52 protein-coding genes (1 of these 52 cut by a window edge) are annotated in these 56,815 nt (G+C 71.1%); 29 read left to right on the plus strand and 23 right to left on the minus strand.

The features are described from left to right. Positions 1-75: 75 nt before the first annotated feature. The 4 genes from AB0J16_RS22130 (at position 76) to AB0J16_RS22145 (ending at position 3,275) form a co-directional block, all read left to right on the plus strand. Positions 76-651, plus strand: coding sequence for a transposase (locus tag AB0J16_RS22130; RefSeq protein ID WP_358542286.1), 576 nt, complete (start codon positions 76-78; stop codon positions 649-651). Continuing rightward, entirely contained in the window at positions 564-1,409 is an 846-nt protein-coding gene (locus tag AB0J16_RS22135; protein WP_358543053.1) for a transposase, read from the plus strand. Before AB0J16_RS22130 ends, AB0J16_RS22135 begins: the two co-directional genes overlap by 88 nt. Before the next feature lie 131 nt (positions 1,410-1,540). Further along, positions 1,541-2,182: a TetR/AcrR family transcriptional regulator gene (locus AB0J16_RS22140; RefSeq protein ID WP_358542288.1), complete on the plus strand. Its 642-nt coding sequence runs from the start codon at positions 1,541-1,543 to the stop codon at positions 2,180-2,182. Between the two features lie 106 nt (positions 2,183-2,288). Next, complete coding sequence (locus tag AB0J16_RS22145) at positions 2,289-3,275, plus strand: NAD(P)-dependent alcohol dehydrogenase (protein WP_358542290.1); 987 nt, start codon at positions 2,289-2,291, stop codon at positions 3,273-3,275. A gap of 62 nt (positions 3,276-3,337) precedes the next feature. Here AB0J16_RS22145 and AB0J16_RS22150 read toward each other — a convergent pair whose 3' ends face one another. Then, positions 3,338-3,718 (minus strand): cupin domain-containing protein, encoded by a 381-nt coding sequence (locus AB0J16_RS22150; RefSeq protein WP_358542292.1) that lies wholly within the window; start codon positions 3,716-3,718, stop codon positions 3,338-3,340. 98 nt (positions 3,719-3,816) lie between these two features. On the opposite strand from AB0J16_RS22150, the gene AB0J16_RS22155 reads away from it, so the two are divergent. The 4 genes from AB0J16_RS22155 (at position 3,817) to AB0J16_RS22170 (ending at position 7,834) form a co-directional block, all read left to right on the plus strand. Next, positions 3,817-4,305 (plus strand): 2Fe-2S iron-sulfur cluster-binding protein, encoded by a 489-nt coding sequence (locus AB0J16_RS22155; RefSeq protein WP_358542294.1) that lies wholly within the window; start codon positions 3,817-3,819, stop codon positions 4,303-4,305. Next, complete coding sequence (locus tag AB0J16_RS22160; protein ID WP_358542297.1) at positions 4,302-5,273, plus strand: xanthine dehydrogenase family protein subunit M; 972 nt, start codon at positions 4,302-4,304, stop codon at positions 5,271-5,273. Before AB0J16_RS22155 ends, AB0J16_RS22160 begins: the two co-directional genes overlap by 4 nt. Further along, positions 5,270-7,291: a xanthine dehydrogenase family protein molybdopterin-binding subunit gene (locus AB0J16_RS22165; RefSeq protein WP_358542300.1), complete on the plus strand. Its 2,022-nt coding sequence runs from the start codon at positions 5,270-5,272 to the stop codon at positions 7,289-7,291. The genes AB0J16_RS22160 and AB0J16_RS22165 overlap by 4 nt, the downstream gene beginning before the upstream one ends. Positions 7,292-7,357: 66 nt before the next feature. Next, positions 7,358-7,834 (plus strand): DUF6328 family protein, encoded by a 477-nt coding sequence (locus AB0J16_RS22170; protein ID WP_358542302.1) that lies wholly within the window; start codon positions 7,358-7,360, stop codon positions 7,832-7,834. 27 nt (positions 7,835-7,861) lie between these two features. On the opposite strand, the gene AB0J16_RS22175 is transcribed toward AB0J16_RS22170, so the two are convergent. After that, positions 7,862-9,346 carry an alpha/beta hydrolase gene (locus tag AB0J16_RS22175; RefSeq protein ID WP_358542305.1) on the minus strand — a complete coding sequence of 495 codons (1,485 nt, stop codon included), beginning with the start codon at positions 9,344-9,346 and terminating at the stop codon, positions 7,862-7,864. A gap of 160 nt (positions 9,347-9,506) precedes the next feature. Between AB0J16_RS22175 and AB0J16_RS22180 the strand changes: the two genes are divergently transcribed. Further along, a complete protein-coding gene (locus AB0J16_RS22180) occupies positions 9,507-11,051 on the plus strand; it encodes a beta-N-acetylhexosaminidase (RefSeq protein WP_358542307.1) in 1,545 nt (514 codons plus the stop codon). Between the two features lie 18 nt (positions 11,052-11,069). On the opposite strand, the gene AB0J16_RS22185 is transcribed toward AB0J16_RS22180, so the two are convergent. Next, entirely contained in the window at positions 11,070-11,999 is a 930-nt protein-coding gene (locus AB0J16_RS22185) for a carbohydrate kinase (RefSeq protein ID WP_358542310.1), read from the minus strand. A gap of 150 nt (positions 12,000-12,149) precedes the next feature. Between AB0J16_RS22185 and AB0J16_RS22190 the strand changes: the two genes are divergently transcribed. Genes AB0J16_RS22190 through AB0J16_RS22205 form a run of 4 tightly spaced genes read left to right on the plus strand, consistent with a single transcriptional unit; the run spans position 12,150 to position 15,930 of the window. Continuing rightward, on the plus strand, positions 12,150-13,133 hold the full coding sequence (locus AB0J16_RS22190) for a sugar ABC transporter substrate-binding protein (RefSeq protein ID WP_358542313.1): 984 nt from the start codon (positions 12,150-12,152) through the stop codon (positions 13,131-13,133). A gap of 10 nt (positions 13,134-13,143) precedes the next feature. Beyond that, a complete protein-coding gene (locus tag AB0J16_RS22195) occupies positions 13,144-14,106 on the plus strand; it encodes an ABC transporter permease (protein ID WP_358542315.1) in 963 nt (320 codons plus the stop codon). Then, positions 14,103-14,909, plus strand: coding sequence for an ATP-binding cassette domain-containing protein (locus tag AB0J16_RS22200; RefSeq protein WP_358542317.1), 807 nt, complete (start codon positions 14,103-14,105; stop codon positions 14,907-14,909). The genes AB0J16_RS22195 and AB0J16_RS22200 overlap by 4 nt, the downstream gene beginning before the upstream one ends. Before the next feature lie 10 nt (positions 14,910-14,919). Then, positions 14,920-15,930: a LacI family DNA-binding transcriptional regulator gene (locus AB0J16_RS22205; protein WP_358542319.1), complete on the plus strand. Its 1,011-nt coding sequence runs from the start codon at positions 14,920-14,922 to the stop codon at positions 15,928-15,930. Positions 15,931-16,074: 144 nt separating this feature from the next. Here the strand turns inward: AB0J16_RS22205 and AB0J16_RS22210 are convergent, their stop codons facing one another. Then, positions 16,075-16,899 carry a PIG-L family deacetylase gene (locus tag AB0J16_RS22210; protein ID WP_358542321.1) on the minus strand — a complete coding sequence of 275 codons (825 nt, stop codon included), beginning with the start codon at positions 16,897-16,899 and terminating at the stop codon, positions 16,075-16,077. A 59-nt stretch (positions 16,900-16,958) separates the two neighbouring features. After that, on the minus strand, positions 16,959-18,350 hold the full coding sequence (locus tag AB0J16_RS22215; protein ID WP_358542324.1) for a tetratricopeptide repeat protein: 1,392 nt from the start codon (positions 18,348-18,350) through the stop codon (positions 16,959-16,961). Positions 18,351-18,961: 611 nt separating this feature from the next. Between AB0J16_RS22215 and AB0J16_RS22220 the strand changes: the two genes are divergently transcribed. The 3 genes from AB0J16_RS22220 to AB0J16_RS22230 are packed head-to-tail and all read left to right on the plus strand — an operon-like array spanning position 18,962 to position 23,376. After that, positions 18,962-21,184 carry a TerB N-terminal domain-containing protein gene (locus AB0J16_RS22220; protein WP_358542327.1) on the plus strand — a complete coding sequence of 741 codons (2,223 nt, stop codon included), beginning with the start codon at positions 18,962-18,964 and terminating at the stop codon, positions 21,182-21,184. Then, positions 21,181-22,440: an ATP-binding protein gene (locus tag AB0J16_RS22225; RefSeq protein ID WP_358542329.1), complete on the plus strand. Its 1,260-nt coding sequence runs from the start codon at positions 21,181-21,183 to the stop codon at positions 22,438-22,440. Before AB0J16_RS22220 ends, AB0J16_RS22225 begins: the two co-directional genes overlap by 4 nt. A 60-nt stretch (positions 22,441-22,500) precedes the next feature. Further along, complete coding sequence (locus tag AB0J16_RS22230) at positions 22,501-23,376, plus strand: NUDIX domain-containing protein (RefSeq protein ID WP_358542332.1); 876 nt, start codon at positions 22,501-22,503, stop codon at positions 23,374-23,376. Between the two features lie 18 nt (positions 23,377-23,394). Here AB0J16_RS22230 and AB0J16_RS22235 read toward each other — a convergent pair whose 3' ends face one another. After that, positions 23,395-24,213: a PaaX family transcriptional regulator C-terminal domain-containing protein gene (locus tag AB0J16_RS22235; protein ID WP_358542335.1), complete on the minus strand. Its 819-nt coding sequence runs from the start codon at positions 24,211-24,213 to the stop codon at positions 23,395-23,397. Between the two features lie 112 nt (positions 24,214-24,325). Here AB0J16_RS22235 and AB0J16_RS22240 point away from each other — a divergent pair, with 112 nt between their 5' ends. After that, entirely contained in the window at positions 24,326-25,915 is a 1,590-nt protein-coding gene (locus AB0J16_RS22240) for a benzoate-CoA ligase family protein (RefSeq protein ID WP_358542338.1), read from the plus strand. A gap of 79 nt (positions 25,916-25,994) precedes the next feature. Here the strand turns inward: AB0J16_RS22240 and AB0J16_RS22245 are convergent, their stop codons facing one another. The 6 genes from AB0J16_RS22245 to AB0J16_RS22270 all read right to left on the minus strand — a co-directional run bounded on the left by AB0J16_RS22245 (position 25,995) and on the right by AB0J16_RS22270 (position 33,477). Beyond that, positions 25,995-27,512, minus strand: coding sequence for an acyl-CoA synthetase (locus AB0J16_RS22245; RefSeq protein WP_358542340.1), 1,518 nt, complete (start codon positions 27,510-27,512; stop codon positions 25,995-25,997). 117 nt (positions 27,513-27,629) lie between these two features. After that, positions 27,630-29,756, minus strand: a complete 2,127-nt coding sequence (locus tag AB0J16_RS22250) for a choice-of-anchor J domain-containing protein (protein ID WP_358542343.1) — start codon at positions 29,754-29,756, stop codon at positions 27,630-27,632. 144 nt (positions 29,757-29,900) lie between these two features. Then, positions 29,901-30,890, minus strand: a complete 990-nt coding sequence (locus AB0J16_RS22255; protein WP_358542346.1) for an LLM class flavin-dependent oxidoreductase — start codon at positions 30,888-30,890, stop codon at positions 29,901-29,903. A 31-nt stretch (positions 30,891-30,921) separates the two neighbouring features. Beyond that, positions 30,922-31,944 (minus strand): hypothetical protein, encoded by a 1,023-nt coding sequence (locus tag AB0J16_RS22260; protein ID WP_358542349.1) that lies wholly within the window; start codon positions 31,942-31,944, stop codon positions 30,922-30,924. Beyond that, positions 31,941-32,423: a SigE family RNA polymerase sigma factor gene (locus AB0J16_RS22265; RefSeq protein ID WP_358542352.1), complete on the minus strand. Its 483-nt coding sequence runs from the start codon at positions 32,421-32,423 to the stop codon at positions 31,941-31,943. The genes AB0J16_RS22260 and AB0J16_RS22265 overlap by 4 nt, the downstream gene beginning before the upstream one ends. 82 nt (positions 32,424-32,505) lie before the next feature. Continuing rightward, positions 32,506-33,477 carry an adenylate/guanylate cyclase domain-containing protein gene (locus AB0J16_RS22270; RefSeq protein ID WP_358542355.1) on the minus strand — a complete coding sequence of 324 codons (972 nt, stop codon included), beginning with the start codon at positions 33,475-33,477 and terminating at the stop codon, positions 32,506-32,508. Positions 33,478-33,734: 257 nt separating this feature from the next. Between AB0J16_RS22270 and AB0J16_RS22275 the strand changes: the two genes are divergently transcribed. Genes AB0J16_RS22275 through AB0J16_RS22285 form a run of 3 tightly spaced genes read left to right on the plus strand, consistent with a single transcriptional unit; the run spans position 33,735 to position 37,637 of the window. Next, the gene (locus AB0J16_RS22275; protein ID WP_358542358.1) at positions 33,735-34,916 is read left to right on the plus strand and encodes a M20 family metallopeptidase; all 1,182 of its coding nucleotides are present in this window, start codon (positions 33,735-33,737) and stop codon (positions 34,914-34,916) included. A gap of 53 nt (positions 34,917-34,969) precedes the next feature. Then, positions 34,970-36,199 carry a P1 family peptidase gene (locus AB0J16_RS22280; protein ID WP_358542360.1) on the plus strand — a complete coding sequence of 410 codons (1,230 nt, stop codon included), beginning with the start codon at positions 34,970-34,972 and terminating at the stop codon, positions 36,197-36,199. Between the two features lies 1 nt (position 36,200). After that, positions 36,201-37,637: an aldehyde dehydrogenase family protein gene (locus AB0J16_RS22285; protein ID WP_358542363.1), complete on the plus strand. Its 1,437-nt coding sequence runs from the start codon at positions 36,201-36,203 to the stop codon at positions 37,635-37,637. A 121-nt stretch (positions 37,638-37,758) separates the two neighbouring features. Here the strand turns inward: AB0J16_RS22285 and AB0J16_RS22290 are convergent, their stop codons facing one another. Then, a complete protein-coding gene (locus tag AB0J16_RS22290; RefSeq protein ID WP_358542365.1) occupies positions 37,759-38,049 on the minus strand; it encodes an antibiotic biosynthesis monooxygenase in 291 nt (96 codons plus the stop codon). Between the two features lie 60 nt (positions 38,050-38,109). Here AB0J16_RS22290 and AB0J16_RS22295 point away from each other — a divergent pair, with 60 nt between their 5' ends. After that, positions 38,110-38,742 (plus strand): helix-turn-helix domain-containing protein, encoded by a 633-nt coding sequence (locus tag AB0J16_RS22295; protein ID WP_358542368.1) that lies wholly within the window; start codon positions 38,110-38,112, stop codon positions 38,740-38,742. Between the two features lie 69 nt (positions 38,743-38,811). Here the strand turns inward: AB0J16_RS22295 and AB0J16_RS22300 are convergent, their stop codons facing one another. Continuing rightward, on the minus strand, positions 38,812-39,579 hold the full coding sequence (locus AB0J16_RS22300) for an SDR family NAD(P)-dependent oxidoreductase (protein WP_358542370.1): 768 nt from the start codon (positions 39,577-39,579) through the stop codon (positions 38,812-38,814). Positions 39,580-39,708: 129 nt separating this feature from the next. Between AB0J16_RS22300 and AB0J16_RS22305 the strand changes: the two genes are divergently transcribed. Next, on the plus strand, positions 39,709-40,350 hold the full coding sequence (locus AB0J16_RS22305; RefSeq protein WP_358542373.1) for a hypothetical protein: 642 nt from the start codon (positions 39,709-39,711) through the stop codon (positions 40,348-40,350). Here AB0J16_RS22305 and AB0J16_RS22310 read toward each other — a convergent pair. Together AB0J16_RS22310 and AB0J16_RS22315 are read right to left on the minus strand one after the other, a co-directional pair. Continuing rightward, positions 40,347-40,895 carry a GNAT family N-acetyltransferase gene (locus AB0J16_RS22310; protein WP_358542375.1) on the minus strand — a complete coding sequence of 183 codons (549 nt, stop codon included), beginning with the start codon at positions 40,893-40,895 and terminating at the stop codon, positions 40,347-40,349. The genes AB0J16_RS22305 and AB0J16_RS22310 overlap by 4 nt on opposite strands. Before the next feature lie 9 nt (positions 40,896-40,904). Beyond that, entirely contained in the window at positions 40,905-41,069 is a 165-nt protein-coding gene (locus tag AB0J16_RS22315; RefSeq protein ID WP_358542378.1) for a hypothetical protein, read from the minus strand. Between the two features lie 37 nt (positions 41,070-41,106). On the opposite strand from AB0J16_RS22315, the gene AB0J16_RS22320 reads away from it, so the two are divergent. Then, positions 41,107-42,264 carry a hypothetical protein gene (locus AB0J16_RS22320; protein WP_358542381.1) on the plus strand — a complete coding sequence of 386 codons (1,158 nt, stop codon included), beginning with the start codon at positions 41,107-41,109 and terminating at the stop codon, positions 42,262-42,264. A gap of 329 nt (positions 42,265-42,593) precedes the next feature. After that, positions 42,594-46,583 carry a hypothetical protein gene (locus AB0J16_RS22325; RefSeq protein WP_358542384.1) on the plus strand — a complete coding sequence of 1,330 codons (3,990 nt, stop codon included), beginning with the start codon at positions 42,594-42,596 and terminating at the stop codon, positions 46,581-46,583. Positions 46,584-46,587: 4 nt separating this feature from the next. Here AB0J16_RS22325 and AB0J16_RS22330 read toward each other — a convergent pair whose 3' ends face one another. From AB0J16_RS22330 to AB0J16_RS22340, 3 genes are all read right to left on the minus strand, one after another. Then, complete coding sequence (locus AB0J16_RS22330) at positions 46,588-47,796, minus strand: alpha/beta hydrolase (protein WP_358542386.1); 1,209 nt, start codon at positions 47,794-47,796, stop codon at positions 46,588-46,590. 88 nt (positions 47,797-47,884) lie between these two features. Then, on the minus strand, positions 47,885-48,163 hold the full coding sequence (locus tag AB0J16_RS22335) for a hypothetical protein (RefSeq protein ID WP_358542389.1): 279 nt from the start codon (positions 48,161-48,163) through the stop codon (positions 47,885-47,887). Between the two features lie 29 nt (positions 48,164-48,192). Further along, on the minus strand, positions 48,193-49,956 hold the full coding sequence (locus AB0J16_RS22340; protein WP_358542391.1) for a glycoside hydrolase family 75 protein: 1,764 nt from the start codon (positions 49,954-49,956) through the stop codon (positions 48,193-48,195). A 158-nt stretch (positions 49,957-50,114) separates the two neighbouring features. On the opposite strand from AB0J16_RS22340, the gene AB0J16_RS22345 reads away from it, so the two are divergent. Further along, positions 50,115-51,095, plus strand: coding sequence for an acetylxylan esterase (locus tag AB0J16_RS22345; protein WP_358542394.1), 981 nt, complete (start codon positions 50,115-50,117; stop codon positions 51,093-51,095). Between the two features lie 127 nt (positions 51,096-51,222). Here AB0J16_RS22345 and AB0J16_RS22350 read toward each other — a convergent pair whose 3' ends face one another. Then, the gene (locus tag AB0J16_RS22350) at positions 51,223-51,510 is read right to left on the minus strand and encodes an iron-sulfur cluster biosynthesis family protein (protein ID WP_357957242.1); all 288 of its coding nucleotides are present in this window, start codon (positions 51,508-51,510) and stop codon (positions 51,223-51,225) included. A gap of 123 nt (positions 51,511-51,633) precedes the next feature. On the opposite strand from AB0J16_RS22350, the gene fxlM reads away from it, so the two are divergent. From fxlM to AB0J16_RS22365, 3 genes are read left to right on the plus strand one after another with little or no spacing between them, the layout of a single operon-like run. Then, positions 51,634-52,791, plus strand: a complete 1,158-nt coding sequence (fxlM, locus tag AB0J16_RS22355) for a methyltransferase, FxLD system (protein WP_358542397.1) — start codon at positions 51,634-51,636, stop codon at positions 52,789-52,791. A gap of 27 nt (positions 52,792-52,818) precedes the next feature. Continuing rightward, complete coding sequence (locus AB0J16_RS22360; RefSeq protein WP_358542400.1) at positions 52,819-53,415, plus strand: TetR/AcrR family transcriptional regulator; 597 nt, start codon at positions 52,819-52,821, stop codon at positions 53,413-53,415. Beyond that, entirely contained in the window at positions 53,412-53,888 is a 477-nt protein-coding gene (locus tag AB0J16_RS22365) for a DUF6653 family protein (protein ID WP_358542402.1), read from the plus strand. The genes AB0J16_RS22360 and AB0J16_RS22365 overlap by 4 nt, the downstream gene beginning before the upstream one ends. On the opposite strand, the gene AB0J16_RS22370 is transcribed toward AB0J16_RS22365, so the two are convergent. From AB0J16_RS22370 to kduI, 3 genes are read right to left on the minus strand one after another with little or no spacing between them, the layout of a single operon-like run. Then, positions 53,885-54,652 (minus strand): IclR family transcriptional regulator, encoded by a 768-nt coding sequence (locus AB0J16_RS22370; protein WP_358542404.1) that lies wholly within the window; start codon positions 54,650-54,652, stop codon positions 53,885-53,887. The genes AB0J16_RS22365 and AB0J16_RS22370 overlap by 4 nt on opposite strands. Before the next feature lie 14 nt (positions 54,653-54,666). Further along, the gene (locus AB0J16_RS22375; RefSeq protein WP_358542407.1) at positions 54,667-55,398 is read right to left on the minus strand and encodes an SDR family oxidoreductase; all 732 of its coding nucleotides are present in this window, start codon (positions 55,396-55,398) and stop codon (positions 54,667-54,669) included. 3 nt (positions 55,399-55,401) lie between these two features. After that, positions 55,402-56,208 (minus strand): 5-dehydro-4-deoxy-D-glucuronate isomerase, encoded by an 807-nt coding sequence (kduI, locus tag AB0J16_RS22380; RefSeq protein ID WP_358542409.1) that lies wholly within the window; start codon positions 56,206-56,208, stop codon positions 55,402-55,404. 87 nt (positions 56,209-56,295) lie between these two features. On the opposite strand from kduI, the gene AB0J16_RS22385 reads away from it, so the two are divergent. After that, positions 56,296-56,815 carry the 5' portion of an L-lactate permease gene (locus tag AB0J16_RS22385; protein ID WP_358542411.1) on the plus strand. The gene runs 1,127 nt beyond the window's last position, so 520 of the gene's 1,647 nt are visible here — the first part of the coding sequence; its start codon is at positions 56,296-56,298; the stop codon falls past the right edge of the window.

A 56,815-nucleotide genomic window follows, 5' to 3' on the forward strand; every position in this document is an offset into this window, starting at 1 on the left:
CTGGCTCATAGACCAGATGATAATGTGTTCGAGTCGGTGAGACGTGAGCATCCCGTGGAAGAGGGGGTGTTGCGCATGCTTGCGGGCCGGAAGTACCGCTTGGAGTTCGACTCCGGGCAGGCCGCGTTCGCCGAAAGGCTGGGCGGGATCTGCCGGGCGGTGTGGAACACCGGTCTCGAACAGCGGCGGGAGTACCGGCGGCGCGGAGGGTGGATCACCTATGCCGAGCAGTGCGGGCAGCTCGCCGAGGCGAAGAAGGACCCGTACTGCGGCTGGCTCGCTGATGCGCCCGCCCAGGTGATCCAGCAGACCCTCAAGGACCTGGACCAGGCGTGCCGCAAGCATGGCACATGGAAGGTGCGCTGGAAGTCGAAGGCGAAGTGGCGGCCCTCGTTTCGCTTCCCCACCGCCGGACACCTGCCCGTGGAGCCGATCGGCCGCAAGTGGGGGCGAGTCTTCCTGCCCAAGTTCGGGTGGGCGCGGTTTCGGATGTCGCGCCCGCTCGGGGGAGCGTCAAGTCCGCGACCGTGTCCCGGGACGGCAAGCACTGGTTCATCAGTTTCCTGGTCGACGATGGGATCGCCGAGCGGCAGGAACACGCCCGCCCTGGATGGGTGGGCGTGGACCGGGGGGTGGTCACGGCCGCCGTGACCTCGGACGGGGAGTTCTTCGACCGCCGCCACGCCGGAAGCGGCGGTGTCTCCTCCAGGCGGCTGCCGCGGGAGACGAAACAGGACCGCAAGGACGACCTGGGGTATGTGACGGTCGGCGAAGCGGAACGGTATCTACGGCTGCAACGCCGGCTCGCCCGCACGCAGAAGGGATCGAGGCGGCGTCAGAGGGTCGTGGCCGCGATGGGTGAGGTCATGCGGCGGGTCCGGTGGCGGCGCGCTGACTTCAACGCCCAAGCCGCGCATCGGCTCACCGGTGTGTACGGGCATGTGGTCATCGAAGACCTGAACACGAAGGGGATGAGCGCGGCCGTCAAGCCGAAGCCCGACCCCGACCGGTCGGGCAGGTTCCTGCGCAACGGCGCGGCGGCGAAATCCGGGCTCAACACGGCGATTGTCGACAAGGGCTGGTACGGCCTGGGAGTCGCCCTTCGCTCGAAGGCGCGCTATACCGGCTGCGTCATCCATAAGATCAATCCTGTGTACACGTCCCAGACGTGCCCGGAACCTGTGTGCGGGAAGGTGGAGGAGAAGAGCCGCAAGAGCCAAGCGATCTTCTCCTGCACTTCCTGCGGGCACAGCGAGCACGCCGACATCGTCGGGGCGAGGAACATCAAGAGCAAAGGACAGGCGGCCGGGCTGGTCGTCTCAGGGCGTGGAGACCCACCCGGGTCCGCGAAACGTCAAGCACCCCGTTCCACAGCACAGGCCGCGCAAGCGGCACGAGCTGCCGCATAGCGGCACGGGAATCCCCGCCCCTTCAGGACGGGGAGCAGGTCAACTTGTACGATATGGCGCGGAGGTTGATCTAGGTGGCCACGCGGAATGGACCAAGGACCGAGCCCCGCACCCCGTTGAGCAGAGATCGGGTGCTCCGGGCCGCGATCAAGGTCGCCGACGAAAGCGGCATCGAGTCGCTCACGATGCGTCGTCTCGCGGAAGAGCTCGGCGCCGAGGCGATGTCGCTCTACTACCACGTGGCCAAGAAGGAAGACGTCCTCGACGGCATCGTCGGCGTCATCGCCGGCGAGATCAACGAGGCGGTCGGCCGGATCGACATGCCCTCCAAGGGAGCCGCCTGGAAGACGGCCGTGCGGCAGCGGATCCTGACCGCCCGCCAGGTCTTCCTGCGCCACCCCTGGGCGCCGCGCGTCTTCGAGACCCGTACCGACGTGAGTCCGGCGGTCGTGCGGTACTTCGATGCCCTGATCGGGCTCATGCGAGACGGTGGCTTCTCCAACGACCTGGCCCATCACGCGCTGCACGCCCTGGGGAGCCGGGCTCTGGGGTTCACCCAGGAGATGTTCGATCCGGGTGACGGGGCCGGTGACGATTCCGCGGCCATGCTCGACGCCATGGCCGAGCAGCTGCCCCACCTCGTCGGCATGCTGCGGGAGATCGCTCACGACGACCCCGACTCCACGCTGGGCTGGTGCGACGACCAGACCGAGTTCGAGTTCGGGCTGGATCTGATCCTCGATGGTCTCGACAGGATGCGCGAGAGCGCCTGACCCCCTTCGTGCTCGCCGGTCGCCTCCGGCGGCCCCTTGACCACCTTACGCCGTACGAGTACCTTACGGCGTACGACTTACGTTGTACGAATCGGAGGCACCCGCGATGAAGGCGATCGTCTTACGCACGTACGGCTCACCCGACGACCTGGCCGTCACCGAGATCGACAAGCCCGTGCCCGGCGCCGACGAGGTACTGGTCCGGGTCCGTGCCACCTCCATCCAGCCCTACGACTGGCACCACATGAGAGGCGAGCCGTACATCGCGCGCCTGATGCCCGGCAGCCTCGGGCTGCGCGGGCCGAAGATCCACATCCTGGGCGCCGATCTGGCGGGGCAGGTCGAGGCGGTCGGCAAGGACGTGACGGGGTTCAGCCCCGGCGACGAGGTCTTCGCGCAGTCCAACCAGGGCGGCTTCGCCGAATACGCGTGCGTCCGGGCGAGCGACCTGGCGCCGAAACCGAAGAACCTGTCCTTCGAGCAGGCGGCGGCGGTGCCGATGGCGGCCAACACCGCCCTGATGGGCCTGTGCGACCAGGGCCGCCTCCAGTCCGGGCACAAGGTCCTCGTCAACGGGGCGTCGGGCGGGGTGGGGACGTTCGCCGTGCAGATCGCCCGAGCGCTCGGCGCGGAGGTCACCGCCGTCTGTGGCGCGCGGAACGTGGACCTGGTCAAGTCGCTCGGCGCCACCGAGGTCATCGACTACACGACGGAGGACTTCACCCGGACCGGACAGCGTTACGACCTGCTGCTGGACATCGCGGGAAGCCGTTCAGGAGGGGCCTGCCGCCGGGTGCTGACCCCCAAGGGCACCTACGTCGCCATCGGCGGACCGCCCGGCCGATGGTTCCAGCCCGCCGCTCACGTGTTCGCGGCGGTGGCGTTCTCGCCGTTCGTGTCCCAGAGAATGGTCATGACGGACGTGGTCACCTGCCGGCAGAAGCGGCAGAATCTGCTCACGCTGACCCGGCTCATCGAGGACGGCGAGATCGCTCCGGTCATCGACCGCGGTTACCCGTTCGAGGAGATCCCGGCGGCCGTCCGCTACCAGGAAGAGGGTCACGTGGTGGGGAAGGTCGTCATCACGGTCTGAACGAAAGGGCCGAGGGTCGCCGACTACGGTCGCGCCGGCGACCCCCGCTGCGAAAGCAGGCCTCAGGCGCTCCGTGCCTTGGCGTACTCCGCGGCGCCGCCCGCGAAGTCGTACACCTCTACCTGCTCGTTCCCGACCACCCAGGCGTCGTGTCCGGGCGGGGCGACGAAGACCTCTCCCGGGCCGATCTCGGCCTCGGTGCCGTCGTCCATCCGGATGCGGAGCCGGCCTCGGACGACGAACCCGTTGTGATGGACCTGGCACGAATCGGTGCCGACGATCGGCTTGATGGACGCCGACCAGCGCCATCCGGGTTCGAACGTGGCCACACCGAAGCTCAGGCCCGTCAGGTTGCACACCTCGAAGTGGCCCATCGGGAAGTCCCGGCGCTCGTCGGGCTTGTCGATGCTCTTGACCTCGATCATGACGTCCCCCTTCGTCACCTTTCAGTCTCCCACCGGGTATTTCTCCGAACAAAGCCGACCAAGGGAACGAGGACGACGTGGGGTTGAGCCGTGGGCGCACCGGGTAGGCGAGCGCCATGGAGATCAGCCTGCAGGTCAACGGTTCGCGGCGGACCGTGGAGGTGGACCCGCGCGTCTCGCTGCTGGATCTGCTGCGCGAGCGGCTCGGACTGACCGGCTCGAAGAAGGGTTGCGATCACGGCCAGTGCGGCGCGTGCACCGTGCTGATCGACGGCCGGCGGGCCAACGCCTGCCTGGCGCTGGCCGTGGCGCAGGACGGATCGGACATCACCACCGTCGAGGGCCTGGCGGACGGCGACCGGCCGCACCCGCTCCAAGCCGCCTTCATCGAGCACGTCGCCTTCCAATGCGGCTACTGCACCCCCGGCCAGCTCTGCTCGGCCGCCGGAATGCTGGCCGAGGGCGGTCCGAGCGCCGTCACCGAGGACATGGCCGCCGACCCGGCGCTGACGGCCGAGGAGATCCGCGAGCGGATGAGTGGCAACCTGTGCCGGTGCGGCGCCTACCCGAACATCGTCACCGCGATCGCGGAGGTGGCGCGATGAGACCCTTCGAGTACGCGCGGGCCGGCGACCCCGCCGACGCCGTGGCCAGGTTCCGGCCCGGCGCGATGTACCTGGGCGGCGGCACCAACCTCGTCGACCTCATGCGTCTGGGCGTGGCCGAGCCCGAGTTCCTGGTGGACGTGAGCCGGCTGCCGCTCGACCGGATCGAGCCCGACGGCGACGGGCTGCGCGTCGGCGCCGCCGTGCGCAACAGCGACCTCGGCGCCCATCCGCTGGTCCGCGAGCGCTACCCGATGCTGGCGCGGGCGGTGCTGGCCGGGGCGTCCGGGCAGATCCGCAACATGGCGACCGTGGGCGGCAACCTGCTGCAACGCACCCGCTGCTCGTACTTCCAGGACGTCTCCAAGCCGTGCAACAAGCGGCGGCCCGGATCCGGCTGCCCGGCGATCGGCGGCGACCACAGCAACCTCGCCATCCTCGGACATTCCCCCGCATGCGTGGCCACCCACCCGTCCGACATGGCGGTGGCGCTGGCCGCGCTCGACGCCCGCGTGCACGTCACCGGGCCCGGCGGCGACCGGGTGATCCCGATGCCGGGGCTGCACCGGCTGCCCGGGGACGAGCCCGAGCACGACACCGTGCTGGCGCCCGGCGAGCTGGTCACCGCCGTGCACCTGCCCGCCCCGCCACCGGGCGCCTCCCGTTATCGCAAGGTCCGCGAGCGCGCCTCGTTCGCGTTCGCACTGGTGTCGATCGCCGCCGCCCTCGACGTCGCGGAGGACGGGACCGTACGCGACTGCCGGATCGCGCTCGGCGCGGTGGCGCACGTGCCGTGGCGGTGCGAGCGCGCCGAGCGGGCGCTGCGCGGCGCCCGGGCGGACGAGGAGAGCTTCACCCGGGCCGCCGAGGCCGAGCTGGAGCGGGCCCGCCCGCTGCCGCGCAACGCGCACAAGGTGCCGCTGGCTCGCAACCTCATCGTCCGCACCCTGCTGGAGCTGGCACCATGACCCGGATCGAGGGGCACGACAAGGTCACCGGCCGCGCGACCTACTCGGCCGAATACCCGATCGAGGGCGTCACCTACGCCTACCCGGTCCAGGCCGGGATCGTCAGGGGCCGCATCACCTCGATCGACGCGGCGGAGGCGCTCGTCCTGCCGGGCGTGCTGGCCGTACTGTCCAGCGAGGACCCGCCCGAGCTGGCCCCCGACGCGGACCCGGAGCTGGCGCTGTTCCAGCGCCGCGAGGTCGCCTACCGGGGGCAGTTCGTCGCCGCCGTCGTCGCCGACACCTACGAGAACGCCCGCGCGGCCGCGCGGGAGGTGCGGGTCACCTACGAGGAGGACCCGCACGACGTACGGCTGCGCGGCGACCACCCCGGGCTCTACCGGCCGGAGAAGGTGAACCCGTTCTACCCGGCCGACACCGAGAAGGGCGACCTGGCGGCCGGGCTGGCCGCGGCGGCCGTCACCGTGGACGTGACGTACACGACCCCGGCCGTGCACAACAACCCGATGGAGCCGCACGCCACGCTCGCCGTCTGGAGCGGTGACGGCGACCTGACCGTCTACGACTCGACGCAGGGCGTGTCCACAGCTCGCGTCATGATCGCCAAGACGCTCGGCCTGCCCGCCGAGCGGGTGCGCGTGGTCTGCCGCCACATCGGCGGCGGCTTCGGGTCCAAGGGCACCATCCGCCCCGGCACCATGCTCGCCGTCCTGGCGGCACGGGCCGTCGGGCGGCCGGTGAAGGTGGCGCTGACCCGGCAGCAGCTGTTCGACGTCACCGGCTACCGGACGCCGACGATCCAGCGGGTCCGGCTCGGCGCCGACGCCGACGGCCGCCTCACCGCCGTCGAGCACGAGGTCGCCGAGCAGAGCTCGACGCTGGTCGAGTTCGCCGAGCAGACCGCCACCCCGGCCCGCACCATGTACGAGACGCCCGCGCTGCGCACGGCCCACCGGCTGGTCCGGCTGGACGTGGCCACCCCGTCGTGGATGCGCGCTCCGGGCGAATGCCCCGGCATGTACGCGCTGGAGTCGGCCATGGACGAGCTGGCCATCGCCACCGGCCTGGACCCCGTCGAGCTGCGCGTGCTCAACGACGCGGAGACCGAGCCGGAGAGCGGCCTGCCGTTCAGCTCCCGCAACCTGGTGGCCTGCCTGCTGGAGGGCGCCCGCCGGTTCGGCTGGGAGGGGCGCGACCCGACGCCGGGCGTCCGCCGCCAGGGGCGCTGGCTGATCGGCACCGGCGTCGCCTCCTCCACCTTCCCGGCCTTCCGGCGCCCGTCCCAGGCCACCGCCACTGTCGAGAACGGCGGCTATGTCGTGCGCGTGGCCGCCGTCGACCTCGGCACCGGCGCCCGCACCGCGCTGACCAAGATCGCCGCGACCGCGCTCGGCGTCCCGCCCGACCAGGTGCGGATCGAGCTGGGCGACAGCGATCTGCCCCCCGCCCCGGTGGCCGGCGGCTCCATGGGCACCGCCTCCTGGGGCTCGGCCGTGGTGGCCGCCTGCGAGGAGGCGCTGCGCGACGGCAAGCACGGCGCAGCCGACACCACCGACGCCATCAAGGCGCAGCAGGACCTGGCCAGACACGCCTTCGGCGCCCAGTTCGCCCGGGTACGCGTGGACATGGACACCGGCGAGATCCGCGTGTCGCACCTGCTGGGCATCTTCGCCGCCGGGCGGATCATCGACGAGCAGCTGGCAATGTCGCAGTTCGTCGGTGGCATGACGATGGGTGTGGGCATGGCGTTGATGGAGGAGAGCGTCGTCGACGACGAGTTCGGCGGGTTCAGCAACCACGACCTGGCTCAATACCACGTGCCGGTGTGCGCGGACATCGAGCGGATCGACGCGGCCTGGATCGAGGAGGACGACCGGCACCTCAACCCGATGGGCACCAAGGGCATCGGCGAGATCGGCATCGTCGGCACCGCGGCCGCCATCGGCAACGCGGTCTATCACGCGACGGGCATCCGCGTCCGCGACCTGCCGATCACCCCCGCCCGCCTGCTCTCTTGAAGCTGGCCCTGCGCGAATAGATCGCACTTTCGCATGAAATTCCCTGATCTAGGTAGATGAAGGCACATGGAACCGGACAGGGAAACGCAGAAGGAGCGGGCCGATCGCAACTTCGTGGAGCTGCTGCAGAGCGCACGGGTGGCGGTGACCGGAGTCCAGGTGCTGTTCGCGTTCCTGCTGACGGTCCCGTTCTCGCAGGGGTTCGACAAGCTGAGCCTGGCCGACCGGCGGCTGTTCTACGTGGCACTGGTCAGCGCCGCCATCGCGTCGATCTGCTACATCGCCCCGGCCGCCCAGCACCGGGTGCTCTTCCGCCAGGGCCTGAAGGAGATGCTGGTCCGCCGCTCCAACTTGTACGGCATCGCCGGGGCGCTGGCCCTGGCCGTCTCGATGACCGCGGCCACCATGCTGGTGGTCGACTACCTGTTCCACAGCACGGTGGCGGTGATCACGGCCGTCGTCGTCGCCGCGCTGGCCGTGTGGACCTGGTTCGTGCAACCGGCGATGGACCGCTCGGCCAAGGGCGACGACGACACGAGCTGACCCCGGTCGCGCACGACCGGGGCCGGGTCAGATCTTCGGGCACATCTTCCCGTCGCGCGGCGGCACCCGGGTGATCAGATAGCGGTCGACGGAGGTGTTCACGCAGGCCGAGCCGGTGCCGTAGGCGGTGTGGCCGTCGCCGTCGAAGCTCAGCAGCACGCCCGAGGACAGCTGAGAGGCCAGCGCCTTGGCCCACTTGTACGGCGTGGCCGGGTCGCGCAGGGTGCCGACCACCAGGATGGGCGGCGCGCCCTTGGCGTGGATGGCCCGGTTGACCGTCTTGCTCCTGACCGGCCAGAAGTCGCACGCACTGGCCACGGCCTTGCCGGAGCTGATCGCCTTGGCCTGGCGCACCGCTCGCCGCCAGGTCGGGTGGTCGAGGCAGTCGATGGCCGCGTGCGCCTCCATCATGTTGGCGTAGGTCGCGTCGGGGCCGCGCTCGTTGTACTGGTCGGCGTACTGCAGCAGGAGCGTGCCGTCGCCCTTGAACGCCGTGCCGAGCGCCTGCCGCAGGGCCGGCCACGACCGCTGGTCGTACAGGAGGCTGTTGAGGCCGGTGTACACGATCGCCTGCGTGGCCTGCCTGCCGTCGTAGGTGTTGACCAGCGGCGCCTTCTCGGTCCGGTCGTGCAGGGCGCGCATCTGCTTGGTGATCGCGGTGACCGTGTGTTTCTTGAAGGGGCAGTCCTTGTGCTTGAAGCAGTCACGCGCGAAGGACTCGAAGGCCACGCCGAAGCCGTCCTGCTGGCCCGCGCCGAACTCCGTCGCCGTCGTCGTGGGGTCCTCGGCGCCGTCGAGCACCATCGCGCGCACCCTGGCCGGGAACAGGTTCGCGTAGGTGGCGCCGAGCAGGGTGCCGTACGAGAAACCGAGGTAGGTCATCCGCGACTCGCCGAGACCGGCGCGCAGCACGTCCATGTCACGGGCGGCGTTCGGCGTGCCCACGAAGGGCAGGAGCGCGCCGGAGTTGGCCTGGCACGCCTGCGCGAGCCGCAGCTGCGCGTAGTTGTACATCTTCACCTCGGCCTTCGAGTCCGGGGTGTCGTCGACGGAGTGGTACCAGTCGGCCACCTGGGTGGGCATGCAGCGCACGGGGCTGGAGGCGCCCACACCGCGCGGATCGAAGCTGACCAGGTCGAAGCGCGAGCGGAGGGCGGCGGTGAACTTCACCTTCGCGGTGCCTCTCAGCAGGTCGACGCCCGACCCGCCGGGGCCGCCGAAGTTGATCACCACGGAGCCCAGGCGCTTGCCGCCCTTCGCCGGCAGTTTGATCACGGCGATCTCGATCCGTTTGCCCGACGGCTTGGTGTAGTCGAGCGGCACCTTGAGCTTCGCGCACTGGAAACCCCCCTTGCAGGGGGTCCAGGCGAGCCGCTGCCCGTAGTAGGCGCTCAGGCCGGGCGGTGTGTCGGCCGTCCGCGCGGGCTGTGCCGTCGCGGGCTCGGCGGTGACCAGACCCGCGGAGAGCAGGCCGATGACTAACGGGGTGATGACCCCGAGAAGGCGTCGCATATCTCTGTCCTCGTCTGGCGGCCGAGTGGATATCGCTCAGTGACTCTCCGATGGTTGGGCGCGGTGGTTGCGAGGCTCTTGAAGGCCGCTGGCCGAGCGCGTGCAAGCGTTATTTGGAAAGTTTCTTTACTAGCGCGGATCACGTCCGTATGGTGAGGCCATGAGCCTGCGCACAGTGCTGATCCTGGTGGCGGCGCTCGTCGCCACGTCGGTCTCCGCCTCCCCGAGCGCGCGCGCCGCCGCGCCCCTGAGCTTCGGCGGGGTGGTTCCCGCCCCGGTCAGCGCGACGCCCGCCGCCGGAGTCACCTACCGGATCACCTCGGCCACCAGCCTCTACAGCGACGTCCCCGCCGTCGGCGAGCAGCTCGCCCGGCAACTGCGGCGCTCGACCGGCTTCCCCGTGCCGATCGTGGTCGCGCCGCCCGCCGGCGGCATCTCGCTGCGGCTGGGCAGCGTGAGCGGCGGCGAGGAGGCCTACCGCCTCGACGTGACCGCCACCGGGATCACCGTGCTGGCCAACGGGGCCGCCGGGCTGTTCAACGGGGTGCAGACGCTGCGGCAGCTGCTGCCGTACGCGGCCGACAGCGCGAGCGTCCAGCCGGGGCCGTGGCCCGTGCAGGGCGGGCGGATCACCGACGCGCCGCGCTACGCCTACCGCGGCGCCATGCTCGACGTCGCCCGCCACTTCTTCCCCCTGGCCGCCGTCCAGCGGTACATCGACCAGATCGCCCTCTACAAGATCAACTACCTGCACCTGCACCTGTCCGACGACCAGGGCTGGCGGATCGTCATCGACTCCTGGCCCCGGCTGGCCACCTACGGCGGCAGCACCGCCGTCGGCGGCGATCCGGGCGGCTACTACACCAAGGCCCAGTACCAGGAGCTCGTGGCCTACGCCGCGGCCCGCAACATCACGGTCGTGCCCGAGATCGACCTGCCCGGCCACACGAACGCCGCCCTGGCCTCCTACGCCGAGCTGAACTGCGACGGCGTCGCGCCGCCCCTGTACACCGGCACCGACGTCGGCTTCAGCTCGCTGTGCACGTCGAAGGAGCTCACCTACACCTTCCTCGACCAGGTGCTCGGCGAGCTGGCCGCACTCACCCCCGGCCCCTACCTGCACCTCGGCGGCGACGAGGCCAGCTCCACCAAGCCGGCCGACTACGCCGCGTTCATGAACCGGGCGCAGGCCATCGCCGCCGCGCACGGCAAGACCGTCATCGGCTGGCACGACATCGTCAAGGCGACGCCGCTGCCCTCCACGGTCGCTCAATACTGGGGCACCACGCCGGACGACAGCGCCGTCGCGGGCGCCGGGCGGAAGGTCATCATGTCCCCGGCCAGCCGCGCCTACCTCGACATGAAGTACAACCGGCGCACCCCGCTCGGCCAGGACTGGGCCGGGCTGATCGAGGTCAAGGACGCCTACGGCTGGAACCCGGGCGCCTACCTGACCGGCCTGCCGGCGCAGCAGGTCCTGGGCGTGGAGGCGCCGCTGTGGACCGAGACGATCAGGACGTCGGCCGACATCGAGTACATGGCCTTCCCGCGCCTGCCCGCCATCGCCGAGCTGGGCTGGTCCCCGTACGCCAAGCACGACTGGACCGCATTCAAGCAGCGGCTCGGCGCGCAGGGGCCGCGCTGGCGCGTCCAGGGTGTGAACTACTACCACTCCGGGCAGATCACCTGGCCCGCCGGTTCCTGAACCGACTCTTGTACGGCGTCACCGCCCGGCGGTCTCGTTGAGCTGGTGCGCCCACGGCGGGTTGGCCCCCGCGACCGAGCACGTCAGCGCCGCCACCCGGGCCGCGAAGGCGGCGGCGTCGGCGGCCGTCTCCAGGTCCAGCCCGTCCAGCCGGCCGCCGAGCAGCCCCCGCACGCCCAGCCGGTGCAGCAGCCCGGCGGTGAAGGAGTCACCGGCCCCCACGGTGTCGACGACCTCGACCCGGGGCGCCCGTACCGTCGCGCGCTCCCCGTCCAGCGACACCAGCGCGCCGTCCGCGCCCCGGGTGATCACGATGAGCCTGGCACCGGCCGCGTGCCAGGTGTCGCAGGCACGTTCCAACGGCTGATCCGGCATCAGGAAGGACAGGTCGTCGTCGCTGAGCTTGAGGATGTCGGCCACCGCGCACCACCGCTCCACCGGGTAGGCGTCCCGGCCGGCCAGGCTGGGCCGTACGTTCGGATCGATCGAGACCGTCGCGTGCGCGCGGGCATCCGCCGCGAACGACTCCACCGCGGCGCTGCCCGGCCGCCTGACCAGCGCGAGCGACCCCGTGTGCAGGCAGGACCACCCGCTCGGGTCGACGGCGGCCAGCTCTTCGGCCGTCCACTGCCAGTCGGCGGTGCCCTCGGCGTGGAAGCTGTAGGCCGCCTGGCCCCGCTCGTCGAGTGAGGCCACCGCCAGCGTGCTCGGCTCGGCGGCCGGTACACAGGCCGACAGGTCCACCCCGGAGGAGGCGAGGTGCTCGCGGAACAGCTCGCCGAACACATCCGCCGACACGCGCCCCAGGAACCGCGTCGAGGTGCCGAGCCGGGCCAGAGCCACCGCCGTGTTGGCGGGTCCGCCGCCCGGCAGAACCCGGAGCTCCAGCTCGCCGGGGCGCCGGTCGGCGAAGGCGTCCGCGACGCATTCGCCCAGGACAGCGATCATCAGGGCCAACCTTTCAGCCATGTTTGCAGATTTGTTACACCCAGGGGGCATTGACGTTTCTAGAAAGGGAGTCCATCATCGCAGCACGGCGAATGTCAACGTTGACATATGTCAACGATGACATTGAATCATCCCTGATAGGAAGCCACCATGATTGCTAGGCTCTCGGCCGGACTTCTGGCCGCCGCGCTCCTCGTCACCGGCTGTGGCGGCAACGAGCAGAAGGCATCCACCAGCACCAACAAGGTCGGGCTGATCACGAAGACGGAGACCAACCCGTTCTTCGTCAAGATGAAGGAAGGCGCGCAGCAGGCCGCCAAGTCGTCGGGTCTGGAGCTGATGACCGCGGCGGGCAAGTTCGACGGGGACAACGCCTCCCAGCTCACTGCCATTGAGAACATGGTCGCGGCCGGGGTGAAGGGCATCCTCATCACGCCCAACGACACCAAGGCGATCGTGCCCGCGATCAAGAAGGCCAGGGACGCCGGCGTCGTGGTGATCGCGCTGGACACGCCGACGGACCCGCAGGACGCCACCGACGCGCTGTTCGCCACCGACAACCTCAAGGCGGGCGAGCTGATCGGCCAGTACGCCAAGGGCGCCATGGCCGGCAAGACCGCCAAGATCGCCACGCTGGACCTGGCGCCCGGCATCACGGTCGGCCAGCTGCGTCACGACGGCTTCCTGAAGGGCTTCGGCATCGCCAACGGCGACCCGTCCATCGCCTGCTCCCAGGACACCCGCGGTGACCAGTCCAAGGGCCAGGAGGCGATGGAGAACTGCCTGCAGAAGGCGCCCGACATCAACCTCGTCTACACCATCAACGAGCCCGCCGCGCTCGGCGCCTACACCGCGCTCAAGGCCAAGGGCCGCGAGAAGGATGTGCTGATCGTCTCGGTGGACGGCGGCTGCACCGGCGTCAAGGCCGTCAAGAGCGGGCAGATCGCCGCGACCTCGCAGCAGTACCCGCTGAAGATGGCCGAGGACGGCGTCAAAGCCGTTGCCGACTTCGCCAAGGGCGGGGCCAAGCCCAAGGGCTACATCGACACCGGCGTCACGCTGATCACCGACAAGGCCGTCCCGGGAGTGGAGTCCAAGGACACCACCTTCGGCCTGGCCAACTGCTGGGGCTGACATGGCCGTCATGGAAGCGACGCTGCCGCGCCGCATCATCACCACACCGACGGCGGGACCGCTGGCCGCGCTCGTGCTGGCCTGCGTGTTCTTCGCGGTCAACAGCGACCAGTTCCTCACCGGCGGCAACTTCTCGCTGATCATCCAGCAGGTGATGGTCGTCGGCACGCTGGCCATCGGCCAGACGCTCATCATCCTGACCGCCGGCATCGACCTGTCCAACGGCGCGATCATGGCGTTCGGCGGCATCGTGATGACCAAGCTGGCCGTCGGCAGCGGGCTGCCCCCGCTGCTCGCGGTCGCCGCCGGACTCGCCGTCTGCGCCGCGTTCGGGCTGGCCAACGGGCTGCTGGTGACGCGGATCTCGCTGCCGCCGTTCATCGTCACGCTGGGCATGCTGAACGTGGTGTTCGCGCTGACCCACATCTACTCCGAGGACCAGACGGTCACCGATCTCCCGAACGCGCTGACCTTCCTGGGGCAGACCTTCAAGGTCGGCGGCACGAACGTCACCTACGGGTCGCTGCTCACGATCCTGCTGTTCCTGCTCTTCGCCTACCTGCTGGGGTACACCGCGTGGGGCCGTCACGTGTACGCGCTCGGCAACAGCCAGGAGGTCGCGCGGCTGACCGGCATCCGCACACAGCGGCTGACGATCGGCGTCTACACAGTCGCGGGCCTGGTGTACGGCATCGCCGCCCTGCTGCTCGTCTCCAGGACCGGCGTGGGCGACCCGCAGGCCGGTCAGACGGACAACCTCGACAGCATCACCGCGGTCGTACTCGGCGGGACCAGCCTGTTCGGCGGCCGGGGCCTGGTGATCGGCACGCTGATCGGCGCCCTCATCGTGGGGGTCTTCCGTAACGGCCTGCAGCTCATGGGCGTACCGTCGATTTACCAGACGCTCATCACCGGCATCCTGGTGATCCTCGCCGTCGCCGTCGACCAGCTCTCCCGCAGGAGGACCCGATGACCCCCGTGCTCCAGGCCCGCGGCCTGGTCAAGCGATACGGCCACGTGGTCGCGCTCGACGGCGCCGACTTCGACCTGATGCCCGGCGAGGTGCTCGCCGTCATCGGCGACAACGGCGCCGGCAAGACCAGCCTGATCAAGGCGCTGACCGGCGCGCTGCAGCCCGACGAGGGCGAGATCCTGCTCGACGGCAAGCCCGTCCGCATCCGCGACCCCCTGGAGGCGCGCCGGCTCGGCATCGAGACCGTCTACCAGGAGCTCGCCGTCGCGGCCTCGCTCGACATCGCGACGAACATGTTCCTCGGCCGCGAGCTGCGCAAGCCCGGACCACTCGGCGCGATCTTCCGGATGCTCGACAAGAAGCGGATGCGCGAGGAGTCGGCCAAGCACATGGCCGACCTGAAGATCGGCCTGCGCTCGCTCACCCAGTCCGTCGAGTCGCTGTCCGGCGGCCAGCGGCAGGGCGTGGCCGTGGCCAGGGCCGTGGCGTGGGCCTCCCACGTCGTGGTCATGGACGAGCCGACCGCCGCGCTCGGCGTCAAGGAGTCTGGGCAGGTGCTGGACATGATCAAGCGGGTCCGCGACCGCGGCATGCCCGTCGTCCTGATCAGCCACAACATGCCGCACGTCTTCGAGATCGCCGACCGCATCCACGTCCAGCGGCTCGGCCGCCGCGTCGCCCAGATCAAGCCGGGCGACCACAGCATGGCCGAGGTCGTGGCCATCATGACCGGGGCACTCCAGGTGTCGGAGGGCAAGTCGGTCGTGACGGACAAGGACGCGGCGGAGGCGATCGGCCTCTAGCATGGGCGAAATGCGGCGTCCCACCATGACAGACGTGGCCCGTGAGGTGGGCGTCACCGCCAAGACCGTCTCACGGGTGCTCAACGACGACGGACCCGTGGCCATCGAGACGCGCGAACGCGTCATGGCCGCGGTCCGCAAGCTGGGCTACCAGCCCAACCTGATGGCGCGCAACATGCGGGTCGGCGCCAGGGACGCCGCGATCGGGCTGGTCATCCCCGAGATGGGCAACCCGTTCTTCGGCACGGTGGCGGGCGGCATCGAGAACGCCGTCCGGGCCCGCGGCCTGACCCTCATCGTCGGCTCCTCCAGCGAGACCGCCGAGCTGGAGCAGTCCCTGATCGCCACCTTCCTGGCCCGGCGGGTCAGCGCCCTCATCGTGGTCCCCTCGGCCGGCAGCGACCACCGCTACCTGCGTACGGAGCGGGTCGCCGGCCTGCCCATCATCTTCCTCGACCGCCCGGCCGTCGGCCTGACGGCCGACAGCGTGGTCAGCGGCAACCGGGCCGGCGCGCAGGCCGGCATCGAGCACCTGATCGGGTACGGTCACCGCCGGATCGGCTTCATCGGTGACCTGCCCGCCACCCTCTACACCCGCCGCGAACGCTTCCAGGGCTACCGCGACGCCCTGGAGCAGGCGGGCCTGCCGTTCGACCGCACCCTGGTGGAGACGGGCCACGACCAGGAGGCGGCCCGCGCGGCCACCCTGCGCCTGCTCGCCCTCGACCGCCCGCCCACGGCTCTGTTCGCGGCCAACAACCTGGCCTCCATGGGGGCGGTGGTCGCACTGGCCCGAGCAGGGCGGCGGGACGTGGCGCTGGTGGGGTTCGACGACCTGCCGCTGGCGGAGGTCCTGGACCCGCCGCTCACCGTCGTGGCCCAGGATCCGGCGGCCATCGGGGAGGTGGCGGCGGAGCTGGTGCTGTCGCGCCTGGACGGCGACCGCTCCCGCGCCCGGCGACCACTGGTGCCCACCCGGCTGATCGTCCGGGGGTCGGGTGAACTGCCGGCGCCCTCCTGAGCCGATTATCGGCAGTCGCCGACGAACTCAACGGCCGCCTACGCGAAACGCTCGACCGGGATACCCCGGCCGAGCGTTTCGCTGAGCTCCTGGCCGCAGCCGGCTGACAAGCGGCGTTGAACCCGCCCATCGGCGGGTTTCAGGTCAGCGCAGCCCCGCGAACAGGTCGTCCTCCTGGTCCGGTGCCGCCGTCACGCGATTGACGATCCGGGTGAACGCCTCGCTGGAGAACGCCGCCTGCTGGGCCTCTTCGGGCATCTGGAACAGGAAGATGTTGTCGCCCTGGCTCGCGTGCGCTCGCAGTGCCTTGAGCTTGCGTTCGACGTAGGGGGCGACGTCGACGACGGCGGTCACGAGCTCGTCGGGGGTGCCGAAGTCGTCGGAGGGCTCGAAGTCGCCCAGGTCGATGCCGCTGCTGCGGACGAGCTCGAACATGCGCTTCATCGCCGAGCGGGGGAGGGCCGTGTAGTAGAGCTTGTCGGCGACGCCGGTCGCCTCGACGGCCGCGACCGTGATGCGATGGGCCTGGACGTGGTCGGGGTGGTTGTAGCCACTGCCGCCGGTCTCGTCATAGGTGACCACGACCTGCGGGCGATACTGCTTTATCAGCTCGCCGAGCCGGCCGGCGGCCAGGTCGACGGGCACGTTGGCGAAGGCGTCGGGGTGAGCGTTGGTGTCCCAGCCGTCCATGCCGGAGTCGCGGTAGCCGAGCAGCTCCAGGTGGTCGATGCCCAGGTGACCCACCGACTCGCGCAGCTCCGCCAGTCGCCGCTCGGCCACCTCTTCGGCGACGTGGCCGGGGTCGCCGGGCTTGACGCCGCCGGGCCCGTCGCCCTGCTCGCCGTTGGTGCAGGTGACCAGGACCGTGCGGATGCCCTCGTCGGCATAACGAGCGAAGACGCCGCCAGTGCTCAGGCATTCGTCGTCGGGGTGGGCGTGCACGGCCATCAGGGTGAGTTGCCGATCCATGGTGGAGACCCTACTGCGCGGAGCCGACAGTTCCGCACAAGGCGGACAGCGGTGCTCGGTCAGGTGCGGTGGGTCAGTTCGTCGGCTCGGAGGCGGGCCGTCGCGGCCGCCGCGCGGTCGCCGAGCGCATCGGCGAGGGCACCCTGCTTGAGCCAGTTGAACGGGCTGCACGGCCGCACGCTGATCCGCTCGCTGACCAGGACCCGCGCCAGATCCCGGCGCCCGCCGCGCAGTGCCGCCTCCAGGAGCGTCTTCTGTACGGCGTCCCGCTGCGCGTGGCTGCCGCCGAACTCGTTGACCCGATGCCTGATCGGATAGAGCAGGTCCACGACCGCGTCGTGGTCGCCCCGGCCGAAGGCGACCAGCGACCGGCAGACCGGCAGGCCGACGTGGGCGGTCATGGCGTGGTTGGTGATGTTCGGGTGGGATTCGGACAGGTAGGTCTCCCGGCTCGCGATGAGCCTCTCGGCCTCCGCGACCCGGCCCGCGCCCACGTACGACATGACGGCGTGCATGTCGTTGAAGGCGTAGAACGGCTCGGCCACCTTGGCGGGCCACGCGTCGGCCAGCGCCCGCCAGCGTTCGTGCTGGCCGGAGCCCTCCAGGAGCAGCCGCCACAGCAGCGCGGCGGCGTCGAGCAGTTCCATCGAGCCCTGACCGCCCGCCAGCGCCGCGTCGTAGATGGCCAGAGCCCGGCCGGTGTCGCCGGCCTCCAGCGCGTAGAGGGCGTAGTGCCACCAGGTGTGCACGTTGAAGAACGTGCCGGTCGACCAGTCGCCGAGCCGGGCGTCGAGATAGCGGATGCCGTCGCCGAACCGGCCCTGCATCTCGTAGGTGTGCACGACCGCGTGGATGCCCCAGACGTCGCGCGCGTTCAGCTCGACCGCCCGCAGCCCCACATCCTCCGACCGGTCGTAGTGCCCCGCCTCCTCCAGGCCGAACGCGTACATCCCGAGCACATGACCGTAGTGCCGGTCGTCCTCGTGCCAGGCGTTGAGCGCGCCGCCGATCCTGTCGCGCAGCGAGCGGGCGTCGCCGGTGAAGAAGTCGACCTGGTGCCCCGCCGCCAGCGCCAGGGCGTCGCGGGGGTACTGCTCGGTGATCGCGCCGAGGAGCCTGCCGCAGGTCAGGAAGTCGCCGTCGAGCAGCGCCTGGACGGCCTCGACGTGCGCGCGTTCGCGGGGCAGGAGCGCGGCGGCGTCGCCGCGGCCGCGCCAGGCGGCGAAGCGCTGCCTGGCGGTACGCGCGTCCTCCACCTCCGTGGTCAGCAGCCCGAGGTACGCGGTCAGGACCTGCCCCATCGGGAAGTCGGGCGCCTCGGCCAGGGCGGCGGCGGCCTCGATGTCGACCTCGGCGCGGAAGTGCAGCAGCTCGTCGATCGCCCGGTCGTAGTGGCGGGCGGCGGCACCGCCCGCGCCGCTCATCGCCAGCCCGTGCTGGTCGTCGGTCACCCGGCCACTATAAAAGGCGGCCGGTCGGCAGGAGCTGGGCGGCGCGCGGCGCGGTCTTGCAGTACGGCCGGTCGGCAGGAGCTTGGTGGCGCGCGGCGCGGTCCTGCTGTACGGCCGGTCGGCAGAAGCCGGAGCGACGCGGCACGGCCCTGCGTGTTGGGCCGGTTGGCAGAAGTCGGCGCGGCGCGGCGCGGCCCTGTGCCAGTCTGGTCAGCAGGAGGCGCGGCCCCTGTGTCAGCGGCCGGTCGGCAGGAGCCGGGGCGGCGTGCGCCTCCGATCCGTCAGTGGCCTCGTCGGCGCCGCCCCTCGGCGCGTGTCGGCGGCGAGCCGGTGCCGCGCTCGGCGCGCGTCGGGACCGTTGGCGGCCCCTCCGGCTGCGGGCGTGTAAGCCGTTTTGTCGGGGGAAGCGCCTGGTCGTGGAAGCTCCATTACCAATGGCCGCGGACCCCGGTCATCAGGGCGGTTAGAAAAGGTTTTTCGGCCGGTCCGCTAAATGGCCGGCGGGGTCGGGATTCAAGATTGTAACGAGGGCCTGGAGCGATATGTCGGGCAATGGCGGGGGCGTTAGGGTGCAATCCCTGTCTATTTCGTGGTGAGGTGGAGGAGGGCCGGTGGTGTACCGCGCGCGTGGCCGCCATGCGTCATCCGGCCAGGCCAAAGCCGCCTCACCCGCGTCGCCGGAGGGGCCGTGGCTGCCCGCCGGCAGCGCCATCCATCTCGCCGGCCTGAACATCATCGGCGGCCTGCTCTACGTGGGCTCCGAGCTGCCGTCCGCGTCCGGAATGTCGGTGGAGCCGTCGCTGATCGACCCTGAACTGCCGGTGGACATGACGCAGCCGGACTGGGACGGTCAGGGGCTCGACCGCTGGCCCAGCTACGCCGCCCTCCCGCCGCCCTCCCGGGCCGCCTATCTGAGCTGGCTCGCCGACGGGCGATGCTATTCGCGGACACCCCTCGGCTACGTTTTCCTCTATTTCTACGGCCTCGAACGTCGCGTGCTACACGACCTGCATCTGGACCGCTCCACGGCCCAGGAGGAGCTGCCGGTCATCCACGAGGAGGTGCGCCGCCTTCTCGGCGTCTATTCCCGGCACGACGCCTTCCAGCGGCACGCGGGGCCGTTCGCGGAGCTGCTGGCCGCTCTGTGCGAGCCCGAGGTGACCGGCGCCGCGTTCGCGATGCGGGCCCGGCTGGGGGAGCTGGCCGCGCGGGGCGAACCGGTGCCCGCCGACTGGGCGCTGGCCTGGCTGCGCGGCCACCCGGCCTACCGGCCGGGCGCGCCGGCGACGCGATGTCCGGCGGAGTTCGGGGCGCTGTTCCAGCGGCGGTACGCGGCACGTCACGGTGAAGGGCTCGTCGTCCGGCCCGGATCCAAAGAGCTGGCCTTCGAGTATCGGCCCGCGAGCTCCGGGTTCGCCGGGGCCCCGCCGGTGCTGCCCGGCGTACCCGATGTGCTGACGCTCGCCGCGCCCACCCGGCAGCTGTTCGCGCTGGCCGAGGAGTGCTGCTCCGAGCTGGAGGCGTACAGCCGCTTCCTGGGCCGGCTGCCCGGCGCGAAGCAGAGCGTACGGGCCCAGGCGCTGCTGCCCGCGGAGCTGCTCGACCTGGGCTCCGGCGGTGCCGGGCGGGCGGTGCGGTGGGCGCTGGGCGGGCTCGCGGGGCAGGAGACCGCGCTCGTGCCCGCCGAGGAGTTCGTCGCCCTGCTGTCCACGCCCGAGCCCGCCAGGAAGGACGTCATCGCGCTGGCCCAGATCCTCGGGCGGGCCGGGGTGGGGATCGAGCCGGACCCGCGTCTGGGCGGTCCGGTGCCGGGCGCTGGGGTGATGGCCTTGTTCGCGGCGCCGGGCGGGCCGACGGCGGCGGCGTCCGAGGTGTACCGGGCGGCCACCGTACTGCTGCACCTGGCCGCCGTCGCGAGAGCTCCGGGCGAGGACGCGCTGAATCCGCCGGATCACGCGAGGGACCAGGCACGTCAGGTCGCGTACCGTCGGCTGAGCGAGCATCTCGAGCGGGTGCTGAGCCTCACGTCCGGTGAGCGGGCCCGGCTGCGTGCGCATATGGAGTGGGTGCTCGCGGCGGATGTGCCGCTGGCTGGTCTGGCCGCTCGCGTCCAGGAGATCGACCGGTCCGAGCGTGGCTATGTGGCGGAGTTCCTGAGGGACGTGACCAGCGCCAACGGGCACTTCACACCGGCCGAGGCCGAACTGCTCACCAGGATCCACTGGCTGCTGGGGCTGGATCGGGATCCCGAGCCCGCCGGGCGTGCGGGGGGCTCCCCATATGTCGCGGTGCGGCATGCGCCGATCCAGCTGGCGTACTTCCCGCACGCGCCCGCCCAGCAGGTGCCCCCGCCACGCGGCGACATGCCCTATCTGTCCGGCCCCGACATGCCTTACCCGTCCGGTTTCCACATGCCCGTACGGCAGGTCGTTCCGGGAGCGCCCGTCTTCGGGGTGCCCGTCCTCAGCGCCCCGACGGTGTCCAACGGGCGCGCCGTCGCCCGGCTCGTCGAGACGGCCAGAGTGGGCACGCTGCTCGATTCACTGCTCGCCGGTGATGAGCCGCCCCCCACAGCCGCCCCGCCTCCTCCGGTGCCCCCGGTCGCGGGGCTGGACAGCCGCCACTCCGGCCTGGTCCGCGCCCTGGCCGCCGTCGATCAGTCGCAACTCACCCGGGGTCAGTTCGAGATGCTCGCCGACGCCTGGAAACTGCTGCCGGAGGGCGCGATGGACCGCGTCAACGAGGCCGCCTACGAGAGCGCGGGCGATCCGCTGCTCGACGGAGACGACCCGATCCTGATCGACCGGCTACTGCTGGGGGAGATGCTGAAGTGACCGTTCGGGCCCGCGAACGCGACGCCCTCCTCAAGGCGCTGCGGGCAGGGGTGGTCCCGCTGATCGGGCAGCGCCACATCCAGGCCGGTCGTACCGCCGAGCTGGCGGTTCTGACCGGCGACATCGAACGGGTCGTGGTCGGCGGCTCGGCCGTCCGGCTCGTCATCGGCGAGCACGGGGCGGGCAAGACGTTCCTGCTGCACCTGGCGCGCTCGGTGGCGTTGGACAAGCGGTTGGTCACCCTGCACGCCGACATCACCGCCGACCATCGGCTGCACTCGGAGGAGGGCCAGGCCCGCGCCCTCTACACCGAGCTGGCCCGCAGCATGGCCACCCGCGCCCGACCCACCGGCGGCGCGCTGGCCGCCGTCGTCGAACGCTTCCTGTCCACCGTGCTCGACGAGGCCCGCCAGGCGGGCACCGACCCCGGCGAGGCGATCAGGGAACGCCTGGCCCATCTGGAGGCGCGTCCGGGCGGCCACGACTTCGCCCAGGTCGTCGGGGCGTACTGGCGCGGCCACGACACGGGCGACGAGCACCTCAAGTCGGCCGCGCTGCGCTGGCTGCGCGCGGAGTACCCGACCGCGGCGGAGGCCAGGTCGGCGCTCGGCGTGCGGTCGATCATCGGCGACTCGACCGTGCTCGACCATCTCGCGCTGATGAGCCGGTTCGTCCGGCTGGCCGGGTACGGCGGGGTGATGGTCTTCCTGGATGAGCTGGTCAACCTGTTCAGGCTCGCCTCTCCGCAGGCCCGCGACGCCAACTACGAGCAGATTCTGAGCATCGTCATCGGGGGAGTGCCGCATCTGGGGTTCGTGTTCGGGGGCACTCCCGAGTTCCTCATGGACGGGCACAGCGGGCTTTTCAGCCACGTGCCGCTGCGCCGGCGGCTGGGCGCGCGCGCCTTCGCCGAGCCCGGGCTGATGGATCACGCCGGGCCGGTGAACAGCGGTGGGCCGGTGCTCCGGCTGGCGGCGCTGACGGCCGAGGAGCTGTACGTGGCGCTGGCCAAGATCCGGTTCGTCTACGCCTCCGGCGAGGACGGGCGGTACCTCGTGGACGACGACGCGCTGGTGGCCTTCATGCACCACTGCTTCGGGCGGGTGGGGGAGTGGTACTGCCGGATGCCCCGGGCGACGTTCAAGGCGTTCTGCGATCTGCTGGCCGTACTGGAGCAGGATTCCGGCGCGAGCTGGCGGCGGCTCCTGCCGGGGGTGGACCTGTCGGCCGAGGAGGAGGACGACCGCCCGGTGTGACGGCGGCTCGGTGTTCTCGTCGGTGGGTTCTGTCAGGGGGATCGGGCAGACTCGTCGTCCATGACGAGGAATGACGACGGGGCGGCGCACGATGGCGACGCGGGTGTGCCGGGGTCGCTGGCCGGGGTGCTCGGCGACGTGGCGGCCGAGCGGGCGGCGCAGGACGCCAAGTGGGGCATGCAGGCCGTACCCGACGGCACCGGGGCCGAGGGCGCGGTGGCCGAGGCCGACCGGGCGCGGCGGGAGACGGAGGAGGCGGCCCGGCGCGGGGAGCTGACCTGGCGGCACATCCTGCGCGAGGAAGTTCTGGAGGTGTTCGCCGAATCGGACCCCGAGGCGCTGCGCACCGAGCTGATCCAGGTGGCCGCGGTCGCCGTCAAATGGGCCCAGGCACTCGACCGACGCCCCGAGGACACCGGCAAGCCACCGTCAGGCCCCGGCGAGACGGTCCCGAAGGGCGTTGAGGAGGCGGTCGGGGAGGCGCGTCCTGAGCGGTTCCGGGCCATCGTCGACGTGCACGTGATGCTCGTCCGTGACGGCACGGTGCTCCTCGGCAAACGGGCCGGCACCGGCTACGGCGACGGCCAATGGCACCTGCCCTCGGGGCACCTGGAGCCCGGTGAGTCAGTGGTCGGCGCGGCCGTCAGGGAGGCCCGCGAGGAGGTCGGCGTCACCATCCGGCCGGAGGACCTGGAGTTCGCCCACGTCATGCACCGCGCCCCCGACCGCGTCGGCCTGTTCTTCGTCGCCAGGAAGTGGACCGGCGAGCCCTACAACGCCGAGCCGCACAAGTGCTCCGCGCTCGCTTGGCGGCCACTCGGTCAGCTGCCCGACGACACGATCGGCTACCCGGCCGAGGCCATCGCCAGGGTGCTGGAGGAGGAGCCGTTCGCGCTGTACGGATGGCCCGCGGAGCAGCGTTTGACATCATCGTGACGCCCCGCAAGGGAGGTGTCACATGTTCCGCAGTTCGTCCCACTGCCGCCGCGCGCCCGCCAGCCAGGTGCCGTGCAGGTCGTTGAAGACGTTGGCCGCGCGCACCCCGATCCAGTTCGGCGGCGACAGCTCCAGGGGCAGGCGCGGGTCGAGCATCGGGAAGCGCCGCCACTCGTGTACGAGCCGGACCTGCGCCAGCAGCACCGGATCGCCCGGCTCGGGCCGCATGCCGGCGAATTCCTGGATGAACCCCTGATAGTGCGCCGCCAGCTCCCCCAGATGCCAGGCCTGCTCCACCAGCGTCCGTTCGGAGCCGATCCCCGCGTAGGGCCCGTTGAAGGAGAACACCGCCACCTCCAGCCCCAGCCCCTCGACGACCTGCTTGGCCTCGGCCTCGCGGGTGGTGTGCGGGCTGACCCACACCCCGGGCACGGGACTGCCGAAGCCCGCCCACGTCAGACCGGTACGCAGCCGGTGGCGTAGCTCGCGCCTGGACTCCGGCACGCTCGCGATCAGCACCACCCAGCGGCCGTCCCACGGCTCGCGGTCGCGGCCGAACGCGTAGATCCGCTCGGCCCCCTCCGTCAGCAGTTCGCGGCCGCGCCGCGTCAGCGACCATCGCACCCGCCGCCCGGACCGCGCCGATACGATCCACCCGTCGGCGGCCATCCGCGCCAGTGCCTGCCTGGCCGACTTCTCCTCCACCCCGAGCCCGCCCATCACGTGCAGCAGCGCCGACGTCCACGCCGGCTCATCGGAGGGCAGCACATGCTCGCCCAGCACCGTCAGCAGCATCGATCTCGCGCTCGACTGATGGTGGCGGGGCAGCCTGGCCATTTATCCTCCTTTGGAGGCGGGAGTCTGATTCAATGCTACAAGTAGTTGACGATGCATCAATTCTGTATAGAAGATTCTCGTACGGCGTGTCTCCCTCCCTGTAAGGACGACCATGTCATCGGAGTCGTTCAACGCCAGTCTCTATCTCGTGGATCGTCAGGTCGAAGCCGGTCGCGGTGCGCACACCGCGGTCGCGGGCTCGGCCGGCACACTCACATACTCCCAGCTCGCGGCCCGTGTCGGTGAGCTCTCCTCCGGGCTGCGGGTGGTCGGCGTCCGGCCCGAGGAACGCGTGGCGCTCGTCATGTCCGACCGCCCCGAGACGCTCGTCACCATCCTGGCCGTCATGCGCATGGGCGGCGTCGCGGTGCCGCTGTCCACCATGTACAACGGCGTGGAGCTCGGCGCCCTGATCCGCGACTCGCGGGCCCGCGTGGTGGTGGCGACGCCCGAGTACGAGCCGGCGGTCAGGGTGGCGCTGGCCAACGCGCCCGAGGTCGCCCTGCTCGTCCTGACCGGCAACGTGGGCCAGCGGGCGGCCGACGTCGTCCCGGCTTCCGACGCGGACGTCGGCGTCCCGGTGTGCTCGCTGGCGGACGTGGTGGACGCCGGCCGTTCGGTGGGCGAGCCGTACCAGACCTGGACGGACTCGCCGGCGCTGTGGCTCTACACCTCGGGTACGACCGGCGCGCCGAAGGCGGCCATGCACCGGCACGGCGCCATCAGGGACGTCTGCGAGACCTACGGCCGGCAGGTCCTGGGCATCACGCCGGAGGACCGGTGCTTCTCGGTCGCCCGGCTGTTCTTCGCCTATGGCATCGGCAACTCGCTGTTCTTCCCGCTGTCGGTGGGCGCGACGACGGTGCTCGACCCCTTCAGGCCCACGCCGCCGGGGGTGGTGGCGCGGGTGGTGGCCGAGCGGCCGACGCTGTTCTTCGCCGGGCCGACGTTCTACGCGGGCCTGCTCGCCTCCGACGCGCCTGACGACACCTTCTCCTCGGTACGACTGGCGGCCTCGGCGGGAGAGGCGCTGCCGGCGGAGATCTACCGGCGTTTCACCGAGAGGTTCGGCGTCGACATCATCGACGGCATCGGCTCGACCGAGGCCCTGCACATCTTCATCTCCAACCGTCCAGGCCAGGTCAAGCCAGGCACCTCGGGCACCGTCGTACCCGGCTATGAGTGCAAGCTGCTCGACGACGCCGGCAGTCCAGTGGCCGACGGACAGCCGGGCCACCTGTACGTACGCGGCGACTCCATCGCCACCGGCTACTGGTGCCGGACCGACACCACCCGGCAGGTGTTCCAAGGGGAGTGGTTACGCACCGGCGACACCTACGTACGCGACGCCGACGGCGTCTACCAGTGCCTCGGCCGCTCGAACGACATGATCAAGGCGAGTGGCATCTGGGTGTCGCCGATGGAGGTCGAGTCCCGGTTGCTGCAGCACGAGTCGGTCGGCGAGGCCGCGGTCGTCGCCGTCACCGACGCGAACGGGCTGGAGAAGCCGGTCGCCTGCGTGGTGGCCGCCGCCGGGAAGACGGTGGACGCGGCGGAGCTCATCGCCTTCTGCCGCGACGGCCTGGCCTCCTTCAAACGGCCGCGCGAGGTGCTGGTGCTGGAGGAACTCCCCAAGACCGCCACCGGCAAGATCCAGCGCGTGGTCATCCGGCAGATCGCCGCCGACCGGCTCGGCAAATAGGCAAATAGCCGCTCCGGCCTGGGACAGCGCCGCTCAGACCGGGCTCCGTAGCCGGTCACGCCCGTGCCGGCCCCGGATGTCAGAACGCGTCACGCAGCTCCCTCTTCAGCACCTTGCCGCTGGCGTTCTTGGGCAGCGACTCCACGAACACCACCGTCTTCGGCGTCTTGAAGGCCGCCAGCCGTACCCGCAGGAAGGAGATCAGCTCGTCGGCGGTCAGGCCGGCGCCCTCGCGCAGCACGACGGCGGCCGTCACCGCCTCGATCCACCGAGGGTCGGCCACCCCGAACACCGCCGCCTCCGCGACGGCCGGGTGCTGGTAGATCGCCTCCTCGACCTCCCGGCTGGCCACGTTCTCGCCGCCGGACTTGATCATGTCCTTCTTGCGGTCCACGACCGACAGGTAGCCGTCGGCGTCCAGTACGCCCAGGTCGCCGCTGTGGAACCAGCCGCCGCGGAACGCCTCGGCGGTCTTGTCCGGGTCGTTCCAGTAGCCGAGCATGGCGTGCGGGCCGCGGTGCACGATCTCGCCGACCACACCGGGCGGCACCGGCTCGTCGTTGTCGTCGACGATCCTGGTCTCGACGTTCAGCGCGGGACGGCCCGCCGAGCCGAGCCTGGTCAGCTGCTCGTCCGGGCCCAGGATGGTGGCCACGGGCGCCATCTCGGTCTGGCCGTAGAAGTTGAACAGCCGCACCCCCGGCAGCCGCGCGGCGATCTCCTTCAGCACCTCGACCGGCATGATCGACGCGCCGTAGTAGCCCTTGCGCAGTGACGACAGGTCGCGGCGGTCGAAGTCGGGGTGGCGCAGCAGGCCGATCCAGACGGTCGGCGGGCAGAACAGCTTGGTGGCGCCCTCCGCCTCGATCGCCGCCAGGATGGCCGCAGGATCGGCGCCGGGCAGGATCACGTTGGTGGCGCCGAGATAGAGGCCGGGCGTGAGAAAGCAGTGCAGCTGCGCGCAGTGGTAGAGCGGCAGCGCGTGCACCTCCACGTCGGCGGGGCTCATCTCGCCGTCGATCACGCACGAGGTGTACTGGGCGATCAGGCCGAGGCTGGACAGAGTGGCGCCCTTGGGCCTGGACTCGGTGCCGCTGGTGTACATGAGCTGGATCGGGTCGTCGTCGGCGATCTCCACCAGGGGCTCGGTGTCGTCGTCGTGCGCCAGCCAGTTCGTGACCGGCTCCCACCCTTCGGCGTGCCCGATCACCCCGCGCACCGCGACGCCGTCGGAGACGGCCCGCTCGGCCACGGGCAGCAGCGCCTCCTCCACCAGCAGGCCCGTCGCCCCCGCGTGCCGCAGGATGTAGGAGACCTCATCGGCGCCCAGCATGAAGTTGATCGGCACGGAGATCGCGCCCAGCCGGGCCAGCGCGAAGTACGCCACCACGAAGACGTCGTTGTTATGGCTGAACAGGGCGAACCTGTCGCCCTTGCTCACGCCCCGGGCGGCCAGCGCGTTGGCCATGCGGTTCACCGCCCGGTCCAGCTCGGCGTAGGTCCACCGCGCCTGGCCGTACACGATCGCGGTCTTGGCGGGGAACCGCGCGGCCGAGCGCCGCAGCAGGTCGCCGATGGCATGCTGGCGAGTCGTCATGAGCACATCCTCATCTCCACCGGACCAAGAACCGAACCATGTTCGGCGATCCTAACCCGCGGTGGGAACACGAAAGCGCCCGCCGCGAGACGCGGCGGGCGCTCTCAGGTCATACCCTCACTTTCCGCCGGGCTGGACGACGCCGTTGACCTTGAGCGTGTACGGCGCGTACTGGCCCACCTGCTCCGTCGAGTCGTCGTAGGCCACGACCGCGACCACCGTCGGGAACGGCAGCATCGTGGCCAGCTGCAGCCGGTTGAGGCTGACGCTGTTCTTGCCGTTGGACTCCAGCTGCAGCGCCACCGAGTGCTTCTCGTCGAGGCCGATCAGCCGGACGTTCCAGTTCTCGACCGGAGTCGGGAAGACCTCGGTCGGCGAGTCGAACGGGTCGAGCGACGAGCCGTCGCTGACCGCCGTGGCGCCGACCGTGATGTCGTCGATCTTCCAGCCGCCCTCGTTGACCCCGCCGTCGCTGACGTAGCGGAAGCCGAGGAGGATCTCCTTGCCGGAGTAGGCCGACAGGCTGTAGGTGTGCGGCTCGAAACCGGTCGTGGTGCCGTTGACGCCGGGGCCGAGCGGGCCCGTGACCGTCTTGTCACCGGGGATCGAGGTGTAGGTCTTGCCGCCGTCGGTGGAGACGATCACGTAACCGTAGTCGAATCCCTGCTCCGCCCCGTACTTGGCGAGGAAGCGCAGTGTCGGGTCGGCGGCCGGGACGGTCACCTTGGTGACGGCGGCGGCGTTGGTGTTGCTGGCGTTGCCGGAGAACAGCACCGGGTTGCCCGCGCGGTCCGGGTCGTCGGAGACGACGGTCCAGGTCAGCGGCTGGGCGGGCAGGTTCTTGGCGCCCTCGAACGACAGCGAGCGCAGGTCCGCCCCACGCAGGAACTTGCCGTCCGCCTTCTGCAGCGGCACGTAGTCGGCGCCGTTGGGGGCGGCGCCGGCGGTCTTGTAGGTGGCCGGGTTCGCCAGGTTGACGGTGGCGTTCAGGCTGGCGGTCGTCACGCGCTTCTTGGGCACGCCGAGCATGACGCCCTTGGTGCCGCCGACGATCCGGTCCACCAGGGTGGAGGTCTGGAAGTCGTGGATCACCTGGTACATGTTCTTGGCGCCCGCCGCCGCCAGGTTCGCCTTCAGGCTCGCCAGGCCCTGCAGCGTGCCGTCACGGTGCAGCCCCGACATGAACGCCGTGCCGTATCTGTCGTACAGGAACACCATCAACGAGTAGGCGTTGCCGTAGTCGGCCAGCACGCCGTTGGCGTTGGCGCCCTCACCCCAGATGTTGAGCGAGTTCTCCGGGCCGCCGCAGTCGCGCGGGTTGGTGTTGTACGGCGTCTGGACGATGCCGAAGCCCTGGAAGCAGTAGATGTGGGTGTCGGTGCCGCGCTCGTTGACGGTCGCCTTGGGGTTGGAGTAACCGACCAGCGACATCGCGAAGTCCGACAGGCCCTCGTTCATCCAGGTGGTTTCGAGCGGGTCGGTGTAGTAGTGCGCCAGGTGCTGCCACTCGTGCGCGAACGTGCCCTCGTACTGGCGTGGCCGGGCCGGGCGTGAGGTGCACAGGTCGGCGGTCGGCTCGTCGGGCGGGTTCGCGCCGGTGCGGTGCGCCCAGTCGAAGGCGTCGATCGTCATCACGTTGCGGTCCAGCAGCTCGTTGAACTGGCTGGAGAAGAAGCCCGCGATGTACGTCGGAGCGGCGGGGAAGCTGTAGTAGTTGTCGTCCCTGACGTTGTCGACCAGGGTGACGGTCTTGTTGCCGCCGCCGGTGTAGACGCCACCGTTGCCGTTGGCGTCGGGGCCGAGGACGGCGTTGGTGCCGTCGCGGTCCGGCGGCGTGCTGAAGGTGGCGGTCTCCTTCGGGTACATGTTGGTGTCGAACTGGGTGACCAGGTCCGCCACCTGCGCGTCGGTGACCTGCGTGGAGTTGGCGATCTGCGCCCGGCAGTCACCGGCGGGGAAGGACAGGTCGTTGGCGACCCAGACCTCGATGTTGTTGCCGACCCCGCGCAGCGTGTAGTCCTTGCGGTAGAGCGTGCCGTTGAAGTCGTCCAGTCCGAGCCACTGCCGGACCGTGCCGACCGGCGGGGTGTCGGCGGCGGCCTTCGTCTTGGCCCGCGCCTTGGCCTCGTACTTGGCGGGCACGTCCACGGGCTTGCCGTCGAGCTTGAAGTCCTTACGGGAGAGCTCTCGGATGTCGCTGGCCGGCGGAGCCTTCGGGTCGGCCTGCGCCGGTATGGCGGACAAAAACGGTAATGCCATGATTAAGGCCGCGATTCCGATGAATCGGGTGCGCCCCATGAAGCCCCCTTGGAGTGGTCAGCGAGGGTGACAAAATGTGACTATCTGACCAAGGGATGGGCGCGCAAGTAAGTCAATTGCCAAAAAGCTTTATCGAATTCGTACTCGCTCGGCTATCCGAGCCAGCCGCTGGTAGGAATCGAGCCTCCGGTCCAGGTCAAAGCTGTTCATGGTCACCAGGACCTCGTCCGCGCCGGTCAGCTCGACCAGCGCGCCGAGTTCGATCTCGACCTCGTGCGCGGTGCCGTGGATCTGCCCCTTGCGGGACTCCTCGAACAGCGCCCGCTCCCGCTCGGTCATCTCCGCCGCCAGCACCCGCTCGGCCGGGGACAGCGGAGGGAAGGCGCCACTCGTGCGCGAGCGCGCGGTCGCCCACGCCTCCGGCACCTGCAGCAGCTCCGCCTCGCGGCCCGTCTCACCGACCGCGACGTTCGCCGCCACGATGACATACGGCCTGGCCGCCCAGGCCGAGGGGCGGAACCCGGTGCGGTAGCGCGAGGTCGCCTCCCGCAGCCGGGCCCCGCCGCCGCCGATCACCATCGGCAGCCCATGTTCGGCGGCGATGTCCGCCCCTGAGCCCATGGCCAGTACGAACACCTGCGGCCGCAGCCCTTCGGCGGGCAGCGCGTGCACACCGGGATGCCCCCGCTGGTCCCCGGTGAAATAGCCGAGCAGTTCTTCCAGCTGCCCGCCGAAGTCGTCGGCGTCCTCCTTGCCATGGCCGAGCGCCCGGCGAATGCCGCCGGTGAAGCCCACCGAGCGGCCGAGCCCCATGTCGACGCGGCCCGGGTTCAGCGCCTCCAGCACCCCGAACTGCTCGGCCACCACCAGCGGCCGGTGGTTGGGCAGCATCACGCCACCCGTGCCCACCCGGATCCGGTCGGTGGCCGCGGCGACGGCGGCGGCCAGCACGGTCGGCGCCGAGCCGGCCACCCCCGGCACGCTGTGGTGCTCCGAGACCCAGAACCGGTGGTAGCCGAGCTCCTCCGCCTGCCGGGCGAACCTGACGGTGTCGCGCAGCGCCGTCGCCGGGTCGTGCCCCTCGCGGACGAGGGAGCGATCGAGGATCGAAAGCTTCATCACGTATGTCGGTAACAGAACCGGGGCGTGACTACTTCCGGTAGACGCCGAACGACCAGCGGACCGGGCGGTTGGTGCCGCTGCCCAGCATCGTCCAGGTGACCTTGACGGTGGTCGTCCGGTCCGTGGGGTTGGCGAAGTCGCTCACCGCCGAGGGGAATGCGCTGCCCTCCCACGAGCAGGAGCGACTGCCGAATTGCTGCCGGCCGTCCACCTCGAAGCTGAACAGCAGGCGCCCGGCCAGGTCTCCGGTACACACGGCGGCGAAGCCGGCCTTGCCTCGCACCTTGAACGTGGCGGAGCTCTCCTGCGGCCAGACGCCGGTCTTCCTCTCCGCGAGCTGTGCCTTCCCCACGTGGTCCGGCAGCTCTTTGAACGGCGGTGGCTCAACCGGCCGCGCGGGTGGCGTCCACTCGTACACGGCCAGCGACCAGGCGCCGGGGACGGTCTTCGGCTGCACACACTTGCCGTTTCGCGACGTACAGTCCCAGTCGATCGCATCGAACGTGACCGTGAGCTTCGTGCCGCTCGTGGAGCCGGGCACCGGTAGCGGCTGCAGTTCCATGCGCTTCGAGCACCTGGTGAAGATTGCGGATGCGGGCCCGTGGGCACTCGTTGACACCCTGACCCCGCCCTTGTTCGGCCCCGCGCAGACCGCTGCGACGTCGAGCGGCTTGCCGGAGACCGGGATCGTCACCGAGACCTTGGTCGGCCCGGTCCTCTTGATCGACGTGATGGCGATCCGCCGGTACTTCGTGCCGTCCGAGGCGGTGAACTGCTCCGGCAGCAAGCCCGTCAGCCCCGTGGGGGTGGCGGTGGCCTCGGCGGCGGGCCCGCGCCGCGTCTCCGCCGACCCGGGGAGAAGCCCGGGGAGAAGGGAGACGCCCAGCGCGACGGCCGCCGCCACCGCGACCACCCCGCCGCCGCCCAGCATCCGCCTGCGCAGGCGGATCCGCCGGATGCGGGCCGCTATCTCTTCGTGCCGGGCCAGGTTGGCGGGGGATGGACCGTCACCGTGCTCGCGCAGGACGTCCCGCAGGTCATGAACGGTCATCGGTGCAGCTCCTTCACGATCGTCTCGTCCACTCGCAATTTGGCCAGCGCCTTGGCACTCTGGCTCTTGACCGTGCCGGGCTCGCAGCCCAGCAGCCGGGCCACCTCCGTCACCGGCAGGTCCTCGTAGAAGCGCAGCACCACCACCGCCCGCTGCCTGGCGGGAAGCCGGCCGACGGCCTGCCACAGCGCGTCGCGGTCGTCGGAGACCGGATCGCTTGCCGGGGTGTCCGGCAGATCGTCGCTCGGCAGCTCACGTCGCCATCTCCTGCGCCACCACGAGGTGTAGGTGGTCACCAGGACCTTGCGCACGTACGCCTCTGGCTCCTCCACACGGGCCCAGGCGAACCACGCCTTGGCCAGCGACTCCTGGAGCAGGTCTTCCGCGCTCGCCCAGTCGTGGGTCAGCAGGTACGCCGTGCGTAACAGCCGATCCGATCGAGTGACCACGAAGTCCTGATATATCCCCCGGTCCGCCACGTACCGCCTCCTGTCGTCGCCTGTCGTCGCCTGTCGTCGCCTGTCGACGCCTGTCGACGGTAGGGACGCATCGAGTGCGGACCTAGGTTGCCCCGTCCACTTGGCGGCTGAGCGTGAAGGGGACCAGCTCGCCCAGCCCTCGTACGGACAGGCGTCTGACCGGGCGCAGCTCGAAGGCCCGGTCGCCCTCCAGCTCCTCGGCCATCTCTGGGCCCGCCAGGATCGTGTCCGGATAGGCCAGCGCGGTCAGCCTGCTGGCCAGGTTGACGGGGGTGCCGAACACGTCGCCCATCCGGCCGAGCACCGGCCCCACGGCCAGCCCCACGCGCAGCTGCGGCATGCCCTTGTCCTTGGCGTGGGTCTCGATCAGGCGCAGGCCGATCTCCGCCGCCTCGTGCGCCTTCCCGGACACGAACAGCACCGAGTCGCCCAGCGTCTTGACGATGCGCCCGCCGCCCGAGGTCACCACGTCGGCCGAGCGGCCCTCGAACCTGTCGACCAGCCCGGCCAGCTCCGTCTCGGTGATCTGCCTGCTCAGCCTGGTGAACCCGACCAGGTCGGCGAACCCCACCGTCAGCCGGGCCGCGCTCGTCTCCTGCTCGGCCAGCCGGTGGGCGGAGGCGGCCAGGTTGCGCCGCCACGCGTAGACCAGCAGCCGGGCCAGGTCGGGCATCACCCGATCCGCCCGCCTGCGCCACGCCCGCGGCCGCTCGCTCAGCGGCACGCCCGCCTGGTCGAGCGCGTCGGCGCCCAGCTCGGCCTGCGACTCGGCCAGCCGCGCCGTCGCCCGGCCCAGGGACCTGGCCATCAGGAGTACGTGCTCCTCGTCGTAGACCCCGTCGCTCACCATGCCGAGCAGCGTCCGCAGGGCCGCCACGTCGGAGTCGGTGAACTCGACGGCGTCGTCGGCGACGTTCGCGAAACCCAAGGCGCGCCAGAACCTGCGGGCGCGATAGACCGGGACACCGGCCATGTCGGCGACCTGGTGGCTGGTGTAACGACGGGGCTCGCGAAGGAACGCCTCCGTCAGTCCGTCGGGATCCTCGCGCGCCACGACCGCAACATAACACCTGGCTACTCCAGTAGCGCCGGGCGGAGCACCCATGAAGGCCCCTTGACCCGAGCCGCCGCGGACTGGCAATCTGCGTAGCCTACTGGTCCGACCAGTGCACTAGCCGACAGGTAGAGCGTCGCGGTCATGAACGGCGGCTCGATCGTGCAGACCGGGCCCGTGGAGGAGGTCTGGGCCGCGCCGCCGCACGCTTGCACGCGGACGTTGCCGCAGGCCGTACCGACATTGGAGGGATTGCTGTGATCGAGGTGGATGAGGTCGGGGTCGTGGAGTTCACCCAGGCGCTGGTCCGCATCCCGAGCACCAACGACCCGGCGCGCGGCCGCGACGAGCGGCCCGCCGCCGAGCTGGTCGCCGCCAAGATGCGCGAGTGGGGATGGGAGCCGGTCGTGGACGAGGCCGCGCCCGGCCGGCCCAACGTCGTGGCCGTGGTCGAGGGCGGCGGGGGTGACGGGCCGACGCTGATGTTCGAGGGGCACACCGACGTGGTCACCGAGGGCGACCTGTCGACGTGGACCGTGGACCCGTTCGGCGGGGAGATCCGCGACGGGCGGCTGTGGGGGCGCGGCAGCGCGGACATGAAGTCGGGCCTGGCCGCCACCCTCTACGCCACCCGTGCCCTGCAGCTGGCCGGGCCGTTCCCCGGGCGGATCAAGGTGTGCGCGCTGGCCGACGAGGAGGGCCTGATGCTCGGCGCCCACCACTTCGTCGCCTCCGGCCTGGCGGCCGACGTGGACGGGGCCATCGTGGCCGAACCTGAGGCCGGGGAGATCTGCGCGGTCGCCAAGGGCGCGCTGCGGCTGCGGGTCGACTTCACCGGCAAGATGGCGCACGGCGCGATGCCGCAGCACGGCCGCAACCCCGTCCAGGCGGTCGGGGCGCTGCTGGTGGCGCTGCGCGCGCTGGAGACGGAGCTGCAGGGGCTGCACCCCGCGCACGAGCACCTCGGCGAGGTGTACGTGACGCCGACCGTAGTGCGGGCCGGGACCGAGGAGCAGGTGAACGTCATTCCCGCGACCGCGTCGGTCTTCATCGACGTGCGGACGATCCCCGGCGTGGAGCACAAGCCGGTGGCCGAGCGGGTGGCCGCGCTGGCGGCCTTCGAGGGGATCGCGGCGGAGGTGTCCATCCTGGTGGACCGGCCGCCGGTGGACGTGCCCGTCTCCGACCCCGTGGTGGTCGCTTTGGCCGCCGCGCACCAGCACGTGACGGGTGCCGCGCCCGTTTACGGCGGCGTGCCCGGATCCACGGACGGCACCGTGCTGACGCATTGGGGCGGGATCCCGTCGGTCGTGTACGGGCCGGGCGGCAAGTGGATCGCGCATCAGGCGGACGAGTACGTGGAGGTGGCGGAGATCGTGCGATGCACCCGAGTGTTCGCCGAGGCGGCCTGGCGCTTCCTGACCCGGTCCGCGTCGTGACGGCCGGGGGAGAGCCGGTCCGTGGTGAGACGGGCGGGTCAGGCCCGATTCGCGTGGCTGCCGGAGCTCAGCCGCGCGTTGTCGTGACGGCCGGGGCGACGAACTCGCTGGTGGACGTCGCCGGGCTGCGGGTCGGGCACGCGCAGCGGGTGGGCGATGGTTACCGCACGGGGACCACCGTCGTGCTCGCGCCGCCCGGCGGCATGGTGGCCGGGGTGGACGTGCGGGGAGCCGCGCCGGGCACCCGGGAGACCGAGCTCCTCGACCCGCGCAACCTGGTGGAGCGGGTGCACGCCATCGTCCTGACGGGCGGCAGCGCGTACGGGCTCAGCGCCGCCTGCGGGGTCATGGACCGGCTGGCGGACGCGGGGATCGGCTTCCCGGTGGAGGGCGGAGTGGTGCCGATCGTGCCCGCCGCCGTCATCTACGACCTGGGCCGTGGCGGCGCGTTCCGAGCCGTACCGGACGGCTCGCTGGGCGCCGAGGCGTACGACGCCGCCGCCCACTCCCACGGCCCGGACCCATGGACGTGCGGGTCGGTCGGGGCGGGCACCGGCGCCGTGGCGGGCGGGCTGGCCGGCGGCATCGGTACGGCCAGCGTCGTCCTGCCCTCCGGGGTCACCGTGGCCGCGCTGGCGGTCGTCAACGCCGTCGGGTCCGTGCTGGACCCCACCGGCGGACGGCTGTCCGGGACCCGCTACGGACTGCCTGGCGAGTTCGACCACCTCCGCGAGCCCGGTGAGGACGAGGTGGCGGCCTGGCCGGGCGCCACGGTGACGTCGTTCAACACGACGATCGGCGTGGTGGCCACCGATCTGACGCTCACCAAGGCGCAGTGCGGCAAACTGGCCGGCGTGGCGCACGACGGGCTGGCCCGGGCGATCAGACCCGCCCACACCATGGTCGACGGCGACACCATCTTCGGCCTGTCCACCTGCGCCCTCCCCTTCCCCTTCCTCGGGCCTACGGCGCCGGACAACCCGGAACCCGGCACGGTGGGCCTCGGAGGCGCTGCTGGGAGCACCGTGGGCTTCGAGGGTGCGGCCGGGAGCAGCCGGGGCCTTGAAGGCGCTGCCGGGAGCGCCCAGGGTTTTGACGGCGCCGCCGGGCCGGCGCCTGTTGGTGCCGGGAGGAACGCGCCTGGTGCCGCTGGGCTGCATGACGTGCTCGCCGCCGGGGCCGATGTCTTCAGCCGGGCCGTGGCGCACGCCATGCTCGCCGCCACCGGCCGCGACGGCGCGCCCGCGTATCGAGACGTGTTTCCAAGCGCTTGGGGGAAGTAGCGTGACATTTCAGGACTGGCCGGGGAACTGGCCCGGCGGGTTGCCCGTGGGTGACGGGTGGGTCGAGGTCGAGGACACCGCCGACGTGGTCTTCCCGTACGACGGTTCGGTGGTGACGGCCGCCCCCGTCGGCACCACCGCGCTGGCCCGGCAGGCCGTCGAGGCCGCGCTGGCGGTCGCGCCCGCCATGGCCGCGCTCCCCTCGCACGCCCGCCGCGCCGCGCTCATGGCCGCCCACGACGCCCTGGCCGCACGGCGTGCGGAGTTCGAGCGCCTGCTCGTACTCGAGACCGGGAAACCGCTGGTCGACTGCCAGGTCGAGGTGGCGCGGACGCTGGTCACCCTCCTCACCGCCGCTGAGGAGGTGGCCCGGCTCCACGGCGAGACCGTGCCGCTGGACCTGCTGCCGTCGGGGGAGGGGCTGATCGGGTTCTGGACGCGGCGGCCGATCGGGGTGGTGGTCGGGATCACCGGCTTCAACTACCCGCTGCTGCTGGCCGCGCACAAGATCGCCCCGGCCGTGGCCGCGGGCTGCCCGGTGATCGTCAAGCCCGCGCCCGCGACGCCTTTGGCGACGCTCTGGCTCGTCCATCTTCTTCGCGAGTCGGGCGCGCTGCCGCCCGCCGGGGTACAGCTCGTCACTGGCGACGTCGAGGTGGGCCGGACGCTGGTCGAGGACCGGCGGATCGGGGCCGTGTCGTTCACCGGCTCGGCGGCGGCCGGGCACGCCATCGCGAAGAGCGCGGCGCCCACCAAGGTACTGCTGGAGCTTGGGTCGAACGCGGCCCTCGTGGTGGCGGCCGACGCCGACCTGGAGGCCGCCGCCGCGGCGGTGGTGCGGGGCGGCTACTACGCCTCCGGGCAGGCGTGCATCTCGGTGCAGCGGGTGCTGGTGGAGGAGCCGGCGCGCGAGGAGTTCCTGTCGCTGCTGGCCGGGCGGATGAAGGACGTGGTCGTGGGCGACCCCCGCGACCCGCGGACCCGGGTGGCGCCGCTGATCGACCCTGCCGCGACCGAGCGGGTGCTCGGCTGGGTACGCGACTCGGGCGCGACGCTCGTCACCGGCGGCGGGCTCGACGGGCGGGCCATCGCGCCCACCGTGCTCGCCGACGTGCCCGACGGGGCCGCCGCCTGGGACGAGGAGATCTTCGGCCCGGTGGTGTGCGTACGCTCGGTGCCCGGCCTGGACGCCGCGTTCACCGCCGTCAACGCCTCCAGGTACGGCCTGCACGCCGCCGTGTTCACCCGCTCGCTGGCCACGGCCTTCGCCGCGATCGACCGGATCGAGGCGGGTGGGGTGGTGGTCAACGAGGTGCCGGGGTTCCGGGCGGACAACATGCCGTACGGCGGCGTCAAGGACTCGGGCGCCGGGAGGGAGGGGCCCCGCTTCGCCATCGAGGAGCTCACGGTGACCCGGATGGCGATCATTCGGCCCTGAGGGGATGTGGGGTCCTCGGCGTCGCGAGGTTGGACAGACCGGTTCGGTCGCCTGGTGAGCGTGTCGGGGGCTCCGGCCCTGGTCTCAGGTCCCAGGGCCGGGACCGGGTCCGGGACCGGGGTCAGAGTTCGTCGAGGATCTCGATGTCCTCCGCGGTGACGTCGCGGGCCACCCCGAACGCCGCTGTGGCCGCGGCGGTGCCGGGCAGTGTCTGGCGGGCCGCTCGCAGGCTGGCGGCCGAGTCCCAACGCCAGACGCCGACCCACGTCTCGTCGTCGAGCCGGCCGAGGCGCGCCTCGGTGAGGCCGGGCAGCTTGTCCCTGACCGCGGAGACCAGGGTCGCGTGCCGGGCCCGGACCTGTTCGGCCTCGGCGGGATCGGCCTGGAAACGGGTGACGCTGATGACTGACATGGCTGGACCATTCCTCTAGAGTTGACTTCTAGCGATGTAATCTAGAGATAGACTCTAGCCATGAGCGATGTCAAGCGGCCGAACAAACGGGCGGAGAAGGCGAAGGAGACGCGCCGGCGCATCCGTACTGCGGCGTTGGAGCTGTTCACGCAGGACGGATACGGCGCGACGAATCTGCAGGACGTCGCCGAAAAGGCCGGGGTCGCGGTGCAGACGATCTACTTCGTCTTCGGCAACAAGCGCGCCCTGCTGAAGGAACTGGTCGACGTGACGATCGCGGGTGACGACGAGCCGGTGGCGACGATGGACCGGCCGTGGTACGTCGCGGCGCTGGCCGCCGACACGGCCCAGGACATGCTGCGCGCCTACGTCGCGGGCGCGACCGCGGTCCTGGAGCGGATCGCGCCGATCGGCAAGGTACTGGAGGCGGCGGCCGCGAGCGACCCCGAGGTCGCCGCCCTGTGGCCGCACGACGTCGACCCGCGTTACGTCGTCCAGCGAAGGGCGGCCAAGGCGCTGGCCGGCAAGCCGGGCGCTCGAGCGGACCTGACGGAAGAGGAGGTCGCTGACGTGCTGTACGGGCTGCTCAGCCCGGAGCTGTACCTGCTGTTCGTCCGGGAGCGCGGCTGGTCACGCGAGCGCTGGGAGAGCTGGGTCGGCGAGACCTTGCGCGGCCGACTCTGCCGGCCCTGACCTGGCGACGTCGGTCCTGGCCCGATGCTGCGGGTCCTGGTCTGGCGACGCCGGTCACGCGTCGGCTGCTCAGTTGGGCGGGTCGAAGCGTCCGTCCACGGCGGTCCAGCCGCCGTCCACGTACAGGACGGAGCCGGTGACGAAGCTCGCCGCGTCGCTCGCCAGGTAGACCACGGCGCCCGCCATCTCCTCCGCCCGCGCCCACCGGCCGAGCGCGCTCTTGGCGGCGTACGCGTCGTACCAGGCGGGATCGTCCTTGATCTGCCGGGTCAGTGGCGTCTCGACCACGCCCGGCGCGACCGCGTTGACCCGCACGCCGGACGGGCCGAACTCGGCGGCGGCGGTGCGCAGCAACTGCACCAGCCCGGCCTTGGTGGCGGAGTAGACGCCCTGGCCTGGCTCGGTCACCGATGCCCGGATCGACGCGAACCCGATGATCGACCCGCGCCCGCGCTCCACCATCCCGGCGCCGAACGCGCGGACCACGTCGAACGAGGCTCGCAAGTTCAGGCGTACGACCCGCTCGAACTCCTCGCCGGAGTAGTCCAGCAGCCGCTTGCGCACATTCGTGGCGGCGGTGAACACCAGCACGTCGGCGGGCGCTTCGGCGGCGAGGGCCCGCACGGCGGCCGCGTCGAGGACATCGACCCCGCGCGACGCCGCCCCGCCGCACCGCTTCGCGGTCTCCTCGGCGGCGGCGGGATCCAGGTCCGCGCAGACCACCTCGGCACCGTGCGCGGCCAGTGCCAGCGCTGACTCTCGCCCGATCCCGCTTCCGGACCCGATAACCACTGCGCGCCGCCCATCCAGGCGGAACAACGCGTCGTATGCCGTCATGGCGACCAGCCTAGCAACTGGTCTGACCAGTACACCAGGTCTGCCCTGAGATGGTGTCGGCGATTCCCAGGGACAGGTCAGGGGCGATCACCGATGATGCGGGCCGGGGCGGCGCGGCATCGTGGTGGCATGATCTCCACCGACACCCCTGCGAACAGCCTCGCGAACAGCGTCGCCAGGGCCTCCTTCACCGCCGGCCCCGCCGCCTTCCTTGGCGGCTGGCTGCTCATGCGTCCCATCGGCGGCGATCTCGTGCCCGGTCCGTGGTGGACGGCGGCGCACGCGGTGTGGTTGTTCGGGTTCCTGCTGTTCGGCGTCATGGTGCTGGAGCTGCGGCGGATGGCGGCGCCCACGACTCGCGGGCAGAAGGCGGCCGTGTGGGCGGCGACCGGGGTGGCGCTGTTCAGCGTCCTGGCCAACGTGGCCCAGCTCGTCATCGACCTGGTGGCCGGGTTCACCTCGGCGGACGGGGCGGCGATGCGGGCGATGTTCGACCAGGTGCGGGAGTATCCCGGGGTGGAGCTGGTCGTGTACTCGGTGGGGGCCCAGCTGTTCTTCGTGGCCCTGCTGGTGCTGGCCGGGATCATGGCGGTGCTGCACCGGGCCACCTCGCTCAGCGCCGTGGTCGTCGCGGCCGGGGTCGTGGTGCTGGCCGTGGCGATGCTCGGCGTCGGCCGTGACTCGGCGCTGGTCGCGGTGGGGATGGCCGTGCTGTGGCTGGGGGCGCTGCTGCTCGGCCGCGGACCCGCCGCGCCGGCGCTCAGCGCCTAGCGCTTCGTGCGGGCCGTCCAGTCCGATCTGAGCAGTTCGTACTCCACCTCGCCCTGGTCGGAGCCGTCGATGGGGTCCGGCCAGTCCGGGAAGAACGTCCGTACGAAGCGGAGCCCGCACTTCTCCATCACCCGCCGGGAGCCGCGGTGCACCGACATCGCCAGGGCGAAGACCCGGCGGACGCCCAGCTCGGCGAACGCCTTGTCGATGAGGGCCAGTGAGCCCTCCGTGGCGTAGCCCTTGCCCCAGCACGACTTGCGCAGCCGGTAGCCCAGTTCGAGCTCGTCGTCGGCGCCGTCCTTGGGCGGCCGCAGGAGGAACCAGCCCAGGAACTCGCCCGTCTCCCGCTCGACGACGGCGAAGAAGTGGCCGCCGCTGATGAAGACGGGCAGCGTCTCGCCGACGATCACCTCGCGCGGGGTGGGCTTGCCGCCGTTGAGGTAGCGCATCACGTCGGGGTCGTTGTGCAGCTCGACGAGGTCCTCGGCGTCGGCCTCGGTGAAACGGCGCAGGGTCAGGCGGTCGGTCTCCAGGTAGATGTGCACGCGCACACGCTAGCCACCGGGGCCGCGGTCCCTCGACCGGTTTTCCGGGTGATTGAGGCCCGCCTGCTCGAAGGCGGCACCGCGGACCAGGTCTACATCTCGGCCGCGGCCGGCCGCGACGACGGCTTCCGCGCCGTCCGAGCGGAACTCCTCGAACCGATAGCGTGTGATCACAGTTGCGATACAAGCCGCTACGCGATGGGATGATCACATGGCTCGTGACGGATACGCCTTCGAGAAGGGCGGCTTCGCGAACGCGACGATGAGCCTGGAATCGGCGGCGAAAGGTCTGGGCTCGACATATTACGCGGCATATCGGGTCTCGCTCGGCATGTTCGCCCTGAGCGCGGCGTGCGAGTGGCCTGCCCGGCACGAGTACATGAACACCTGGGAAGACCTCAAGCAGGAGTTCCGCCACGGTGACAACGAGGCCACGACCCTGGCCGGCCTGCTGAAGAAGACCGAGGACGGCTACAGCACGGCTGAGAGCGAGAACGCCCGCACGGTGCTCGCCGCCGTGGTCGAATCGCAGGAGGCGAAGCCCGCCGAGATACCCGAAACCTACTTCGATGATGATCCCTATAGTTTCGAGACGCCCTTTTCGTGGTCGTTCACCGGTGGTGCGGGCGTCGCGGCGACGGGCTTGGCGGCCCGGTTCACCGTGGCGTACGAGAAGGAGGAGGCACTGCTCCGTGCGGGCAATGATCGGGCCGCGGTGTGGAACACCTTCCGGTCCAGTCCTGAGGCTCGTGCAGAGAGGCTGTCGAAGATCGCCGAGCGGAGCCAGGCCACGCTGAGGAACCTGACGTACGCGAAGGCGTTCTCCTATACGGCGGCGGCCGCCGGACTCGCCTGGCTCTCCATGATCGTGCCTTCGGACGAGGACATCGACCGCGCGATCTCGGCCTGGGACAACATCGCCTACGACTTCGGACAGATCTTCGGACACGACACCCGGGCCGTCCGGGAGGCCATCGCCGCGTCCTGGGACGGGCTCGCCAAGGACTCCGCAGACCTGAGGCTGGTCGAGTTCATCGCCGCGGGCAATCACCTGACCGAGAGAACACGCCGGCTGTCCGCCGCGCTGTCCGATACGGTCCGGGACCTCGACCGTATTCACCAGATCGCGCTGGCATTCTCCGCCGTCAGCCTGGCCGCCATCGCGGGCGCCGGAATCGCGGCCCGGTTCAGCCCCGCCCTGCGTCCCGTCACCGAGTTCCTCGGCACGCGGCTGGCCATGGTGATCCTTTCCTGCGCGCAGTTCGCGCCGGCGGTGGCCGCGGGAGCGCTCGCCTGGTACCGGATGGCCGACGCCAGCCGGCCGACCACCATCGGGGGCCGCGAGATCACCGGCTTCAGGCGTCCCTGAACCGCCCGTAACCGGCACCGGCCCGCTCTCAGCACAGCCCGCTCCCCGAACGGCCCGCTCACCGAATAGCGCGTGAGCGGGCCGTCGTCGTCTTGGCCGCCGTTCCTTCCCGCTCGCCCGTTTTCCGGTTGTGCCAGGTCGTGCCAGAACATCTGTCCGGACATTTGCCGAGGTTGGGGTCCCATGTCGGATCCGATTTGACGGTGAGTGATGAAGTGTGGTCGTGTCGTGACTTATGTTTCTGATGGGCTGATTGAGACCGCTTCGGGGGTAACTGTTCCGTGCGGTATCCATGGCACGCCTTGGGGCGCGTGCTCGTTTCCGCTTCCATGATCAGCGCGACCCTGGTGGTCGTGCCCGTCACCGCGCACGCGGCAGCGCCGTCGTACGAACGGCCGTACAACAAAGAACGGCCGCAGAACGCACAGGCGGCCGGGCCCAAGATCCGCCCGGTGCCCGCCGTACGGCAGCCGGCGCCCGCGGCCGTGAACGTGCCGATGGAGGCGTCGCCGGCCCGCAGGGACGCGGGCTCGGAGTCCGTCGGCCCGCAGGCACCGGAGGTGACGACGCCCGCCGGCCCAACGCTCGTCAACGAGATCACCGCCGAGGCGGCCAAGCGCGTCGGCGCCCAGCGGCCCGATCCCAAGCGGCTGCTGCCCGACACCGGCCAGGCGGCCACGCTGGCGGTGAAGAACCCGGTCGCCGGGCTGTTCGACCGGCTCGCTTCCCAGAAGGTCGTCTCCGCGCTGACCTACCGGCTCTGCGTGGAGAGCGAGGCCGTACCGGTCTCCTGCTCGGTCACCCGCCCGGTGGGCGTGCCCGCCGCCGCCGACGTGACCGGGGACAGCATGCCGGACCTGGCCGCCGACCTGGTGCCTACGGCCAGTCCCAAGGACTCCTCCGTCGGGCTCGGCTTCGCGGTCAGGCGGCTGCCCGGCGCCGAGACGAACCTCAAGGCGCAGGTCTGGGCGGAGTACGACGGCCGGGTGTCGGTCGGTTTCGACGGGCTGCACCGGGGCGGTTCGCTGTCCGGCGCCGACTGGGGCACCTTCACCGTCGACCTCACGGGCAAGCGGGTGAAGGCGAGCGTCGACCGTACGGATCCCGGAGCCTCTGCCGCGATCGTGGCCGGGCTGACCGGCCGCAGCGTGGTGAGCCTGCGCCAGACGCCCGCCACCGAGAAGCTCGCGGTCGACGTGGACCTCGACTCGACCACCCTGGACGTCACCAGCTCGGCCGCCGCCAGGCTCGACGCGCTGGCCGTCAGCGGCAGCCGTTACACCCAGGCGACGCTGGACAAGATGCCGACCAAGGCCAAGATCGGGCTGACCCGGGGCAAGGACGGCGCCCGGCTCCGCTTCAGCGGCACGACCTCGATCCGCCACGCCGAGCTGCACAACTACGTCTACGCCGACGGCGCTCTCGCCCGGGCGGCGAGCGTCGAGGTGCGCGGCGCCCCGCCGTCCATGACCGCCGCCTACACCGCCACGAACGGCAAGCAGATCCTGACCGTCGACTCGGGCCATCCGCGGGCCGGGTCGGCCAAGCTGCTCTACTTCGACCGGGCCGCCGCCAAGACCGTCCTGCGGGCCGAGCTCAGCGGGCTGCCCGCCAAGGTGCGCTTGGTGAACGACCTGGCCGAGCATCGCGTGACGCACACCACCAGCTCGAAGATCGGCAGGTTCGCGGTCGTGCTGCAGCGCGACGGAGGCGCCGTCTCCAGCCCGCGCGGCAGCCACGTCACGATGATCAAGAACGGTGACGCCGTCGGTGTGTCCGGGCTGCTGACCGGCCTGTCCGGATTCGACGTCACGTACGGCGCCGCGCCCCACGCCCAGCTGGAGGTCGGCGCCAGCGGCCGGTCCTTCCTCGGCGCCGCCAGCATCGACGGCACCCGCCTGGCCAGGCTGGAGATCTCCAACACGCCCGCCAAGGTCGACGTGACCCTCGACCCGGCCGCGCGCAAGGCCGTCTACCAGGCCAGCGGCGTGATCGACAAGATCAGGGCGGCCTACACCGACACCCGGTCGGGGCCCACGATCGACGGCACCATCCAAGGCGTGCACGATGACGTCAAGGCCGGCTGGGAGCTGGGGGAGCGCTCGACGGTCGACATCGCCTCCTCTTCCACACTGGGCAGGGCGCGCATCTACGCCAACAAGGCGCACGTCACCAAGCCCCAGGGCGAGGACGTCCTGGCCGAGGTGTCGGGGGTGCGCAAGCACGTCCAGCTGGTGGCCGACACCGCCGCCAAGACCCTGACCTGGACCTCGGACGGCCCGGTGCGTTCGGTCTCCGCGCTGGCCCGCGCGAACGTGAAGGGCCGCTACATCACCGCCGCCGCCGAGGTGAGCGGCGTGCCCGCCCGCTTCGACGCCTCCTGGAGCGGCGCGGCCTACCGCTTCCGCGGGCTGTCGGGCCCGGTCGGCTCGGCGGCCGTGGCGTTCGCCAACCACGACGGCGTCAAGGTGCCCGCCGGGCCGCACCTGTCGGCCCACTACGACGAGGCCACCGGCGACCTCGACGCGAGTGTGCGGGTCAAGGGCCTGCGCACGGTCGAGTTCAGTCCGGGGGACCAGGGCTTCACCGCCGACTTCAAGGCGGCCCGGCAGACGCTCGCCCTCGACACCGATGTCACCCGGGGCGACCTGCGCTTCGGCCTGCTCGGCAGGCTCGGCCCGCTGCCCGGCCGCCTGGCGGTCTCGGCGGCCGGGGGCGCGCTCACGTACTCGGGGTCCCGGCTCGACGTGACGGCCCGCGCCTGGCTCGGCAAGGCGGGCGCGCTCAAGAACATGGCGGCCGCCCCGGGCGTGCCCGGCGGCATCTCGCTGGTGGACGGCGGCTGCGTCGCCGGGTCCGCCGGTTGCGGGCAGGGCGCCTTCTGTACGGAGCGCGGCTGCTTCGGCGTCCAGGGCTACCTTGACGTGTCCGGCCTGCCGGACCAGGTCACGGTGGATCTGGCGAAGAAGACGTTCACGTTCGCCGGATTCACGCCCAAGCGCCGCTCGCTGGGCGTCTACCTGGCCAGTACGATCCTGGCGCCGGTGCCGATCAAGGCGCGGGCCACGCTCACCGGACTGCCCTCCAAGATCACCAGCATGTCCGTCGGCCCGTTCGACGTGACGCAGGGTAACGCCATACAAGCGAACTACCGGATCGAGCCCGCCGCGACGCTGGGCTCGCTCGACCTGCTGGCCGAGGCGGGCACCCTGCGCGGTCACGTGGCCATCGACCCGGTCCCGGCCGCCGTCGCCGTACAGGGCAGCTATGGCGCGCAGACCCGCATCCGCGTCACGAACTCCGCGGCCGTCAAGCGCCTCAGCGCGAAGGTCACCGTGGACGGGGCGGGCACCGGCGAGCTGCGCTTCGGCGACGTGCCGGCCCGATTCGGCGTGGACGCGGACGCCTCCGGCGCGAACCTGCGCGTGCCCACGCTCACCTACAAGGCGCTGGGCGGCGTCAACACGCTCGACGGTCACCTCGGCGTGGAGGGCGGGCTGATCGACCGGACGGGGCGGCTCGGCGACGTGTCGCTCGACGTCACCGACCTGGCCGCCGACACCACCGTGCGGCTGAACCCGGACCAGTCGCTCGACCTGGTGTCCCGGCCGGTGCCGACAGGCCGGGTCCAGGTGCGCGGCGGGCTGACCGTCGACCCGGTCGCGCGGCAGCGCATCGCGGTCAGCAAGGAGATCCCGTACACCACCGGCTTCCTCTCCTACCAGGTCGGCGGCGACTTCGGGCTCGGCAAGAGCACGATCAAGGACCTGTCGCTGGACATCCGCCGCATGGCGTGGCTGCGGATCAGGCCGGGCAAGATCCCGTTCGGGATGAAGGCGCCGCCCGCGCTGGGCTACATCACCCCCGGTTTCGAGGGGAACTACGGCCGCCTCGCGCTCGCCGCGAGCGGGGTGAGCCTGCGCCCCGACGTCAACGTGAACGTCAAGCTGAGCCGCAAGCTCGGCAACGACATCTTCCGCGACGCGGTCCGCATCGGCCCGGTGACCTCGCTCGCCCTGCGCCGCTACGACCAGCGGATGCGCCGCATCGGCGCCAAGCAGGCGATCAGCGCGGTGGGCGTGCAGCTGGCCTGCCTGACCGTCGACGCCAAGCCGGGCTTCGCCGCGAACGGCACGAACTCGATCACGCTGCGCGGCGCGGACGGCCCGCAGATGGTGTCACTGCTCGACCCCGGCGGCCAGGTGCCCGACTACGCGGTGGACCTGCTGACGCACTTCATGTCCCCGTTCCCCGGCGCCGAGTGGAAGGTGGCGGGGACCAAGGTCGGGCATTGCGCCACGGGCACCCCCAAAACCTGAGCCGTCAGCGGGGGCCCAGGTAGCCGGGGGGCGGGCCCGCGCCGTCGTAGGTCCGCACCGGTCGGCCCGCCAGGAAGGCGCGCAGGACGTTCAGGTAAGGCTTGCCCCGGTACGAGCCGGTCGCCACGTAGGCGAGCTCGGCCCGGGGGAGGGTGGCGCGGTAGTCGGCGGCGGCCGACCAGGTCCGTCGGTCGTGGACACCCTTGACGATCAGGGCAGGCACGGTCGAGGCCGCCAGGCCCCGGCGCAGGCCGTCCGGGGCGGCGCGCTGGGCCAGGCCGGCGTAGCCGCTGCCGTAGGCGGTCTCGACCTCGCGGTCTCCGGCGAAGGCGTGCGCGGCCTGGGGGTCGGCCCGCAGGAGCGTGTAGACCGCGAGGAGCCGCGGCGACGGCGGGCGGTTGAGGCCGAGCAGAGAGGCCGCCTTCGAAGCCAAAGGGGAGGCCGTTTCCGGGGGGTTGAGGGGCAACGGGGAGGCGGCCTCCTGGCCGTCGAGCGGGGCCGGGGAGGTGAGGACGGCCTTGGCCACCTGGTCCGGGTGCTCCGCCAGGTAGGCGGCGGCCAGCCGGGCGCCGTAGTCGTGGCCGATCAGGATCAGCCGCCGAGCGCCGATCTCCTGCCGTATCGCCTCCAGGTCGGCCACGTCGCGAGTCAGGCCGTACCCTCGCGGGTCCGTCAGCCGCGCGGATCGGCCCGCGCCTAGCTGGTCATAGGCGTACACGGTGTAGCCGTCGGTGCTCAGCCCGGCCAGGAACGCCGAGTCGCCCGCCAGGTCGGCCGTGCCCGGCCCGTCGTGCAGGAACACCACCGGATCCGGCCGCGTGGCCCGCTTGGGCGTCAGCCGTACGTAGGCCAGCTCGGAGCCCGTCGCCAGCCGCCACTCCCGCTGCCCGGCCACGGCGGGCGGCGGCGCGGACGCGCCCGGCGGGGCGTGCAGGGTGGCGGCCGTGACCTGCCAGACCACGGCGGCCTCCACCGACAGGATGGCCAGGGCCCGCAGCCAGCGCCCCCAGATCGGGCGCGGTCTCGGCACGCACAGCAGCAGGCCGAGGAAGAACACCGACGCGAACACCGCGAGCCCCGTGATGGCGAAGACGTCCGGCGGGGCGCCGATCGTCGCCATGCCGGCCAGCGCCGCCAGGCCCGCGATCGGCGAGAGCGCCAGGATCGCGAGCCCGGTCAGCAGCCGACCAGCCCGTCTGGCTAGAGCACGCACAGGGCGAAACTAGCCCAAACCACCCGTAAGGGCGACCGAAACCGCCAATGGTGCCCCATATTGGTGCCTCCGGTATTGGTGCCTCCGGTCAGGTGAGCGAGTCGCCCAGCCGGAGCCGGAGGTGGCCGTCGCGTGGCGCCATCTCCCGCACCGCCCAAAGCCGCTCCTGCACGACGGTCCCCCGGCCGGTCACGTACCCGCCCACCCGGAGCACCGGCCGCCCGGTGTTGTCGGTCAGGAGCCGCGCCCGCGACTCCGCGTCGTCGCCGCCGAACACCAGCAGGAAGTCGACCGGATCGGCCGGCGCGTCGAGGATGAGGCCGGGGGAGAGGTGGGATTCCGGGATCCTGATCACGTGATAGTTCACCCGGACGCCTCTACCCCGGCCGCGCGGTTTCAGTTGTTGTTGAGGAACTGCTGGGCGAGCGTCCTGCCCAGGTTGGTGGCCTGGGTGTGGTTCTCGATGGTCGAGACCTTGGTGCCCGACCCCGTGAACACGATGTACGTCACGCCGCTGTCGGTGCCGCCGTTGCTCGGGTCCGGGTTGATGCCCAGGTCGGCGGCCGTACGGTAGGACGCCTCACCGATGATGCCCGTCGGTCCGGTATCACCCATGACGGCGTACTCCACTTGGCCGTTGTAGACGATCGCCACCACCGTCCCGCAGCCGATGCCCTTGGTCCGGTAGTCCCAGATGCTGCTGGCGCTGGGCACCACCATGTAGGCGAGCTGCGCCGCGTTCAGCGGCCCGCCGGAGCTGGTCTGGCAGAACGTCTCGTTCTGGAAGCAGCAGTCGGTGTCCTCGTTGCACTGCGTCGTGCGTACGCCGTCGCAGTCGATGTCCATGTCTCCCTTCCAGAACACCGCGCCGGTCTTCTCGCACACCGCCACCGTCGCCGTGCTGACGTCGGAGTCGGTCTTGTACTTGCCGTTGGAGATCTGGCTGCACGCCGTGACCTTGGCCAGCAGCTGGTCGGCCGTGGGCCCGGTGGTGCCGCCGGTGGCGGTGCCGGTGACCGTGGCGCTGTGGCCCGACTCGTTGCCCGCCGAGTCGACGGCGGTGACCGTGTAGCTGTGGGTGGAGCCGGAGGTCAGGCCGCTGATCGTGGCGCTGGCCGTCGGCGAGGTGGCCACGACCGTGGTGCCCTCGTAGACCTTGTAGCCGGTCACGCCGACGTTGTCCGTGGAGTCGTTCCAGGCCAGCGAGATGCTGCTGGCCGAGGTGCCGGTCACCCGGGGGCTGGCCGGCACGCTCGGCGCCTGGCCGTCCGGGCCGCCGGAGCCGCTGACCGACAGCCGGTCCACGTTCGGGCCGCCGTTGGCGGAGGTGCCGGTCGCGCGGATGGTGTTGACGCCGGCGTTCAGGGTGACGGTGACCTGGCCGTCGGCCCAGGTGTCCCAGTTGCCGGTGCCGGCGAAGTTGACTCCGGCGGCGGCCACGGAGCCGTTGACCGCGATGTCCATCGGCCGGGTCGCCGTGGTGCCGTTGGCGTAGCGGAAGGTCAGGGTGTGGGTGCCCGCGTCGGCCACGCTGACGCTCCACTCGATGTACCCGCCGACGGCGTTGACGTAGTCGACGAAGCCGGTGCCGGTGTAGCCGGTGTGGTTGGTCGCCACGCTGGCCTCCGACAGGGTGGCCGCCTCCGCCTGGTACTCGCTGGCGGGGGCGTCGGCGACCGTGGCCTCCAGGTAGTCGAGGTTCGGGTTGCCGCCCGCGTTCGTCGAGGTGACGCGGATCGTGTTGTCGCCCGCGTTCAGCGTCGCGGTGAGCGTGGAGGTGGCCCAGGTGTTCCAGTTGGCGGTGGTGCCGAAGGAGCGGCCGGCCGAGACGACGGTGCCGTTCACCGAGACGTCCGCGGTGCGGGCCGAGGTGGTGCCGTTGGCGTAGCGGATGGCCAGTGTCGCGGTGCCGGCCGCGGGGGCGTTGACCGTCCACTCGGTGTACGGGCCCACGACGTTGTCGCCGTTGACGAAGCCGGTGCCGGAGAAGCCGGTGTGGTTGGCCTCGACGACGCCCTGGACGACGGTGGCGTTCTCGGCCTCGTAGCGGACCGTGGCCGCCCGCGCGGGCAGAGCGGTCAGGGTGGCGGCCAGGAGGGTGAGGAGGGGGAGCAGGATCAGCGGGCGTAAGCGTAAGCGAGCCCGAGCTGGAGAGTGCACGGCTGGCCCTTCTGCCGAATTCGTTAGGAAGGCTTCCTAACAACTGGAGATGGGACCACTCCGTCAAAGCCCAGTCAACCCCGTAGAGGGGCCCAAATAGCGCGAAGGCCCGCAGATGCTATGAAATAGCTGCACCTCTACCAAGGCTGGAGACCTACGTGGCCCTGTTCGACCTGCCGCTTGAGCAGCTCCGTTCCTACCTCCCCGACCGCGACGAGCCCGCCGACTTCGACGACTTCTGGACGCGCACGCTCGCGGAGGCACGCGAGTTCGATCCGGCGGCCGAGTTCACTCCCTACGACCTGCCGCTCGCCTCGGTCGACGTGTACGACGTCTCGTTCGCGGGCTGGGGCGGCCATCGGATCAACGGCTGGTTCCTGGTGCCGAACGGGGTGGAGGGGCCGGTGCCGTGCGTGATGCACTACATCGGCTACAGCGGCGGCCGCGGCTTCCCGCACCACCACCTGACCTGGCCCGCCGCGGGCTACGCGGTGTTCGTGATGGAGACCCGGGGCCACGGCGGCGCCAGCCCGGGCAGCCCCGGCGTGACCGGCGACCCGTACGGTGGCGACCATGCCCAGGCCCCCGGCATGATGACCCGCGGCATCCTCGACCCCGACCAGTACTACTACCGGCGGGTCTTCACCGACGCGGTCCGCGCGGTCGACGTGGCCGCCGCGCACCCGGCCGTGGACGCCTCGCAGATCGTCGCCTCAGGCGGCAGCCAGGGTGGCGGCATCGCGCAGGCGACCGCCGCGCTGCATCCGGCGATCAAGGCGGCGCTGATCGACGTGCCGTTCCTGACGCATTTCCGCCGGGCCGTGGAGATCACCGACCGCGACCCGTACCAGGAGATCGTCCGGTTCCTGTCCAGCCGCCGGGAGAGCGCCGAGCAGGTGTTCCGGACGCTGTCGTACTTCGACGGCGTGAACTTCGCCGCCCGTGGGCAGGTGCCCGCGCTCTACTCGGTGGCGCTCATGGACCAGATCTGCCCGCCGTCCACGGTCTTCGCCGCCTACAACCACTGGCGTGGGCCGAAGGAGATCAGCGTCTGGCCGTGGAACGGCCACGAGGGCGGCGGCGGCTTCCAGAACGAGGAGCAGATCCGCTACCTGCACAAGCTGCTCGCCGGCGCCTGAGCGGCCGCCGGTCCGGTACAGCCTGACGAACCACTGGTCCGGTACGGCCTGACAAACGGTACGTACCGGACCGGCGGTGGTCCGTGTTTCAGTCGGCCTGGCCGCTCGCCAGGCCGATAAGGCCCGTTTAGACGGGCTGGTCGGTCACCAGGAAGGACACAGAGCCCTGGTCGTCCGCTCCCGCGTCCAGAGACTTGTCCTCCAGCACGGTCGCGGCCACCGGGTCGAGGTACACCCGCGCGCCCTCCGCCTCGACGACTTCGTCGGCCGGCTCCGGCGCGGTGGCCAGGGACAGGGTCAGCGAGCTCGAGCCCTCGCCCTGGGACGAGATGCGGATGCCGCTCTGCGCAGGCTCGGGCGCGGACGCGGTCAAGTCGCGAATCGCCTGGGCTGCGTTGTTTGTCAGGGTGAGCACTACGGCTCCTCCTCACGATCGACGTACATGAACTGCCTGCCCTTCCCTCATTCGGCGGGTCAAACCTTCTGACTCGAAATCTTTGCCAGGCATTCTTGGCCGCTCGCGGGAATCATGTCGGGTATGGAGTTCGACGAGTACCGCGAGGCCATGGTCGCCCAGCTGCTCGAGCGCGGGGAGGTGAGCGAGCGGGTCGCGGAGGCGTTCCGGCTGGTCCCGAGGCATCGGTTCCTGCCGGACTTCGCCCCGGAGGCCGCCTACCGGGACGAGCCCATCGTCACCAAACGCGACGAGGAGGGCCGTCCGATCAGCTCCTCCTCGCAGCCCGCGATCATGGGCATCATGCTCGACCAGCTCGACGTCCGGCCCGGCCACCGGGTGCTGGAGATCGGCGCGGGCACCGGCTACAACGCCGCCCTGCTCGCGCACCTGGCCGGGCCGGAGGGCCGGGTGGTCAGCGTCGACATCGACGCCGACGTGGTCGCGGCGGCGCGGCTGCATCTCGACGCCGCCGCCTATCCCGAGGTGGCCGTCGAGTGCGCCGACGGCGCGGCCGGCTTCCCCGCGGAGGCGCCGTACGACCGGGTGATCGCCACCGTCGGCGTGTGGGACCTGGCTCCGGCGTGGCTGGAGCAGCTGGTGCCCGGCGGCCGGCTCGTGGTGCCGCTCGACCTGCGCGGTGTGCAGGTGTCCGTGGCCATGGAGCAGGCCGGCGACCACTGGTCCAGCCGGTCGGTGGAGCCCTGCGGTTTCATGCGCATGCGCGGGCCATCCGCCGGGCCCGAGGTCACGCTGATGCTGGACGGCGACGCCGACCTGGTGCTCACGCTGCCCGAGCCGCGCGAGGTGGGCGACGTCCTGGCGATGCTGGAGGAGCCCTTCGCCGAGGTGGCCGCCGACGGTGTGGCGCCGCTGCCCCGCCTGTCGCTGATGGGCGGCGGGGTGGGCCTGTGGCTGGCGCTGCACGAGCCCCGCTGGGCGTCTCTGGCCGGGCGGCTGCGGTGGGCCCCGGTGACCACCCAGGGCTACGGCATGACGGTGGGCATCGTCAGCGGGGACGGTCTGGCCGTACTGGCGGCCGAGGAGGAGCTGCGGGCCCGCGGGTACGGCCCCGGCGGGGCGGCACTGGCGGCGGAGCTGATCGCGCACGTCCAGGCATGGGACGCGGCGGGCCGCCCGGAAGCCTGCGACCTGCGCATCGACGCCTACCCCGGCCCGGCGCCGGAGGGCACGGCCGTCATCGCCAAGCGGAACACCCGCCTCGTGCTAAGCTATGACTGAATATCCATAGTAGTCATAGGGGCATAGATGGCTGTGGCGTTCACGGCGGACGATCGGGCGCGCATCACCGCGCGGCTGCTCGACACCGCCGAAGAGCTCTTCGCCGCCCAGGGGCTGAAGAAGACCTCGCTCGACGAGCTGGTCGCCCCCTCGGGCATCGCGAAAGGCAGTTTCTACGCGTTCTTCGAGTCGAAGGAGGAGCTCTACAAGGAGGTCATGGTCCGCCGGGCGCCGCTGATGGGCAAGCTGCTGGCCGCCGCGCTCGACCGGCCGCCCAGCGTGGAAGCGCTGGCCGGGCTCATGCGGAGCATGATCGAGGCGCTCACCACCGACCCGTTCTACCGGCGGCTGCTCACCCGCCCCGACGAGCTCGAGGCGGTGGCCCGCCGGGTCGGCCCCGAAGAGCTCGCCCGGGTCACCCCGCACCTGATGACGCCGCTGATCGACTACCTCGCCCAGGGGCAGAGCGACGGCGTCATCGTCGCGGACGTCCCGCCGGAGGTGCTGATGGGCGTGCTGCGCACCGCGGGCCTGCTGGTGATCAACCGCGACAGATACGGACCCGACTTCGAGCAGGTGCTCGACGCCACCATCAACGCGCTGGCAAGGGGGCTCATCGCATGAGTGTGCTGAACAGATACGCGCAGGCCGCTGGCATGACCGACGAGGCGTGGAAGCGGCATGCCAACCCGTGGAGCGTCTGGACCAGGTTCGCCGCCATCCCGCTGATGATGCTGGCCATCTGGAGCAGGACGTGGATCGGCTGGTGGTCCCTGGTGCCGGTGGCCCTGGTCGTCGTCTGGCTGATCGTCAACCCGCACGCCTTCCCGGCGATCGAGCAGCCGACGAGCTGGACGGCCAAGGGCATCTACGGCGAGAAGATGTGGTTCCAGAACCGGTCGCTCGTGGTCGGCGATCATCGCAAGGTGCAGCGCCTGCTCATCGCGGTGGGGCTGGCCGGGTTCGCGCTGCTGGCCTGGGGACTGGTCGCGCTGGAGGTGTGGCCCGCCGTCTTCGGCGCGACGCTGGTCGTGCTCGGCCAGCTCTGGCGCATCGACCGCCTCGGCCAGCTGTACGAGCGCCACAGGGCCGCCTAACCGGCTGGCAGCTCCATCGGGGCGCCCAGGGTGCGGGAGACCTCGTGGGCGGTGGTCGCGACCAGCGGCCCGAGCTCCTCGGCGTCCGCCACCGACAGCTCGTGGGTGAGCGTCGAGATGCTCACCCCGGCCACCACGTGCCCCATGTGGTCGAAGACGGCCGCGGCGACGCAGCGGATGCCCGCCTCATTCTCCTCGTCGTCGATCGCGAAGCCGCACTCCCGTATCCGGGCCAGGTGGCGGCGGAGCGCGGCCTGCGTGGTGATCGTGGCGGGCGTGCGCCTGGTCAGCCCGGTGCGGGTGGCGATGCCCGCCACCTCCTCGTCGGACATGGCCGCGAGCATCGCCTTGCCGATCCCGCTGGAGTGCAGCCACAGCGACATGCCGACGCGCGAGGGCATCTGGTAGGGCTTGCGGCCCTCCAGCTTGGCGGCGTAGACGGCCTCGTCGCCGTTGAGCACGGCCAGGTGCACGGTGTAGCCGGTCTGGTCGTGCAGGCGCTGCAGCACCGGCGAGGCCTGGCGTACGGGATCGAAGCGGGCCAGCATCCGGCCGGCCAGCGTGAGGATCTTGGGACCCGGCAGGTAGCCGCCGCCGCCGTCGGGCCGGGCGAAGCCGTGCTCGGCCAGCGACTGCAGGATGCGGTGGGTCGTCGACTTGGGCAGGCCCGTCGCCGTCGCGATCTTGGTGACGCTCTCGTGCTCGGCGAGGGCTTCCAGCACCCAAAGCGCCTTGTCGATGGCGGTGCTCGGCCTGGGTTCCACCCGATCAAGCATACTCAGCGGGCCAGCCAGCCGCCGTCCACGACGAGCACGTGGCCGGTGACGTAGTCGGAGGCGCGCGAGGCGAGGTACACCGCCGCCCCCTCCAGGTCCGCGGGCTCGCCCCAGCGCCCGGCCGGGATCCGCGCCCTGATCTCCGGCTCGCGCCCCGAGTCCTCCCGCAGGGCCGTGGTGACGTCGGTGGCGATGTAGCCGGGGGCGATGGCGTTGACCTGCGCGCCCCGTGGCGCCCACTCGTTGGACAGCGCCTTGGTCAGCCCGGCCACCGCGTGCTTGGCCGCGGCGTAGGACGCCACGTTGATCCCGCCCTGGAACGACAGCAGCGACGCGATCGAGATGATCTTCGTGGCGCCGTGCTCCAGCAGCGCCTGGCTGAGCACGTACACGGCGTCCACGTCGACGGCCATCACCCGCCGCCAGTCGTCCAGGCTGGTCGAGCCCCGGCTGATCGTGCCCGCGTTGTTGACCAGGATGTCCACCTCGCCGCGGGCCAGGACCGGCTCCAGCGCGGGCCTGATCGCGGCCGGGTCGCCCAGATCGAGCACGAGCTTGCGTACGTCCGCGCCGAGCGGCTTCACCTGGCGCTCGGTCTCGTCGAGGTCGTCGCGATGGCCGTGCAGGACGAGGTCGGCCCCGGCCCGCGCGAGGCCGACCGCGATCGCCCGGCCGATCCCCGACCGCGCCCCGGTGACCAGCGCCGTCCGGCCGGTGAGCGAGAACAGCTCCATCCGTCACCGCATCTCCGTGATCGTGACCTGGTCCATGTCGTCGAACGCCTGGTTCTCTCCGGCCATCGCCCACACGAACGCGTAGCTGCGCGTGCCGAACCCGCAGTGCACCGACCAGCTCGGCGAGATCACCGCCTGCTCGTTGGCCACGATCAGGTTGCGGGTCTCGTCGGGGCGGCCCATCAGGTGCACGATCCGCTCCTCGCGCGGCAGGTCGAAGTACAGGTAGACCTCGGTGCGGCGGTCGTGGGTGTGGCACGGCATGGTGTTCCACATGCTGCCGGGCTCCAGCACGGTCACGCCCATGACGAGCTGGCAGCTGCGGATGCCGTCGAGGTGGATGTACTTGTAGATGGTCCGGTCGTTGGAGCCGTCGGCGCCGCCGAGCCGTACCGGATCCACGTCCTTCAGCCGCGCGTGCGTGGTCGGGAACGTCTCGTGCGCGGGGGCTGATACCAGGTAGAACGTGCCGCGCTCGAACGTCACCTCGCGCGCGCCTCTGCCGACGTACAGGCAGTCCTTGAGGTCCAGCTCGTAGGGCACGCCGTCGACCTCCACGGTGCCCGGCTCCCCGATGTTGATCACGCCCAGCTCGCGGCGCTCCAGGAAGTGCTCCGACCGCAGCGGGTCGAACGCCCCCAGCCGGGCCTTCCCGCTCGGCCTGACCCCGGCGACGACCATCCGGTCCTGGTGGGTGTAGACACCGTCCACCTCCGGCCCGAACAGGCCCTCGACGAGGTAACGGGCGCGGAGTTCCGCGGTGCCGAAATGGCGGATCTGGTCGGGAGCGGTGGCATGCCGTATTTCCATCTCTTCCCTCCGGTTGTTCGGCGTCCTACGATCCTAGACACGGAACACTGTTCTATCCAATGGAACGCCTACCCCCGGAGGCGCGCGGTGTACCAGCAGAACTTCAACCCCACCGGCTCCCTATGGTTGTCCGCCCTTCTGGCCGCCCTGCCCCTGCTCGCGGTGCTGGTGCTGCTGGGCGTCTTCAAGTGGAAGGCGCACTGGGCGGGCATCTCCGGCCTGGTCGTCGGCTTCCTGATCGCGATCCTGCCCTTCGCGTACGGCATGCCGGTCACGCAGGCGCTCGACTCCGCCCTGTACGGCGCGGCCAGGGCGGTGCTGCTGATCCTGTGGATCACCTTCAATGCCATCTGGATCTACAAGATGACCGAGCGCAGCGGCCACTTCGCGGTGCTGCGCCGGGCCTTCCAGGGCATCAGCGACGACAAGCGGATCACCGCCATCGTCATCGCGTTCTCCTTCGGCGCGCTCATCGAGGCCCTGGCCGGCGGCGGCTCACCGATCGCCATCTGCGCGGTCATGCTCATCGCCCTCGGCTTCGAGCCGATGCGCGCCGCGGTCATCGCGCTCATCGCCAACACCGCACCCGTCGCCTTCGGCGGCATGG

It is taken from the genome of Nonomuraea sp. NPDC049750, assembly GCF_040659625.1.
Lineage (GTDB): Bacteria > Actinomycetota > Actinomycetes > Streptosporangiales > Streptosporangiaceae > Nonomuraea.

Coding starts and splice junctions, on each gene's coding strand:
- AB0J16_RS22155 (WP_358542294.1), top strand. CDS start 3,817: ATGGAGATCAGCCTGCAGGTCAACGGTTCGCGGCGGACCGTGGAGGTG.
- kduI (WP_358542409.1), bottom strand. CDS start 56,208: ATGGAAATACGGCATGCCACCGCTCCCGACCAGATCCGCCATTTCGGC.
- AB0J16_RS22360 (WP_358542400.1), top strand. CDS start 52,819: ATGGCTGTGGCGTTCACGGCGGACGATCGGGCGCGCATCACCGCGCGG.
- AB0J16_RS22180 (WP_358542307.1), top strand. CDS start 9,507: ATGAGCCTGCGCACAGTGCTGATCCTGGTGGCGGCGCTCGTCGCCACG.
- AB0J16_RS22300 (WP_358542370.1), bottom strand. CDS start 39,579: ATGACGGCATACGACGCGTTGTTCCGCCTGGATGGGCGGCGCGCAGTG.
- AB0J16_RS22305 (WP_358542373.1), top strand. CDS start 39,709: ATGATCTCCACCGACACCCCTGCGAACAGCCTCGCGAACAGCGTCGCC.
- fxlM (WP_358542397.1), top strand. CDS start 51,634: ATGGAGTTCGACGAGTACCGCGAGGCCATGGTCGCCCAGCTGCTCGAG.
- AB0J16_RS22200 (WP_358542317.1), top strand. CDS start 14,103: ATGACCCCCGTGCTCCAGGCCCGCGGCCTGGTCAAGCGATACGGCCAC.
- AB0J16_RS22165 (WP_358542300.1), top strand. CDS start 5,270: ATGACCCGGATCGAGGGGCACGACAAGGTCACCGGCCGCGCGACCTAC.
- AB0J16_RS22375 (WP_358542407.1), bottom strand. CDS start 55,398: ATGGAGCTGTTCTCGCTCACCGGCCGGACGGCGCTGGTCACCGGGGCG.
- AB0J16_RS22145 (WP_358542290.1), top strand. CDS start 2,289: ATGAAGGCGATCGTCTTACGCACGTACGGCTCACCCGACGACCTGGCC.
- AB0J16_RS22205 (WP_358542319.1), top strand. CDS start 14,920: ATGCGGCGTCCCACCATGACAGACGTGGCCCGTGAGGTGGGCGTCACC.
- AB0J16_RS22210 (WP_358542321.1), bottom strand. CDS start 16,899: ATGGATCGGCAACTCACCCTGATGGCCGTGCACGCCCACCCCGACGAC.
- AB0J16_RS22190 (WP_358542313.1), top strand. CDS start 12,150: ATGATTGCTAGGCTCTCGGCCGGACTTCTGGCCGCCGCGCTCCTCGTC.
- AB0J16_RS22175 (WP_358542305.1), bottom strand. CDS start 9,346: ATGCGACGCCTTCTCGGGGTCATCACCCCGTTAGTCATCGGCCTGCTC.
- AB0J16_RS22230 (WP_358542332.1), top strand. CDS start 22,501: ATGACGAGGAATGACGACGGGGCGGCGCACGATGGCGACGCGGGTGTG.
- AB0J16_RS22290 (WP_358542365.1), bottom strand. CDS start 38,049: ATGTCAGTCATCAGCGTCACCCGTTTCCAGGCCGATCCCGCCGAGGCC.
- AB0J16_RS22245 (WP_358542340.1), bottom strand. CDS start 27,512: ATGACGACTCGCCAGCATGCCATCGGCGACCTGCTGCGGCGCTCGGCC.
- AB0J16_RS22240 (WP_358542338.1), top strand. CDS start 24,326: ATGTCATCGGAGTCGTTCAACGCCAGTCTCTATCTCGTGGATCGTCAG.
- AB0J16_RS22255 (WP_358542346.1), bottom strand. CDS start 30,890: ATGAAGCTTTCGATCCTCGATCGCTCCCTCGTCCGCGAGGGGCACGAC.
- AB0J16_RS22170 (WP_358542302.1), top strand. CDS start 7,358: ATGGAACCGGACAGGGAAACGCAGAAGGAGCGGGCCGATCGCAACTTC.
- AB0J16_RS22260 (WP_358542349.1), bottom strand. CDS start 31,944: ATGACCGTTCATGACCTGCGGGACGTCCTGCGCGAGCACGGTGACGGT.
- AB0J16_RS22160 (WP_358542297.1), top strand. CDS start 4,302: ATGAGACCCTTCGAGTACGCGCGGGCCGGCGACCCCGCCGACGCCGTG.
- AB0J16_RS22195 (WP_358542315.1), top strand. CDS start 13,144: ATGGAAGCGACGCTGCCGCGCCGCATCATCACCACACCGACGGCGGGA.
- AB0J16_RS22320 (WP_358542381.1), top strand. CDS start 41,107: ATGGCTCGTGACGGATACGCCTTCGAGAAGGGCGGCTTCGCGAACGCG.
- AB0J16_RS22295 (WP_358542368.1), top strand. CDS start 38,110: ATGAGCGATGTCAAGCGGCCGAACAAACGGGCGGAGAAGGCGAAGGAG.
- AB0J16_RS22185 (WP_358542310.1), bottom strand. CDS start 11,999: ATGATCGCTGTCCTGGGCGAATGCGTCGCGGACGCCTTCGCCGACCGG.
- AB0J16_RS22365 (WP_358542402.1), top strand. CDS start 53,412: ATGAGTGTGCTGAACAGATACGCGCAGGCCGCTGGCATGACCGACGAG.
- AB0J16_RS22325 (WP_358542384.1), top strand. CDS start 42,594: ATGATCAGCGCGACCCTGGTGGTCGTGCCCGTCACCGCGCACGCGGCA.
- AB0J16_RS22130 (WP_358542286.1), top strand. CDS start 76: ATGCTTGCGGGCCGGAAGTACCGCTTGGAGTTCGACTCCGGGCAGGCC.
- AB0J16_RS22235 (WP_358542335.1), bottom strand. CDS start 24,213: ATGGCCAGGCTGCCCCGCCACCATCAGTCGAGCGCGAGATCGATGCTG.